Raw genomic sequence first — 57671 nt, forward strand, 5'->3', positions numbered from 1 at the left:
GCCGAGCCGAAGCCCGCATTGTTGATCAGCCAGTCGATCTCGATGCCGCGACGTTCCGTCTCGGCGAAGAGCTTTACGTCGGCGTCCGGCTTCGTCAGGTCGAGAACGACATAATCGGCCGAGACCTTTTCACGAACGATAAGCTCATCACAAAGGTCGTTCAATGCCTTTTCGGACCGGGCCACGAGCACGAGGTCGTGTCCCTGCGACGCGAGTTGCTTCGCAAAGGCCTCGCCGATGCCGCTTGATGCTCCGGTTATGAGTGTTGTCGGCATTTAAGAGGTCCGCAGGGCAAAATCCTCACGTGAGATCGCGTAAACGACACACTCCATTCCGTAATGGAGCTCGGTCTTTTCATACTGCATCCCGCACTTTTCCATGATCCGCCAAGAACCGGTGTTCTCGGGAGCCGCAACCGCGACGATCCGTTCCAATCCGCATTCGTCAAAACCAAACTTCAGCCAGCCAATGGCGGTTTCAAAGCCATAGCCCTGGCCCCAAAACTTTTCCGACATATTATAACCGACCTCGATCTCGCCTGTGTCCTCGAGCGGCTGCAGGCCGGCCGAACCCATCAGTTCCCCGGTCACTTTGTGGATCATCACACAGAAGCCAAAGCCGAACTTCTCGTGACATTCCATATAATATTTGATCCGTTTAGCGAGAGCGTCAGGATTCTGCATCGCCGTCCCGCCCAAATAACGATTGACGGCCTCAGGTGAACGCATCTCGATCAACCACGGCAGATCGTCGTCGGTAAACTCTCTAAAGACCAATCTTTCCGTCTCGATCATGGTGAAAGCCGTGCGATGCTCCACTCGTTACCATCCAGCGTATATACAATTCGATCATGGAGGCGGTTTGGCCTTCCCTGCCAGAATTCGACGCGGTCAGGTAATACGCGAAAACCGCCCCAGTGCGGCGGCCGCGGAACACCGGTCGCGTATTTGACGGCGAGCTTTGCGGCTCGAGCCATGATGACCGCGCGCGAGCTGATCGGCTCGCTCTGCTCCGAAGCCCACGCCCCGATACGGCTGAGATAGGGACGCGACTCAAAGTACGCATCGGATTCCTCGGTTGAGACTTTTGCGACATTTCCGCTTATGTTCACCTGACGTTCCAACTCCGGCCAGAAGAAATTTAGCGAGGCGAACGGATTTGCCGCAAGAGCACGTCCCTTTCGGCTGTTGTAGTTGGTAAAGAAGACAAAACCGTCGGCGTCAAAACCCTTGAGCAACACAACGCGCGATGATGGCCGGGCATCTTCGCCGACAGTCGAGAGCGTCATTGCCGTTGGTTCATCTGTCTCCGCCGCAATTGCTTCGTTCATCCACTTTCCAAACTGAACGAATGGGTCGGCCGAAACATTCGCCTGAGAGAGTTCCTCTCCCGAATAGTCGCGGCGAATGTTGGCGAGGCGTTCGTCCATTGTCAGATGAGATGAATGAGCAGGCCGTCCTTGAGCTTCGGCTCGAACCACGTTGATTTTGGCGGCATTATTTCGCCCATGTCCGAGACAGCAAGCAGGTCATCCATGGTCGTAGGATACATCGAGAACGCCGCGGCTGCTATACCTTCGTTCACAAGGCGTTCGAGCTCGGCGGTACCTCGGCGGCCACCGACAAAGCCAATACGATCGTCGGTGCGTGCATCCTTGATGTCGAGCAGCGGCCCAAACACATTGTCCTGCAGTATGCTTACGTCGAGTCGTTCGATCGGATCCGGTTCGCGAATGTACTGCAGATTGTGTCGGAATGAGTACCACTTGCCCGCGAGGTAGAGGCAAAACTCACCGTGGTTCTGCGGTTCTTTCTCGCCTGTCCCGATGAGGACAAATGATTCCTGCAGCCGCGTGAGAAACTCGTCGTCAGCCATGTCGTTCAGATCCTTTACAACTCGATTGTATGGCAGGATACGAAGGTCCTCGGCCGGGAACATGCCCGTAACAACGAAGTTGTATTGTTCCTCACCGGTATGATGGGGATTGTTGTGCCGCATCTCGTCACGAGCGAGCTTTGCACTCTCGGCGCGATGATGCCCATCAGCGATATAGAGAGACGGCACCCTACTAAAGGCTGAGATCCAAGCTGCAGTTTCCGTGACACGCCAGACTCGCTGCTGAGTGCCCGCAGGACATTCGAAATCGTATATCGGCTCTGTCGTCACGGTCGTATCGATCAGGTCGTGGATCTCAGGCGTGCCGCGAAAAGCGAGAAAGATCAGCCCCGTCTGAGCTCCGACCGCCAGCAGGTGTGCCGTGCGTTCCTCGACCTTGTCAGGCCGAACATTCTCGTGCTTTCTGATCATGCCCTGCTCATATTCCTCGATCGAGCAGCATGCGACGACGCCGGTCTGCGAATGCCCGTCAGATGCAAGCTGATAGACGTAGATATCGTCGTCAGGGTCCGGCGTCAGGATCTGATCGGTAATAAAGCGTTCGAGATTCTCACGGCCGCGGGCAAATACCTCCTGTGGCGTCGGTCCTGATCCCTCGGGAAAATCGGCCTCAGGCCGCGTGACGCGAAGAAAACTGAGCGGATTCTTTGCGAGATACTCTCGCACCTCTGATTCGTAGATCACGTCATACGGCACGCACGCGACGCGCTTTGCATTCTCAGCTGACGGACGCAGGGCCCTGAACGGTTTGATAAATACCACAAATGCTCCTTAGAGGCTGGGATCTGCCGCCCCGTTCAGCGGTTCCCCCTCGAGATCGTCGACGGGTGACAGCATCGGTGAGGGTGATGCGGACGGGCCGACGGTTGACGACGGCATCTGAGAATCACCCGTCGGTTTGTTGATGAGATCGTCGAGCTTGCGGTCGTTCTCCTGCTCGATGTCCGTGGTCATACGGTCAGCAAAGCCCTTCTTGTCGATCTTCCAGACGCCGTCCTCTTTGATGAACGGCACCGTCTCCCAGGATCCATACGAGTTCTTGACCATCAGCGTCGCCTTGTCACCTTCGATCTTCTCGTCGCGAAACTCCACCGACCGCTGATTCTCGGTAAAGAGCGTCTCGCGCTTTATGATCTCGTCAACTGTCGTTCCCTGGGCAACGGCCTGCCGCTCGTGCATCTTCAAGGTCGCCTCGGACAACAGCACGCGCATCGCCTTGACGTCCTTCGCCTTGATCGCTTTGACGTAGGTCTTGAATGTCTCGATCGGTGTCGAAGGCGGACGCGAGCACGCCGAAAGACAGGCCACTAACAGGCCCACGACAACGACGGCTTTGCTTCTCACACTCATTAGGTTGGATAATCTCGTAAGCATCAAAAATATGTAGTATAGCGTAAAGACCGGAGGCAATTAAGTGGAACGACGGATTTTGGATGACAAAGAGTTGGCCGCGGCCCTGGAAACTCTTGACGGCTGGGCGGCCCGCGACAATATGCTGACGCGAAGGTATGAGTTCCATAACTTTGCCGAGAGCCTCGCGTTTGTCAATCGTGTGAGTGAGCTGGCTGAGGCCGCCGACCATCATCCCGATATCACCTTTGGCTGGGGCTATTGCGAGATTGCACTTACTACTCACGACCGTGGAGGGATAACCGACGTCGATATTGCGTTGGCACGGCAGATATCGGCCGATTGAAATCGCCGCACCAAGCTGTCATCATTAGCGATTAGGCTGAAACCAAGGATGGTACAGAGCATTTTTGACACTCAGGACGAGAAGAACAGCGACGATCCGTGGCTTTCGGAATTCTCGGCGATCGATCCGTCGATCGCGCCAAACCGCCCCGACCCCGAGCCGGAGTTCATTCCGCCACCCGCAGCGGCGCAGCCGCAAACACATTTTGATCCTTACGCGGAGGAGCCTTTCGGCGGGTTTGAGACCGTTTTGCGCGAATCCCGTGATCCGTGGCTGCCGGAGCTGCCCGACGCCGAACCGCAGTTCGCCCCGTCGCCCTACGAACCGGAATCCACAGCCGAAACCGCCCGCCGCAGCGGCCTGGCATGGTCCCTTGGGATAATGTTCTTCTGCTCGGTGGCCTTCATGATGCTGCTCGGCTGGGGAGCCGACCTCGTACTGGGGACCGCACCATGGGGCTTGGTAGGCGGTATCGTCTTCGGATCAGTTATCGGGTTTATTCAGTTTTTTCGGTTGAGTTCGCGGCTGTTTAGTCCCTCGAAGAAAGCTACGGAGGTCAAACCATTGCTCTGGCAGCCGGATGAGGACAACGAGCATCATCGACTTTGAATTCTTGTGATTTCCTAGTAAAATTTAGGGTTTGCGATGCACGAGGATACTGATCCTTCAGCAACCGGCGACCATGCGGTTTCACATCGCGGAATACTAGCGGCCATGGCCATGATAGTTGTGGTCGGCGCGGCGGCGGGGCTTGCATTCGCCGGGGCGAGGTTCGGGCTTGGCGTGTTGTTTGGCGGCCTGCTTGCATTTGGCAATTATTTCTGGCTCGAGAGGGTCACGCGGCAGATTTTCCAGCCTGATGCAGTAAGGTCGACTGGGATATTGGCTGCGAAGTACATCTTGAGGTACTTGGCGATCGGCGGCGTTCTTCTGCTGGTTTACCTGACTGGTGCGTTTCCGATGCCGGCTGTGATATTAGGGCTGTCGGCTTTCGCGATCGCGATCGTCGCACAGGGATTAAAGAATATAGTTTCGAGTAAATTTTAGAATGCTGTTATTTGCCGAAAGCGGCGGCCACCACGTCCCGCTGATCGTAGAATTCATCAACCACTACTTGGGCGAGCCGGTCCATCGCATACAGATGGCGACGACATATCCGATGTGGAAGTCGTTCTTTGCGAAATTCGGCACGACGCCTGAAAAGGTATTCGGCGGTGAATATACTGCCGAGAATGCCATTCCGTGGTACACGATAATGTTTGTCATTGCGTGTATCATCACGGTCATTCTTGTCCAATTGCTGAAGGGAAAGCTGTCACAGGATGACCCAAAGCCGGGCCAGTTGACGCTCGAAGCTGGGTATCTAGCGATAAAGGACATGGTGGCAAGTGTCATTGGCGACAATGGCTTTCGCCATTTTCCGGTCGTGGCGACTTTTGCGGTGCTGATCCTCGTTTCGAACCTGATGGGCCAGTTCCCGATGTTCATGTCCCCGACGGCCTCCGTGAATGTGACGTTCGCCCTCGGCCTAACGTCGTTCATTTATTACAACTACGTAGGTATTGCCGAGAACGGCCTGCTTGGCCATATCAAGCATTTCGCAGGGCCTAAGCTGCCTGGATTGATGGCACTTATTATCACGCCGCTCATCTTTGTCATCGAAATTATTTCAAGCTCGATCAGGCCGTTTACGTTGGGCGTGCGATTGTTTGCAAACATGTTCTCGGACGAGCAGGTATTCGTTCAGATCACGAACCTTGCCCCTCCATTTACGCATTTCGTCGTTCCGTTGGTCCTGACGCTCCTAGGAGTTTTCGTGGCTTTTGTGCAGGCATTCGTTTTCACGCTGCTGTCGATGATCTACATTGGCGAGGTGTCGCATGCTCCGCACGATCACGATGAGCATCATGACAAAGCTCACGGCGATGCGGCCGTGGCTCATGCATAGGATTCACGCTTTGTGCGTGATGTTTTGACAATTGAAGACTGAGACGCGAACCTGCGTTTTATAGCAAATATGCCCGCACGCGTCAGGCGGCGTGGACTCTACGGAGTATAAAATCCACGCAATACCGGAAGCGAGGCGAACTCATACCGCGAGCAGGTACGTTTACCGTCTTCTTATTTACAAATATAGGAGATAACACAATGAATAAGTTCAAATACACTGTTTTTGCAACGCTCGCTATCGCTCTGATGGCCGTCGCGGCAATGGCGCAGCCTGCTGCTCAATACAATGCCGAGTACGTCGGTGCCGCTAAGGCAATCGGCGGCGGCATCGGATTCGGCTTAGCTGCCGGTCTGGCCGGTATCGCTCAGGGCCTCGTCGGTTCGCGTGCTGCCGAAGGCGCAGCCCGCAATCCGAGTGCTGCCGGCACCGTCCAGACGATGATGATCATCGCCCTTGCGCTGATCGAGTCACTCGTGCTGTTCGCACTGCTGATCGTTTTTGTGAAGCTTTAATCGGGGACACTGTCAGAACCGCCTGCGTAAGCGGGCGGCCAGTTCCGAGGCAATAAGTCGCTTTCGAAAGGTACTGGCCGCCCGCTTACGCAGGCGGTTCTGACATATAGTTGCAACCTGGCGGCGTGTCAGGCGTTCTAATTACAGATGATCGACGACGTGCTCGGCAAATTAGTAGCGGACAAATACCGCATCGAGGGCCTGATCCGCGAAAGCGAATCAGGCGACCTCTTCACTGCGCGTCACGAGGTGCTGGAGCGGCCCGTGACCATCAAGATATTGTCTCGTGCCCTCGCCATGGATCAGCGTTGGGTCACGCGCTTTGTCAACGAAGCCCGCGCTGCCTCGGCCCTCGAACATCCGAACATCCTCAACATCACCGACTTTGGCACGGATGCGAAAGGTGTCTCGTATGCCGTCTTTGAACACGCACCGCCGACTACGCTACGCGATATGATCGCGAGCGAGTCGATGCTCACAGAGAAGCGCGCTATCGGGATCGCCCGTCAGATCGCGGCTGCTGTCGGCGCTGCCCATGAGAAACAGGTCTTGCACGGAGCTCTGGAGCCGAGAGCGGTCTTTGTCGATCAGGCGGATGGCGGAGATACGGCAAAGGCCTACGGTTTTGGCGGCGACGCGACACATGTCGCTCGTGACGCCGATCCGAGATACCTTGCACCGGAACAATGCAGCAAGTTTCCGGCTGCCGATCAGCGTTCGGATGTCTATTCGTTGGGCGTGATGCTCTACGAGATGTTGAGCGGCTCCGTGCCGTTCGATGGCGCGACAACGGCCGAGGTTCTCGCAAAACAGAATTCCGAACCGCCTCCTCCGCTGTCGGCATTTCGCCGTGATGTGCATCCTGAGATTGAGCCGATCGTCCTGAGCGCCATCGCTGCCGACCCCGAGCGGCGCTATCAGACGATGGCCGCGCTCGTCGAAGACCTCGGCACGCTATCCGGGCGTCTCGGCATCGCAACCGCGGACGAACCAAAGGCCGAGGCCACTGCTGTTGCCGCCAAGCCCAACGTCTGGCGAACCGCATTCATCGCGATGGCCGGTATCGGTCTGCTCGCCGCCGCTCTGATCTATGCGACATCGACCCGACGGACCGATCCTACCACGCAGGCCCAGACGGATGCCGGCAGCCTTCCGGTCCAGCCGATCGGTCCTGCTTCTGGCATTCAGGACCAAATGATCGCCGATGCGTTCCTCAGGAACTATGCCGGCTACGACGCCAACACCGCGATGCCGCTCGATCCGCTCGCCAATGCGGGTGACGGCCTCGACTACTGGAGCAGCGGCGGCTATCCGCAGATAACGACCGGCCCGCTGCCGATGAATGTCGCTCCGGCCGGACCGATGATGACGGTCCCGGGTAGCGGCGGCAGCCAGTTCATGTCGGACATTTGGTACGACAAGACGAACAATCGCTGCTTTGACCTGAACGGCACCGTGCCGTGCCCGCCGGGCGTCCAGCGCCAGGAAACGGCACCGACTGCGAACACGCGGACCAATCCTGCGAATGCGAATATTGCCGGAAACACCGTGACCAGCAACCCTGTCAGGCCCGGCGGCCCCACGCCGTCAACGACGCCGAAACCGCTTGCGACACCGCCGCCGCGAACGACACGCCCCGGCCCGCAACCGGACAAGCCGATACCGACTAAGCCGAGCAGCAAGCCTAACGAAGAAGAATTCTAGTTTATCGGGGGATCTCGACCGTCTTGACGATGTCTGAAATGACGGCATCAGGGGAGGCTCCATCGAGTTCGGCCTCGGCACGGAGACTGAGTCGATGACGCAGCACCGGTGCGGCGATGTCGCGGATGTCGTCGGGGGTGGCAAAGTCGCGGCCGCGGATGGCGGCGAGTGCTTTCGAGCACAGCAGTAAAGCGACTGACGCACGCGGGCTGGCACCATAGAACACCGTCGGATGCGTGCGTGTTCTCCGGACGATCTCGACGATGTATTGCCGGACGCCCGGCTCCATTCGCATGTTGCGGACCTCGGCACGGCAGTGTTGGATCGCGGTGGCATCGGGCAACGGAGCGATCTGGACCTGTTCGAGATGCCGCGAATTAAAGCCTGCATCCCAACGGGCCACGATCTCAGCCTCGGCTTCCGCCTCGGGGTAGTCGATGAGGATCTTCATCAGGAACCGGTCGAGTTGTGCCTCGGGCAGCGGATAGGTGCCCTCGTATTCGATCGGATTCTCGGTCGCGAGCACGGTAAACAGTGGCGAGAGTTGGTAACGTTCGCCGTCGATGGTCACCTGCCGCTCTTCCATCGCTTCGAGCAGGGCGGCTTGCGTCTTTGGCGGCGTGCGGTTGATCTCATCGGCAAGCAGAATGTCCGTAAACACAGGCCCGTGCCGCAGCGTGAACTGCGACGTTTGCATATTAAATACGTTCGTTCCCGTGATGTCCGATGGCATCAGGTCAGGCGTGAACTGGATACGAGAGAACTGAGCGCCGATGATCTGGGCAAGTGTTTTTACGGTCAGCGTCTTTGCCGTGCCGGGAACGCCCTCGATCAGCGCATGCCCTTCGGCTAGCAGCGCGACAAGTATCTGCTCGATCGCATCGTCTTCGCCGACGATGGTCTTGCGAAGTTCGTTAAGGATGTGTGCAACCGTTGCCGGTGTGTGAGTCAGCATTAGAACAGTCCGTAGATCGTCCAGGCGGCTAGCAGAAATACGGCCGTCAGGAATATTCGCCTCAGCCATACCTCATCGAGTTTTGCGGCGTAATGTGCACCCACATAGGCACCCGCGAACATCGTGATCCCGAGGATCAGGCCGAGCTTATAGTCCACTAAACCTTGCCACATAAAAGCGATCGTGGCAACGCCCGACGATGCGACGTTGATCAGCTTCGTCGCCCCGACCGCCTCTCCGTACTGCATTCCATACATGCCGACCATGACGGCTGTCAGCACGGTCACATAACCTCCGCTGAACAATCCGCCGTAGATACCGAGGAGGAAAACGACCAGATAGGTCAATGGGGCAGCCGTTGCCTTAACCTTTTCGGTTCGCGGCCTGAGAAGGATGAAGAGGGCAACGGCGACCATTGCAATGCTGACGATCACCTTGATCCCGTCGGCACTAATAACGCCGACGAGCATCGCTCCGATCGCAGAACTGACGACTGTGAGTACGAGCATCGGCACTAGCGGCCGAACCTCGAACCGACGCTGCCTGACAAACGGAATTGTTCCGCCTATCGCCATAAAGAGCAGCCCGAACATGTTTGTAGCGACTGCGATCCTCGCATCAATGCCTGCCTGGAACATCACGGGAACGGCGATAAGCGAATTGCTACCGGTCACGACGCCGATGATACTCGTTACGAAGAAAACGGCGATCAGAATGAGGAGCGTATCAACCGGCATCTTTTGATCCTTGTATACGACGAACGCCGAGTTTCTGCTCAACATCGCGAAGTGCGGCGATCAAGGACAGCACCTCACGTTTGCCTGTCGGCTCGCCGCGAATGATCTCTTCACACTTGAACAGCGTCGCTTCGTACTCATCCTCTTTGCCGCCTATCCGCTCAACCAGGGCGACCGCGATCTCGCGTGGTTTCGCAGCCATTGTGTCGAGGCCGAGAGTTCGGCAGATGCGGACACGGGCATCCGTGTAGATGTTCTCTACCGCCAGATCGTAGGCGTTCGTCCGGCGCTGCAGTTCGGCCATCGCCGTCACGTACTCTAGTTTTGACAGGCGATCGGGCTCAGGTTCGGGAACAGGCCGGGCGAAGCGACGACTGCGCGAATAAAATATCAGGCCCGCAAGAAAGGCTGCCTGCAGAAAGATGCCGATGATTGGCGTCCCCGCAAAGAATTGAAGGAAGCGGTTCCTGTCGCTGCCAAAGCCGTGGTGATACTCATCGAACGCGATGATGCCGTCCTTGACGCTGACGAGGTTTATCCCAAGCCGGGCGTTATCGGCCAATGCGATGCCGCCGTTGGATACGATATAGGGATCGGCAACGAATACGATCTTTCCACTACCGAACGGCGCGTCAATGACCAACCCGTCATCAGCGAGAGGGAAATGAATGAGCGGTGCGATATGGCTTGGCTCGGCCGCCGGCGAAGCCGGGCTTTTCGTCCGTTCCTCGTCCCCGCCGGGAAACTGTACTGCACTGATCGACGAAGAAAAACGTGAAGGCTGAACCGCGACAATACTCTCGGTAAGGGTTGTCGGCTGCACAGGCTTGACCGCGGCTGTCTCAGCGATCATCTGCTGCTGGTCTGCCGGGTCGACCGTCAGGAGCGCAGGAACCTGCTGGTTCGAGACGATGATCCTCCAGTTAGCGGTCGTCGTCGCAAGTTTTGCAGGCGGCTCGCGGTCAATGATAACGAGGCGTCCGCCCTCTGACACCCAGCGGAGCAGAGACTCAGCCTCCTCGTCGGTTAACTCTCGTTTCAGTCTGCCGATCAGGACGAACACATTCGGCTTAGCCGATCCGCTCGTCAATAACGATGAGGGCGGCTCTTGCCAGCGGACAGCCTTTCGCCCTGTTTCGGTAAGAAGCGAGTAGTATGCCTGTGTGCCTGTGGAGCCCGAATTGTAACTCGAGCGGTCGGCGGCAAGTTCGCTGTCGGGCGTTTTTTCCTTTTGCTGATACGAAGCAGCATTAAGGCCCACCAGGACGGTGATGAGGAAGACGAATACTGCTAGCAGCAATAGTCGCTGTTTCATCTTCCTGTCTCCGTTACCGTCTGACGGCAGGCATTTCTGAAGCTCTCCCACTCTTCACCGCGGGCCGGCGTGAGGCCGTACCATCTGCGTTCAAAGGTACCGGTAAGTCCATGCATGCGGTCGAACAATCTCTCGTTACGACGAACGTCGCGGAGATAATCTCTATTCGTCTTGTGCCTGGCAAGGGCAATCACATTTCGATCGCTCAGGTCGCAAAGAACGGCGATATAGCCCTTGCGGATCGCACCGCGGAGATCACCCTCGCGGGCGAGGCGTTCGGCCTCGGCCAATAGGTCATGGCCCGACTCGTGAGCTTCGATCCTTTCGCCGAGGATCACGCGCGGATCGCGTTTCTCTTTGTTCCTGAGGCCGATCCGGCGCGCGAGTGCCGGAGCGAACTTGTAGATCAGGAAACCGACGATCGCGACCACAACCAGTAGAACGATGATCTGAAGCGCATAGGTCAGCGAACCCATGCCGGCGCTTGGTTCCGATGGGATATCGGGTTGCGGAAATTGCCGGGCGAGCCATTCTGTGAATTCGCGCCACCATTTTTGGAATAGGCTTTCCTCCTTTTGCTGTGCCTTTTGATACTCCTCACGACGGAGGATCTCGGCGAGCTTCTGTTTATCTTCGTCTTTAGAACGCGTTCCTACCTCCGCAGTTTCTATATCTTCGACCGCCCGAACAATTGCGGCCAGCCGTTCGTCGATACCGGTCAGGATCGCGAGGCGTTTTGTTCCACTTGGTTCCGCTTCGATGCGATCCAATTCAAGCGCTAGCCAGGCATTGTCCGTTTCGACGCTGCCTGACGGCCACTCGATCACCTCCGACGGCCGCAAGAGGCCGGCGAGCTTCTCAATGTCGCGGGCCGGCGGCCGCTCACCGGCGTTCTCGATGAGCCTTGCCACAACCTCGCGTGCCGACCCGGCACGCTGCTTATAATCCCGGAGCGTGACCGCCCCGACTACAGCCGTAAACACGGTGATCACGGCCGCAAATGCGGCAACGGAGCCTGTGATTGTCCTCAGCCGCATTCTCATTTAAGTCCGAGGGAAGTGAAGTGACCGTGGCCCTCTGTCGGATCGGCCAAGGCCGGCTGCAGTGGATTTAGATAGCTGGTGGGCACGGACGGAATGTCTCCAAGCCGGGCCGCGGCCATTAGTTCGATGTCATAGCCCTCACGTCTGACTCGTTCATCGACGTACAACAGACAGAGCCCGATCATCCACACCGGCGAGAGCAGAATAAAGCTCACCTGCCAGATCAGGTTGTAAGCGATCTCGTACCATGCCGGTATCACGTCCGCATCAAAGCTCATCAACGGCACACCTTGCGATGACGCATACCACGCCAGCGGGACGTAAAGCAATGCAAGCGCCGAATAGGTCGCCACGGTTGTAAAGATGAACAGCGCGGCCAGACGCCTGACGTTACGGCTGGCCAGCGTCGCGCTTCGGCCGATCGCGGCAAAGACGCCTTGGCCTTCGACGAGCATGACCTGCGGGACATATGCCAATCGCGAAGCGGCAAGGAAAAAGAGCCATGTCGTGCCGAATAGTATTGCCGAACCAAGAATGATCGAGAGCAGGACGGCGACTATCGGTATCGTTTCGAATGCAGCAGCGACCAGCGCGATCACTAATATCGCGGCAACCAGGCCGAGGTAATAGACGGCCAGTCCGACGGCCCCAAGAATGAACGTTATCAGCGTTGCTGCGACCAACAGCCCGCCGATGCGCTGTAATGCATCTCGATAAGTGCTCCTGAATGTGATCGCTTCGCCATGCAGCAAATGGCGGACGAAACCGCGCGACGCTCCGCCCATCACAATTAGCGTGGCGATCGTCTCGATCAGCCAGATGAAAACGCTTCCGAGCCAGACGAAGACGTAGTAAAAGGCGTTCTCGGCCGAGTACCTGTCAGCTCCGAGCGAGAATATCCGGCGCCCAAGCATTAGCCAGCCTAGTGAGAATATCGTGCCGACGATCACCGGTGAGGTGGCGATCAGTATGAATGTTCCAAAGGACTTTCGATAGAAGCGAAAAGCTCGGTCGATAAGGTCGCCGGCTCCAAGAGGCCTGATCCCGTTAGCAAAAGTTGGGCCCATACTGTCCGTCATTTGCTAAGGCCGGAGGTGATAACTCTTTATTTTCGAATTGAGTGTAGTTGCATTGAGCCCCAAGAGCCGTGCCGCCCGCGACTGGTGCCCGCCGGTCTGCTCCAACGCGCGTAGGATAAGATCGATCTCAAACTTCTTCACCTCATCATAAAAGCTAACGCCGCGCGCCAGATCAACGCTGCCCGATGCGCCTTCTGTATCTGCGACCGCCTTCATTGCCGCCTCGGGATCGATGACCTCAGGCCTGAGACATTCGACCGATATATGATCGTCGGGCGTTATGACGATGGCACGTTCGATAATATTCTCGAGTTCGCGGACATTTCCCGGATAGTCATACTTTTCCAACAGACCGAGGACGTCGGGAGAAATATTTTCGGAGACAGTCCGGTCGTTTTCCGCCGAGTATTTTCGAATAAAGTGTTGCGCGAGCGGCAGTATGTCCTCGCGGCGTTCGCGGAGCGGCGGAAGCTCGATCGGCACGACGGCGAGGCGAAAATACAGGTCCTCGCGAAACTGTCCGTTGCGGACAGCTTCCTTGAGATCGACATTGGTCGCTGCGATGATGCGGACGTCCACCTTGACCGGCAGCGTGTCACCAACCGGCGTAAACTCGCGCTCCTGAATGACCCGCAAAAGCCGTACCTGTGTTTCGGGCCGAATGTCGCCGATCTCATCAAGAAATATCGATCCGCTATCCGCTGACTCGAATAGGCCTTTCTTTGCGGAGACAGCACCGGTGAATGCCCCTTTTGTATGTCCGAACAACTCGGATTCGAGCAGTTCTGATGGAATATTGGAGCAATTGACGACCACGAATGGATTTTGAGCCCGAGGGCTGGCCTCGTGGATCGCTTTTGCCACTAACTCTTTCCCGGTTCCGCTCTCGCCTGTGATGAGAACAGTCGAGCGTGCGGGGGCGACCTGTTCGACGAGCCGAAACACATTCTCCATCTTGTCAGAGCGGCCGATGAACCCGTCGCGGTTCACCGATCGTGCCATTGCCTGGCGGAGCGTTCGCCGCTCTTCTTCCTTGCGTCGGCTGCGGATACCCTTGGCAACAAGCGCGAGGATCTGCTCATTCTGGAAAGGCTTACGGATCACGCCGGCTGCACCTTTCTCCCACGCGGAGATCGCCGTATCGAACGTCGCGTATGCAGTGACCATCAAGACCACGGCTTCGGGATCGGCCCTGATCAACTCCTCGAGGGCAGTGAGCCCGCCGATGCCCGGCATCGAGACATCCATTAGCACGACGTCAAAACTACGATCCTCGTATGCGGCGATTGCTTCTTCGCCGGTCTTTGTTAATTCGACCTTATAGCCCGCTCCCGAGAGTATTGTCTCGAGCACATCGCGCATGATCTCTTCGTCGTCACAGATGAGGATCGAGCCTTTTTTCGCCATAAAGCTAGAATATAGCCCAAATCACCTGTGCCGCGCACGTCTCTCGCGTCGTCGCGGCATTGAACCTTTGCCGCATGGGTGGCGTAATATGCTAATTGCGCGACCATTAGGTCCGAAAGACAATGGCTATCTCAAAAACAACAAAGATCTTTCTCCTGCTGGGAGGTATCCTGGCGGCGCTTTTGATCGTCGGCGTGATCGCCATCATCGTCGCTGCGGGATCATTTGGGCGTCCCTCGATCGCCGAAAACAGCGTTCTGATACTGAACATATCGGGCGACCTGCCGGACTATGTGGCAGAAGAGCCGCTTGCCAAGGCATTCGGCATTCCGCAGTCTCAATCGTTTACGGGACTTCTAACACAGCTGCGAAAGGCCAAGGTAGATAATCGGATCGGCGCCGTCCTACTCGACATCAACTTTCCTAATATCGGCTGGGGTAAGGCGGATGAGTTCCGAGATGCCGTAGCCGAGTTTAAGAGGTCCGGCAAGCCCGTTTATGCCTATATGCAGATCGGGACGAACCGTGAATATTACCTCGCGACGGCCGCCGACAAGATATTCATGCCGCCTTCCGGTGACCTGTATGTAAACGGATTTGCCGCAGAAGCGATGTTTTACAAGGGCTCGCTCGACAAGCTCGGTATCGAAGCAGACGTCATCCAGATAGGCCCAAAATACAAGAACGCTCCTGACCGCTATACGCGTAAGGAGATGTCCGACGGCCAGCGTGAGGTTATCAATGCTGTTCTCGACGAATACTTTTCACGGTTTACCGGTGCGATCGCAGAGTCGAGAAAAAAGGATCCAACTGACGTCAAGACCCTCATTGACGATGCCCCTTACAATGCCAATCAGGCAAAAGAACTGAACCTGATCGACGGAGCCATTTATCGTGAGAAGGTGGATGACGAAATCAAGACGACGCTTGGCTACAAGGCCGATGACAAGCTCCGCACGGTCCGCGGCGGAGATTATCGCGAGATACCGTCTGACAGCCTCGGGCTCAATAGCGGTGAGCGCATTGCGGTGATCTTTGCTTCCGGAGCGATAAATGTCGGCCGGTCGTCGAGCGGCCCGCTCAGCGGCGAGATGATCGGGTCCGACACAATGGTGTCAGCGATCAATTCTGCGGCGGCTGATAAGACGATAAAGGCTATCGTCCTTCGCGTAGATTCACCCGGCGGGTCGGCTCTGGCCTCAGACCTGATCTGGAATGCTATTGAGAATGCCAAGGCGAAGAAGAAGGTCGTTGTCTCAATGTCCGATGTGGCTGCCTCAGGCGGTTACTATATCGCCTGCAACGCCGACAAGATCGTTGCCGAACCATCGACCGTCACGGGGTCGATAGGCGTCTTTATGGGAAAGCCGGTTGTTAAGGGGATGTACGATTGGCTTGGGATAACGAACGAATATGTGATGCGCGGCAAGAACGCGGGCATCTTTCGCGAAACCGAGAAATGGACGCCCGAGGAACGCGAGAAAATGGTTGCCCAGACAAACTCGATCTACTACGACAACTTTTTGCCGAAGGTCGCAAAAGGACGTGGCAAGTCTCATGAGGAGGCCAATACGCTGGGACAGGGCCGCGTCTGGACGGGCACTCAGGCTAAGCAGAACGGACTGATCGACGAATTTGGCGGCCTTGAAAAAGCGATCGATGTCGCGAAGGCATTGGCCGAGCTTCCCGCTGACAAAGATGTCAAGCGAGTAGTCTTTCCGGAGCCACGGCCTCTCATGGAAGAGATCTTCGGTGACGACGAAACATCGCAGGTCCAGGAACAGGCCCGGGCCGCATTGATCGAATCTCTTCCCGCGGATGTCCGCAGGGCATTCCGTTTTTCAGCGCTCTTCGATCAAATGCAGCGGGGCGAGGCAATGCTGCTGCTGCCATTCGAGCTAAGCATCAGGTGATCCCGTTCAGCGGCGGCGTAACGCCAGCGGTATCGGCAGCCATTGCCGGTCTCGGCCATAGGTTCTTGCGTTGAGTGTGTCTATCGAATGCTCGGCCTGCTGCTGCAGGTCGTCGGGCGGCAGATGGCTGCTGTCCTCGTAGCAAGCGTGAACAATGCATGCCGATGGCTTTCCGTCATTATGCACGAGACAGCCGATCCCGGCCTCAAAGAGCGGACAGGCGTATTTCTGATCATAGCTGCCGTTGCCGTTCGTCAGGCCGTGGTCACTGATCGCGTTATCAATGCGCGTTTCGACAAGGGCTCGATGCTTAGGCGAAAGCCGGCCGAGGGCGCGATCAATGGCTACCGCCTCTAGCCGTGTTACCTGAACATTGACAAAATGGGCATCCAAACAACAGGCGCCGGGCGTCTCACAAGTTTGGCAGCTTTTCGCCCTCTGTTCGTAACTCGCGACGGCCTGTCGCAATGCTCGCTTTATTCGGTCCAGAGACCTCAGGGCCTTTGTTTCGCTTAGATATTTCACGCTTTTCGATGCTAAACTGATTTTACATTTTGCGGAGGCTTATGCTGAAAGAGGGAGACAAGGCGCCGGAATTCTCGGCCAAAGATCAGAACGGCGATCCGGTCAGGTTAAAGGATCTCAGGGGCAAGCGCGTCGTACTTTGGTTCTACCCGAAGGACGACACACCCGGATGAACGAAGGAAGCGTGTTCGCTCCGGGATTCGAGCGGCAAATTTGATAAGAAGGATATTGTCGTCGTCGGTGTTTCAACCGACAGCGCGAAGTCGCATCAGAAGTTCATTTCGAAGTACGACCTTCCGTTCACGCTGATCGCCGACACCGAACACGACGTCGTAGAAAAATACGGCGTTTGGGTCGAAAAGAGCATGTACGGAAAGAAGTATATGGGCATCCAGCGAACGACCTTTTTGATCGATGCCGACGGAAAGATCGCCAAGATCTTTGCCAAGGTTGATGTAGAGAACCACGCTGACGAGGTTCTTGCGGCGTGGGGAGAGTAATGATGAAAAACACGGTACTATTGCTGTTTTCCGTTGTCTTTTTGCTTCTTGGCTGCACGCCGCCGGCGGCACCGCTACTCGTCTACACAAAGTACGAGAATGACGACGCCGTGCCGCGTATCAAGGTAGAAGAGGCAAAGAAGGAATTTGATGCCGGCAATGTGGTATTTGTCGATAGCCGTCCGGAGGCGGCTTTTAAGGCAGAGCATCTGCCGGGAGCGATCAATATCCCGCTTGGTGCCGATGCGGAGGCAAAGTTTAGCCAGTTGCCGAAGGGCAAGAAGATAATCGTTTACTGCACCTGACCGCGCGAGCACACGAGTGCCAGTTTGGCATTCCAGATGAACCAGAAAGAGATACCCGCAACCTACGCCCTCGAGGGCGGCCCGCCTGCATGGAAGGCCGCCGGATATCAGCTTGAGAAAAGTGAGTAAGTCCTATAAGAGGTGGCTGCCCTGCGCCGCCGCGGCTGCCCTACTGGCAGTGATTCCGCTTGGCCTGTCCGCACAGACCAAGCGGCCCAAGAAGCCGAAGAAGGCACCTGCTCCAACGGCAAAAGCGACGCCATCACCGATCCCTGAGCCAACGCCGGCCGCGATCCCGCCAAAGCGTAATGAACGGCCATCGGACGGCCATTCCGCTGTTCGACCGGCAGAGCAGTTTGTTCCGGTATATTTGTATAAATTTGAGCGGCCGGGCTTCGTTTACGAGGTGATCGAGATCGAGCTTGATGACGCCGGAAAGGGCAAGATCGCCTTCTCAAAGAGCGGCTTTGACGAGCCTGTCAGCGATCCTGTTCAACTCTCTGCTGTCACGCTCGATAATCTCAAGAAGGCGTTTACAGCACTCAATTTTCTCGATTCAACCGAGGAGTATCAGATCAAGGGGCGTGATTACTCGAACATGGGCAACCTCACGATCACCATGAAAAAACAGGGCCGCGAGCGAACCGTAAAATACAACTGGACTGAGAACAAGGACGCCAAGATGCTGATGGACGAATATCGCCGCATCAGCAATGAGTACACATGGGCATTTGAGATAACACTTGCCCGCGAGAATCAACCGCTGCAGACGCCCGGCCTAATGGACACGTTTGCGTCCTATTACAAGCGCAATGAGCTCTCTGACCCGCCGCACCTGCTGCCGCTGCTGACCGAGCTCTCGACCGACGAACGAATGCCCCTAATGGCCCGCAACCGCGCAGCAAAACTGATCGAACAGATCCAAAAGGCCAAAAAATAGTCGTAGCATTTGCCGCCAAAGGCGTGTGGTTATTTCACTGTGATTGTCCCATCATCTGCTATTTTCGGGGCATTTGAGCCAAAATCAGATTCGGACAGCGTCCTGACGGTTTTTAGGCCTTCACCTGATGGGTCGAGGACGGGGATGCCTTTGCCTTCTTGGCGGCCGGAATGGATCTTGCCGCTGAGGAATTTGCCGCTTGAGTCGAGTTTGACTTCGAGGGCCATGGTGAGGGCGGTTTCAGCAGCCAGGCCGAACCAGCCGTAGGTGCAGAAGTTGCCGAGGCTGTACATTACGAGGCGGTCCTTGTAGATCTCCATGCCGCGCATCACATGTGGGCCGTGGCCGAGGACAAGGTCGGCACCGGCGTCGACGACGGTGTGCGTAAAGAGCGGCAGGTTGCCGCGATTCTCACCGAGAAAGATATCATTGCGGTTTACTACGTGCTGAGCTCCGGTGCCCTCGGCACCGCCGTGGAACGAAACGACGACGAGGTCGGCTTGTTTTCCCGCCTCAGTGACTAGGCGTCGGGCATTGTCAATGTCGTTAATGCTTGGCATGCCGTTATTGTGGCCAAATGCGACAAAGGCGACCTTTTTGCCTTTTGAGGCGAGATAGGTGACCGTGGCCGGCGGATCGAGGCTGCCGGCGTATTTGATGCCCTGCTCGTCGAGCACCTTTTGCGTGCTGGTGCGGCCTTCGAGGCCGAAATCGCCCGCGTGGTTATTCGCCACGCTCATCACGTCAAAACCAGCTTCTTTCAGATACTTGCCGTAACGCGTCGGCGTGCGAAAGGCAAAGCACTTTGTCGAGCCTGGCCGACACTTGCCCGACGAACCGCCGTCAACGATCGGTCCCTCGAGATTGCCAAATGCGATATCGGCCCTCGATAAGATCGGCGTGAACGCCTTGAACAGGTCCGCACCATCATTTGGCGGCATCCGCGTGTCATTAGGATACGGCGATCCCATCATAATGTCGCCAACGCCGACGATGGTTATCGGCTCGGTATTCTTCGGTGTCGCATCAGGTTGTGCGCCACCTGCCGGCTCACCGCTGTTGACTGTCTTTGTCTGGCACGCAAGCATGATCGCGAGGCCAAGCGGCAAGGCAAGCGACGCAGAGATGAGCTTTGAATATGTCATAATGATCGTTTTTTAGCTTAGGACACGGGACCTATTAGCTCGTCGCCATGGTCCCGGCCGTTGAGATCCGCACAGACGAGTTGACGAGACGCTCCTGTTCAAGATTATGGATCGCGTAGCTGCCCGTCGCGGGCGAGGCTGAGGCGTCGCGGCCGATGTACTGAAGGGTTGCGTTCGACGGCAGGATCGCGCTCAGCCGAGGCTCGATAAAGGTCCAGCCGCCCATGTTTTGCGGCTCTTCCTGACACCAGACTACCTCGGCCGCGTTCGGGTAATCGGCAAACACGGCCTTCAAGGCTGCGGCCGGAAATGGGTAGAACTGTTCGAGTCGCACGACGGCGACATCGGTCACATTGCCCTCGTCGCGGGCGGTTTCGAGGTCGTAATAGACCTTGCCGCTGCAGAGGACGATGCGGCGGACCTTCGATCTGTCGAGTTCGCGGGCGTCGGCGATGACCGGTTGAAAGCCGCCATCCGTCAGTTCATCCATCGTCGAGCTAGCTGCTGGCAGACGCAGCAGGCTCTTTGGCGTCATTACGACGAGTGGGCGGCGCATTTCCTGAATGACCTGACGGCGGAGCAGGTGGAAGTACTGCGCCGGCGTTGTCGGATAGCAGACCTGAAGATTATTCTCAGCACAAAGTTGCAAATAACGCTCTAATCTAGCCGATGAGTGCTCCGGCCCTTGCCCTTCGTAACCGTGCGGCAAGAGCATGACGAGATCTGAGGGCTGCTGCCATTTATCTTCACCGGAGGATATGTACTGGTCGATGATGATCTGGGCACCATTAGAGAAATCGCCAAACTGTGCCTCCCATGCGACGAGTTCGCGGCGATGCCTGACCGAATAGCCGTACTCAAAGCCGAGCACGGCGTACTCGCTCAGACTGCTGTCAAAGACATAGAAGCGAGCGGCCGGGTTCCTATCGCTCCGCAGTTCGGAAAGCGGCGTCCAACGTTCGCCTGTCATCGTGTCATACATCGACGCGTGACGGTGAGAGAATGTGCCGCGGCCCGAGTCCTGGCCACTGACGCGGACTGGCATCCCTTCGAGCACCATAGATCCGAACGAAAGCGCCTCGGCAAAACCCCAATCCATCGGCACTTCGCCGTCACCCATCTTTGCGCGTCGGGCAAGCTGGCCGACCATCTTTGGATTGATGTGAAAGCCATCGGGCACGAGCGAGACCTTGTCGGCGACGGCCTTGAGCGTCGCAGCCGGAACGCCCGTCGGCACCACGCTCGATCCATCTTCATCTGCGGAATGCGGCGGGAGGGACGTCTTGGCCGGTTTTTCTACTGCGATCTGTTTAGCTCGGGCGAGGATTCCCTCGTAACGCGCGACGACGCTATTGGTCATTGCGGCCAGGTCATCGTCGGTGATGACACCCTCGCGGATGAGCTGTTGTGCGTATAGGTGACGTGTGCCGGGATGGGCTTTCACGCGGGCGTACATTACGGGCTGCGTGTAGCTCGGCTCGTCGCCCTCGTTGTGCCCCAAGCGACGAAAACCGACCAAGTCGAGGACTACGTCGCGCTTGAATTCGTGCCGATACGCAAGTGCGATCTGGATCACGCGATACGCGGCCTCAGGGTCATCGCCGTTTATATGAAATATCGGAGCCTGCGTGATCTGCGCGGCATCGGTCGAATAGATCGATGAACGTCCCAGCTCCGGTGACGTCGTAAATCCGATTTGATTGTTGATAACGAGGTGAATGGTCCCGCCCGTGCGATAGCCGGGCAGGCTGGCAAGCTGGAGCGTTTCCATCACGACGCCTTGGCCGGCAAAGGCCGCATCTCCGTGCAGCAGCACGGGCATTATGCGGTCGTATGCCTCTTCGCGGGTATGTTCTTCGCCGTTACGAAGCTCGTCCTGCCGGGCACGGGCCATGCCCTCGACCACGGGATTTACGGCCTCAAGATGGCTCGGATTGCACGATAGCGAGATGGATATCTCGCGTCCCGCTTTTGTCGTTTTGCGACCCTCGGCTCCTTGGTGGTACTTAACGTCGCCCTCGTCGGCCGGAAAATCCGGGTGCGATGTGCCCTCGAACACGGTAAAGATGCGCTCGGCCATGTCACCCTTCTCAGCGTCGCCGACTATGTTTGACAGCACATTGAGGCGGCCGCGGTGGGCCATGCCCATGAATATTTCTTCGACACCGCGAGCGGACGCACCCTCGACGAGCTGATCGAGCATCGGTATCACCGTCTCACAGCCCTCGAGCGAGAAGCGCTTTTGCCCAAGATATTTTTTGTGCAGGAACTGCTCGAACTGCTCGGCCTCGATGAGTTTTTGCAGCAGTTCCTTCTTCAGTTGAGGGGCAAGTGGTTTTGTATCGACAAACTGTTCGCGGACGCGTGCACGGATCCACTCCTTCTCGTCCTTGTCCTGGATGTGGCGATATTCGGTACCGACCTTGCCGCAATATGCATGTCGCAGGATCTCGAGTATCCGCCGTAGTGTAGCAGTCTTTTCGCCATGAAGTCCGCCGGTGATGAACTCGCGGTCGAGGTCCCAGATCGTGAGGCCAAAATTCTCGAGATCCAATTCGCTCGCGTGGTGCGAGGTCATGTTGAGCGGATCGATATCGGCGAGCAGGTGGCCGCGGATGCGGTAGGCGTTGATCAATTGCAGAACATTCGCCTGCTTTTCGGCCTGCTCGGTAAAGCGGTCACCGCCGAGCAGGTGCGGATTGTAATCCTGCGCCCAATGAAGAGGCGGATGATTGATCTCGAGATCGGCAAAGATGCCCTCGTAGAAACCGTGTTGGCCGGTCAGGAATTCGTGGACTTTGGCGAGAAACATCCCGCTCTCGGCACCCTGAATGACGCGATGGTCGTAGGTGTTTGTAAGCGTCATCGTCTTGCTGATGCCCAGCAAAGACAGGGCGGCGGACGTCATCGCCTGGTACTCGGCGGGATATTCGAGGGCACCGGTCGCGATGATCGCGCTCTGGCCGGCCATTAGGCGAGGATTCGACGCGGCGGTGCCGATCGTTCCGGGATTTGTCAGCGAGATCGTCGTCCCTTGAAAGTCCGCGATCTCAAGCTTGCCATCACGAGCACGCTTGACGGTGTCGTTGTAGGCGGCGAAGAACTCGGCGAAATTCATTTCGCCGGCGTTCTTGATGTTGGGAACCAACAGGCTGCGAGTGCCGTCCTTTTTCTCGATGTCGATCGCGATGCCGAGATTGATGCCAGAATTCTCGATCCGCGAAGGCGTTCCGTCAATCTCGCCGTAACCGACATTGAGGCTCGGCATGGCTTTCGCGGCTTGAACGATCGCCCACGCGATCATGTGCGTGAATGATGCTTTGCCACGACCGCGTGCCGCGAGATGTTCGTTGACAATGCGGCGATTTTCCTCAAGGACCTTGACCGGAATCGTGCGAAAGCTCGTAGCCGTCGGAACGGTCAGGCTCTGCTCCATGTTCTCGACGATCTTTTTTGCCGGACCGGTGATGGGCTTGGTGTTTGCTCCGGATGGAGTTGGTATCGTGGTCTTCTTTCCAGGTTTCTCGGGCTCAACAGGCACACTCCCTACCGGTCGTGTTTCCGCCTGTTCGGCGGCCGGCTGGCCGTTCAGCAGGTCGCCGAAATACTGCTGCCACGATTCATCGACCAGCTTTGGGTCGCTTTGATAACGGGCCAACAGGCCCTCGACGTAGGTAGCGTTGGAGCCAAAGGCTTCCTTGATAAATTCGGATAGATTCGTTGTTGTTTTACTCACGATTGTCTCGGTCAAACCAATAGTTTAACGCATCGGCTTTGAAATTCGTAGCTATTCACTGCGGCGCGTGAGGCCGCCGATCAGGTGAAGAACTGCGGCGATCAGGCCATGGCTAGGAAACGCCTTTGTTCGGATTCCAGCTTCCTTGAAGTTTTCTGACGAGCAATATCTGGCCGGCGTGATAGGCGTTGTGGGCGTTGATGTCTGAGATCAGCTCGGCCCACGAGCGGGTATTTTCGGCCGAGACCTGCTCAGCCAGCCTGCTATCATCAGCCGCCGCGATCAGCTCGCGAAAATTTGTCATCACGGCATCGAACCGCTCGACGGCCTGGTTCCACTCTTCTTCAGTGCCGCCCGCGGTGAACGTCTCGTCGTTGTCCGCCGTCGGATACTCGTACTCCTCGCCCCTAAACCGTACGAAATACGCGTAGTTGTAAAACGTCAGATGCTCGAGCGTCTGCCAGATCGAATGCTGCCCGGCCATCGGCCACCACGCCGCCTGCGCCGCGGTCAGCCCATCAACCGCATTCCGCACCGCTACAAACCAACTGTCGGCGTCGTAGCAGGTGATGAACTGCCTGAGGAGTAGCTTGTTGATACTTTTCATCTCAATTTGGGACGTTACAACGTCTTGACGTTATAATGCTTTAGTGCCATACTCTTACATATGGCAGTTCAATCAAAACGAGCAACAATCTATTTTGAACCAGACCTGCATCGGGCGGTCCGGCTCAAATCAGCTCATACTAATCGAACGATCTCAGATATTGTAAACGATTCTCTTCGCGAGGCCTTGCGTGAAGATCAAGAAGACCTGCGTGCATTTGACGAGCGAGCTTCGGAACCAACGATGTCGTACGAAACCCTCCTCAAAAAGTTAAAGGCCGATGGCAAGATATAAGGTCATTGTAAAGCACTCGGTCCACAAGGATCTGCGTGCAATTCCAAAGACCTATCTAAAGAAAATTCTCGCAACAATCGAATCTCTGGCCGAGAACCCGCGTCCAATCGGATGCGAAAAACTGTCTGGACATGAGCGTTATCGAATTCGGCAGGGAATATACCGGGTCATTTACGAGATCGTCGATGACCGTTTGATCGTGAACGTTGTAAAAGTGGGACATCGGCGTGATGTTTACGATCGGTGAATACGTCTTATTCCATTAAGCCCGAGTACAAAAACGTACAACGTTTTCAGGTCCAAGGAAAATACTGATCACACCAGCCGCATTGCTGTTTTGATCACATTCTCAACCGTAAACCCGTAATCCCTGAACACATCCTCCGCCGGGGCCGAGGCGCCGAATTTGTCGACGCAGAGCGTGTTGCCGCGGTCGCCGACGTATTTGTGCCAGCCCTGTGAGACGCCGGCTTCGATGGCGAGGCGGGCGGTGATCTTTGGAGGAAGGACTTCGTCGCGGTATTTTTGCGGCTGAGCGTCAAAGAATTCCCAGCACGGCATTGAAACGACGCGCGTCGGTGTGCCGGCTGCGTTTAGCTGTTCCCGAGCTTCCAGCGCAAGGCCGACCTCTGAACCGGTGGCGATCAGGATAAGCTTCGGCGTAGCCGGCTTGCCGGCTTTTGTTTCGGCGTCGGCCAGGATGTATGCGCCTTTGTGCAGGCCGCCGGCTGACGCGTATTTTTTTCGGTCGATCACCGCGACCTTTTGGCGCGACAGGGCGAGCGAGGTCGGGGCGTCGGTTCGTTTCAGTGCCGCACGCCAAGCCTCGCGGACCTCGTGGGCGTCGCAGGGGCGAATGAGAGCGAGATTCGGGATCGCTCGCAGGGCCGCGAGATGTTCTACGGACTGATGTGTCGGGCCGTCTTCGCCGAGGCCGATCGAGTCGTGCGTAAAGACGTAGATCACACGTATGTGCGAGAGCGCCGCCAGCCTGATCGCAGGCCGCATATAATCCGAAAAGGTCTGAAACGTGCCGCCAAACGGGATCACGCTGCCGAATAGAGCCATGCCGTTCATCGTCGAGCCCATCGCGTGTTCGCGGATGCCGAAATGGACATTGCGGTTCTCGTAGCGGCCCTGCTGAATGTCGGCGGACGATTTGATGTAAGTGTTGTTTGACGGCGTCAGGTCGGCCGAGCCGCCGATCATCGAAGGAATAGTGTCCGCGATCGCATTGATCACATCGCCCGAATACGCACGCGTCGCCTTTGCCTCGACACCGTCGAATGACGGCAGCGCCTTTTCCCAATCCTTGGGCAATTCGCCGAGGAGAATGTCGTGAAACGCACGGCCGAGTTCGGTGTGCTTCTTTTCATAACGCTTGACCATCGCTTTCCAGTTCCGCTCGGCCTTTGCGCCGCGCTTGATGCTCTCGCGGAGCTTTGTGTAGACCTCTTTTGGCACATAAAAGCTCTTCTTCTCAGGCCAGCCGAGATTGCGTTTTGTCTCTTCTACGGCGTCAACGCCCGGAGCGTCCGAATGAGCTTTCGATGTGCCCTGCTTGGGCATTCCGTAGCCGATAATCGTGTGGACGCGAATCAGCGATGGTCGATCTTTCACCTTCTGCGCGTCACGAATAGCGGCCTCGATCGCCCTAAGGTCATTGCCGTCCTTTACCTCGCTGACATGCCAGCCTGCGGCTTGAAATCTCTTCGTGCGGTCTTCGGTAAACGCCATCTCGGTCGAGCCGTCGATCGTGATCAGGTTGTCGTCATAAAGGTAGATCAGATTGCCGAGGCCGAGATGCCCGGCAAGCGAAGCCGCTTCATACGACACGCCCTCCATCAAGTCGCCGTCCGAGCAGATGCAGTAGATGTAGTTATCCACGACCGGAAAACCGCGCTTGTTGAATTTTGCCGCTAGATGAGCGGCCGCAATGCCCATGCCGACACCGTTCGCAAACCCTTGGCCGAGCGGCCCGGTCGTGATCTCAACGCCGTCTGTCAGGATGTTCTCGGGGTGGCCCGGCGTCTTTGAATGAAGCTGCCGAAACCGCTTGATCTCGTCCATAGACAGCCCGTAGCCGCTCAGATGCAGCAAGCTGTATAGGAGCATCGACCCATGACCGGCCGACAGCAAAAAGCGGTCGCGGCCGAACCATTTTGGGTTCTTTGGGTTGTGCCTGAGGAATTTTGTCCACAGCACATAAGCCGCCGGGGCCATGCCGAGCGGCAGGCCCGGATGCCCGGAATTCGCCTTCTGAATGGCATCGAGCGAAAGCGTACGGATGGTGTTAATGCAAAGCTGGTCGAGTTTTGCCGAGGTTGTCATGTCGATGTGGTAATCCGTTTGTAGTATTCCTCGTGCTGCTTGCGGGCCTTGTGATAGGCCGTGTGGCAATCAGGATGACAAGCCAGCGATGTCGCTGCCGGCGCCGAAAAACTGTCGATATTGTCTATTCTGCCAAGACTTTCGAGTGCAAGCAAAACCGCACCGCGCATTGACGCCTCGGGCGCGTAATTCATCAGCAGGTCGCGGCCCAGAACATCGGCGATCATTTGCGGCCAGACGGACGACCGCCGGAGGGCGCCGCCTGATGCGACAATGTGTTTGATCTTGCCGATACTTCTTAGCCGGTCATGGATCGCGGCAAATCGGTAGGCGACCGATTCCATCGCGGCTTGCAGGATGTCAACAGCGTCGTGCGATGAGTTCAGGCCGATAACAGCGCCGCGCGCATCCCCGCGATAGCCCGTCGAGCGTTCACCGAAGAAGAACGGCATCATCGTCAGGCCGTGTGCGGCGGCACCGCGTTGCTGCATCAGTTCCTCGGCGTTCCTTGGAAGGTTTAATGTTGCCTTTAGCAACTCGTATAGATTCCCGCCGTCCGATAATGCACCGCCGACGATCACGCGCCGGCAGTCGATGCGGTAGCACCAGAGGCCGTCGGGAATGTGTGTTGGCGGTTTGCCCTGATAGGCAACGCGCATCGCTCCCGACGTGCCGACCATCAGACTCGTCCGGTCTTTTCCAATGCCGCACGAGGCGATGTGATCGGCAGCCCCGTCGGCGACGGCCGGGAACCAAACAGCTTTCTTGAGCGCGGGCCAATGGCGAGCAAGCGTGGGACTCAGTTTCGTGATCGTTTCACGTTCTGCAGCAACCCGTGGCAATTGCGAGCGGTTTACTTTTAGATATCGCAGCAGGTCGCCGTCCCAAGCACAGCGTGCTTGATCAAAAATACCGGTTCCCGACGCCATTGACACGCTCGTGAGGCCATAGCCGCTCATTCGTTCTGTCAGATAGTCAGCGAACGATAGCCATCGGTCAGTAGCGGCAAAAACATGCGGCTGCGTCCGACGCAGCCACAACAATTTGGCGGGCCAGTAACTTGAGTGAAAATGTGCTCCCGTTCGGTCGTGAACAACACGCCCGTCAAACCGCGCTTTCAACAAGGCTGACGCGTCGCGACTGCGAGTGTCGGCCCAGCCATAGACGGGCATGATAGGTTTGCCTCTGTGATCGACGCCGAGGAGACTATGCCAAAAACAACTGACTGCGACCGCGATGATCTCGCCTTTCCGGGGCTTGGACAGGACCGAATCGATCACCGATATGACTCGCGAAACCAACTCGTCCGCGTCAAATTCGCTGCCGCCGTCGGGCGTTGTGGTGAATGAATGCTCGAGCTTGACGAGCGAACGCGGCCGGAGCTTTCCCCGGTCGTCATAAAGCGCGGCCCTGACACTCGATGTGCCGATGTCGAGGCCGAGGATCAGGGATTGGTCCATACTGATACGGCAAGTTTACCTAACATGGGCAACCATTGTCGCTAGGCGGGCCGATGGGCTATTATTATCGCGATGAGGCGATGTTCCAACTGCGGCAATGAGAATCCGGACCAGATGGCTTTCTGCCTGAACTGTGGCCGTGAATTGCCGGTTGAATGGAACCAGCTCGACAAGACGACGGATTCGCTTCAGGGCGGCCCTGCTACGATCGGGACACCGAGCGTTGAGACGCGGTTCTATCGGCAGCCCGCTGAGACGGCGTTTGACCCACCGACCCAAGCAACGCGCAGCAAGCGCCCCATAGTCGTGGCCATGGCCGCACTGCTTGTCGGCGGGATCGGTATCGTTGCGGCCCTTGGGCTGGCGGGTTGGTATTTTTACAAGCGAACGCCGCCGGCGGTCAGCCTTGTCTCGCCCGCGGAGAACACAAACACGGCAAACAGTAACGCAAGCCCAAAGCCCTCGTTCACTCCGCCGACCGAACCGACAAAGACGGGCACGTTCACCGTCGCGGCTAACATGGGCTGGCAGTTGTCTGAGATCGATACTGTTCCGCGCGAGGAATTTACGACCAAGGTCACCGGCCTGATAGACCTTGCGGGCGTCAAGTCGCGACTCACGCCAAAGGGAACTAATGACGCGGCGGCCAAATCGCGACGGCTCTTTCCCGACCTGCCGGCCGGAGCATTGCTTATGCGGACGCGCTATGCTGACGGAAAATTCTCGAATGTCCAGCCCGTGACGGCCGGATCATCCGGCAACTGGCAGAATTTTGAGGACGAACGCGGCCGGCTGGAGTTTTGCGTCAACGACAACGCGCCGGAGCAGAACGGCGGCAATTTTATCGTGACCGTAAAGATGACGAAATTGCCAAAACCGAAAAAGCAGTGATCAGCCAAAGGTCTTTTTCATCCACCATCGCAGGCCAACGAACAGAAACCGATAGTCTTTCATGAACTCGGGCGGTTTTCCCTCAAAGTAGTGCCCGATGAATTGAAGGACCCAACCGACTACAAAGAGTCCCAAGGCGATCCGCCACAGGCCGTCGATAAAGAACGATGGAATAACTAAAAGGACCGACAGCGCGATCATCGGGATGCCGAATGTATGCAGCAGCCGATTGATCGGATGCTGATGGCTTTCGGAGTATTCGTCGATCCAGGACTCCCACGTGCGCCCGCCCATCATAGCCTCATGTCTCCTTCTGCGAGAATCTTACATTACTTTCGCCGCCGTTGAAATATCTTTACGGTCAGGTCGTCACCAAGCTCGTGCAGCGACGTCATCTCAAAATTGTCGAGAAAGCTCTTCGGCATAAAAGTATCGGCATCCGGCACCTCGATCGGTATTTCCGTAACGATCCATTTCTCTATCACGTCAGCAAACTCCGCATAGGTCGTTGCCCCGCCGATGATAAAAACGTCGCGATTGAGATATTTTGCCAGTTCGACGACCTCGTCCACGCTGTTCAATCGCATAACCTCGCCCGGCGTGTCGATCTTGCCCGAGCGGCTGAGGACTATATTCAATCGCCCCGGCAGCGGCTTGCCGATCGAGCTCCAAGTGTTTGAGCCCATGACGACGGCGTTGCCGGTCGTGGTCTTCTTAAAGAACTGAAGATCTGCCGAATAATGCCATGGCAGGCGACCGTCGCTGCCGATCGCGAGATCCTTTGATACTGCAATGATGCCGATTATCGCCATTAGTAGATCGATCTGCCCTTATACACCGCAACCTCAGAACCCTTTGCCAGCAGGATCGAGTGCGGTGTCTCGTCACGGAGAAAACCAAACTGCTCGCCGTACGTTGCGGCAAAATCGACATCGATCACCTCGTTCTTTGTCGAGAACAGCTCCCATTTCGGATGTTCGACGCGGTATTCATCGACCCGTGCGCCGCCTCGCTGTGTGTAGCCCCAATAGTGCTCGATGATAAATTCGCCGTGCGACCCTTCTGGCGGGACGCCGAGGTTCTCATCCATGTCGACACTCAGACGATTAGTGACGCCTTCACGTGTCCAGCCGTAGGACACCATCGTGCCGCTCCTGACGTGTGACATCTGCCAGCACTCGTACGGCTCGCCATACATCACACGGGCAACCGTTGCGATAGCGTATCGCGGAACGATCTCCTTGATAAAGCACACGCCGCGACGGATCTCGCCATCAACCTCGCGCTTGACATAATATCGCAGGTTGACCTCCTCGAAATTGATGTGAAACGGTATCGGCACACCGAGGACCCGCGTATCGAGAAACATAAATCCGACAAGGCTGACGAAACACTTGCCGTCGTTCAGGTCGAGTTCTATTCCACGAGGCACGTGTGAGGCGAGCAGCGACGGCTCGACCACGTAGTTGGCCATTATCAGGTCTTTCCAATACGCGGTCAGAAACTTTCTCATCACAGGATCACGCGACTATCGCCACGGCGGACGGTCACCTTTTCACGGTCGAAATATTCGAGTAGAGGTATAGCATATTTTCTCGAAACTTTCGCAAGCTCTTTGAAACGGGCAACGTCGATTCCTCGGTCTTTGGTTGCCTCCGCAGATCGTCTGAGCTGCTCCGTGAGAGAGTCCAGCACGGCGCGGCTGAAACAGAACTCGTCACTTACTTTAACGACCACTCCGTCCTCGATCAGTAACTGCAGGAGATGCGACGCCCCGGCTCGAGATGTTCCCGTGCTGTTTGCCGCATCGGCAAGCACTTCATTGATCTTTGGCACCTCGAGACGTGCTGCAGCGATCGCCGAGAGCATATTGTCGCTCGCCTCCTGTTCTCTCGCCGACAGCTCGGTGCGGAACGAGGCCGAACGCATCAGATCACCCTGCGCGATGATCGTTCCTGCGACCGTAAGTTGGTCAATGACGGTTTGAAAGACATTGTCTGTGACGCCGCGAAAGACGGTTTCGCGCAATTCCTCGCGCGCGATGCCGCGTTTGAGCGGTTGGTCTCGATGAAACGCATCGATGGCTGCGGCTGCGGCAGACCGCAACTCGGCAAGGTCACTCGCTGAGACGAGCACGCCGGAAGCGTCCACGGCTGAGCCGGACGCGACACTTCGTTCCACGGCCTCTATCACGGACTGACGCTCACAGCCGGTCCGGGCCTGAAGATCGCCGATCGTCAGGCCATGTTTGCCCGATGCGGCAATAATAAGCGGCAATCGCTCAGCGATCCCATTGGCAGCATTCAGCCGTCTGAGTTCTGCGACGACCGCCTCAATGTCCCGCATTCGATGCCGCGCCGGCGAATTATCGACGACCACTCCTCCGGCGATCGTTGATGGTGGCGAGTATCTGCGGATGATAAATCGTTCGTCGGGCACCGCGGCGATTGGTGTTTCCAGGGTCAACTGAACAAAGGCGTCGTCGCCCGGTGCGATCTCGCCCGAGCCGTCGAGCACCTTGACCCGGGCCAGCGCCTCGGCCGTGCCGCAATGCAGACGGACACGCTGTCGCGAGCGGACCGGCCGCTTTGCGTCTGCTAGCACCTCGAGATGAGCGTCGATGATCTGCGCGGGTCGCAAAATGCCGGCGGCCGCGAGCATCATCCCACGCGTTACTTCTGACCGCTCAACACCCGAGAGATTGACCGCGACACGCTGTCCGGCCGACGCAGTTGATACGCTCGAGCCATAGGATTGCAGACCGCGCACGCGAACGCGCCGGCCGACGGGCAGCAGGTCTATCTCGTCTCCCTCAGATATCGTGCCGGAAGCAAGGGTTCCCGTGACCACCGTGCCAAACCCTTTCATCGAAAAGCTCCGGTCGATGGGCAGGCGAGTAACAATGGATGACGCTGTACGTTTCGCGGTTACCGCCGTCAGGGCGTTTTTGAGTTCGTCGACGCCTTCACCGGTTCGCGAACTGACGACAACGATAGGAGCCCCGTCGAGAAACGTGCCGGCGACGAGCTCGGCTGCGTCGAGCCTTGCGAGTTCGATGGTGTCAGCGTCCGCGAGGTCCGACTTTGTGATGGCAATGACGCCGGAGCTGACGCCCAGAAGCCGACATATGTCAAAGTGCTCCCTCGTTTGCGGCATCACGCCGTCATCTGCGGCGATGACGAGCAGGACAACGTCGATACCGCTTGCGCCTGCAAGCATGTTCCTGACAAAGCGTTCGTGTCCGGGTACATCGACAAATCCAAAACGGATGTTACCGACGGTGAGTTCGGCAAAACCGAGATCGACCGTAATTCCCCGACGTTTCTCCTCAGGCAGCCGATCTGCGTCGGTGCCCGTCAGGGCCTTTACGAGTGCTGTCTTGCCGTGGTCGATGTGACCGGCGGTGCCGACTATCACATCCATTAGTTTCTAAAGATCGCCCGCATCACATAGTAAAAGATGACCGGTGGAACGAACGAAACGGCCATCGAGAGCAATGTGACCACGAGCGAATAGAGCCAGGCTTCGCGTCCCGCTCGTATGTTAAATACCTTTAGGAATAAACGCTTGATCAGAAACAGGAAGAGCGGCGGGAAGAGGGCCGCGACGGCAATGGCCGCCCCCAGCGTAACATCACCGCCTGCAACCTTTTCGATATCGCCGCTCCACGCAAGGGCCAGGATCATCCCGATGATAACGAACGGGACGAAAAAGCCGACGCACAAAGCGATCGTGTCACTGAATGTCACGAAAGCCACCGCTTTTGGTGCTTGGGCCCAGTTGCGACGAACGAGCCAAATGACCTCCAGAATGATCGCTGCGACAAAGCACAATACAAAGAATCCCGTTGTCAGCCATTGAATGCTTACTTCAGACATAATTTCTATTTTGCACCGTCGGTCTCGTATTGTTCGAGCTTACGATAGAGCGTTTTACGCCCGATATTCAACAGCCGAGCGGCTGACGATTTGTCGCCGTCGGTATACATGAGGGTCGCCTCGATCACCTGCTTCTCGATCTCGTCCATTGCTGACGGCAGACCAAGGCGGATCTCAAATTCGCGGCCCGTTCCCGCCGCTATCGCGCGTTCATGCCGTGCGTTGGCTGCGGCGCCGAGTTCGGTCCGGGAGATGGCATCAGGAAGGTCATCGGCCTCTATCTGACGGCCCGAAGCAATGATCACAGCCCGCTCAATGGCATTTTCTAGCTCACGGACGTTGCCGGGCCAATCGTAATTGACGAGGGCCTTCATAGCTTCTTTCGAAATGCCCGAGACGAAGCGGCCGGTTTTTTCCTTATAGCTATCGAGAAAGTGGATAACCAACAGGTGAATGTCCTCTATACGTTCGCGCAGGGGCGGAAGCGAAATGGGGAACACCGAGAGCCGGTAGAACAGGTCCTTGCGGAACGTCCCGGCTGCGATCGCCCGTTCGAGATCGCTGTTTGTTGCTGCGATCACGCGAACGCCTGCCTTGATGACCTTCTTGCCGCCGACGCGCGTAAACTCGCCGTCTTGCAGAACGCGGAGGAGCCGCACCTGCGCCTGCAACGACATCTCACCGATCTCGTCGAGAAAGAGTGTTCCGCCGTCGGCTTCCTCAAATCGGCCTTGCCGCTGCTCGCGTGCATCAGTGAACGCACCTTTTTCGTGCCCGAAGAGTTCTGATTCGAGCAGCGTTTCGGGGATCGCACCGCAATTGATCTTGACGAATGGCTTGTTCTCGCGGCCCGAGTTGTAATGGATAAGGTTCGCGATCAATTCCTTGCCCGTACCCGATTCGCCCGTTACGAGCACCGTCGTAGATGTATCGGCGACATTCAGTCCGAGCTCGATCGCCCGTCGTATCGCCGGGGCTTGGCCGACAAGCTCACTGTGACGATGAAGCACGCTGCGGAGCCGCATCACCTCGGTCGAAAGCTGGTCGCGTTCGAGCGCCGTCCCGATCTGGTCAGATATTCCCTCGATCAGGGCAATATCGTGATCGGCGAACGTGCCTTCCTTGCTCCAAACAAACCCCAACAATCCGAACGCACGGCCGGCGACGTGCACGGGCGTGACGAGAGCAGCCTTACCCTTGAGCTGGGTGTTGAAAAAGATTCGTATCGGCAGCGGCAATTGCGAATCTGCCAGCCTCAGCGTTTTGCCGTCGCGCAGCAGGTCGCCGAGGGCCGAGAACGTCTCGATATCGAGAGATTTATTGTGCTGTTCGATGAGCCTGAGCATTCGGCCCAGCTTGATGCCTTCTGCAGCCTTGAAGGTCGCAAGCGAGATGCGCTTGCCCGTCTCATCCAGCACGCCCAGCGCACCATAATCGGCCCCGACCAGATTGATCGCTCGCTCTATGACATCCTCTGCGACCTCCTTAAAGTCGGAGTGCGAGTTGAGCGTATTGGCGATCTCGAGCAGCGCATTCGTCCGCCGCGTCTCCTGCTCTTGCGTGACGTAGAGCTTGGTGTACTGATAGCCGATCGCGAGTTGGCGGGCGATCGATTCCAGAAAGGCCACTTCTTCGTCGAGCCAGACACGCGGCTTTCTCGTGTCGTGGAGGCCCATCAGGCCCAGCACCCGGCCGTTCTGGATGATCGGGATGATCAATAGTGATCGTGTGCCGAGGGCCTTGGCAAAGAACTTCAGCGTGGCGTCCTTTGCCTTTGAGATGTCATTGACCCTGATCGGTCTTGTCAGATCCAGCCGCTCAGCGAGCCTGGTTGCGTCAAAGGGTATCGTGGTGCCCTGGCTCTTGGGGACGCCGCGGTCGCGGCGCCATTCATGACTGATGACCAGTTCTTCACCGTCGGAGAGTTGGAGTAGGTCACAGCGGTCAGCTCTGAGCATTCGCCCGATCTCAGAAACGACGACGTTAAGAAAGCGTTCGAGGTCGATGTCGGTCGGCAGGTCGCGCGCCAAGCGTTCAATGATCGCTTCGCGGGCTTGCTGCATGCTGAGCTTACGCTCAGACGACAGTGCCGTTGTTTGCTGGGCTTGCTCCATCGCTGACTGGACAAAAACACTGTGTCCTTTCTGTCACCGGATGTCAAGCTGACACACTTCGGTGCGAATGTGTGTTCTTTCGACGCATCAATGCGTCTTATTTGCGGGCTTTACCGGTAGTTTTGTATTTGCCTCGCGGGTGGCGCGACTGTTGGTATTCGTCGGCCGTCCGGCGCTGTTCGTGTTGGAGTTTGCGTCCGCATTGGCGTTAGCGTTCGCCGCTTTGTTCGCGTTGGCGTTAGAGTTCTGTGGCCCGACATAACTTACACGCTGCCGACCGGCCTCGGCGTCCTCGATCAATTCCTCAGCCCGGCTGTTCGACGGATCGAGTTCGAGGGCCTTCTTGAGAGCAGTTAGGGCCTCGTGGTATTTGGCAAGGCGGATCAGGCTTGTACCGAGTTCCATCTGATACTCGCTGTCGTCCGGCTTGAGCTTGACTGCCTGGCGGAAGGCATCCTCTGCCTCCTCATCCTTCAGCAATTTTGCGTATGTCCGGCCCAGATTGAAGAAGGCTACATCATCCTTAGGATTCGCTTCGACCCATTTCTTGTAGGCCGTAACGGCAGCCTCAAACGCCTTTTGCGAGTTTGGCTTAGCATTAGCAGGCCCGGTCGCCGTGCCGCTTCGTTCGAGCTGCATCTCGTGTAGCGAATACGCGATGCCAAGCTGAAAATAACCTTCGGCGAGATCCGGATCGAGCGTTACAGCCTGCTTGAGGGCCTGAATGGCCAGTTCGGTCTGGTTCTCGTCGAGCAGGCGTTTTCCCTCAGCGAGGGCAACATTTGCGTCAGTTATATGGGCAAACTGCGACTCGGTATTCGCATTCGTCGGCTCCGTGTTGGCGGGTTTTGAGCCGCAGCTTATTAAGGTCAACAGGCAAAAAAAGAACACTATGCGGCAAAACTCTCTCATAAGGTAGATCATCCGGGCGGAAATACGAACGGCCGCCCGGCCAGCAGATGCACGTGCAGGTGAAAAACGGTCTGGCCGCCGTTTGCATTAGTATTGATCACTATTCGATAGCCTTCTTCCGCAAAGCCGAGGCCGCGAGCGATGTCGGCGGCCGTCGTGAGCAGGTGGCCGAGCATTGGCCCGTGTTCTTCTTCAGTCTTGTCGAGCGAGTCAAGGTGAGTTCGCGGGATGATCAGAATGTGCGTCGGCGCCTGCGGGCTGAGGTCATTAAATGCGATACAGCGGTCGTCCTCGAATACAAGCGTTGACGGCAACCGTCCGTCGGCGATCTTGCAAAAGATACAGTCTATTTCGGTCATCGGTCTGTGACTTTGATTAAATCACACGGCGGCGGGTTGGCAAACTCGCGCATCAGGCCGCTATTTCCTCCTGCGTGGCATCAATGTCCGCCTTGATGCGTTCGATATCGGCTCCCAGTGAGCGGAACTTGCGGACGATCGTCTCGTAGCCGCGGTCGATATGATATACGCGGTCGATGGTGGTCTCGCCCTCGGCACACAAAGCCGCCAGCACCAACGACGCGGACGCGCGCAGGTCGGACGCTATGATCGGCGCACCCATCAGTTTGCTCGGCCCGTGAACGGTGGCCGTATTGCCCGATATCGCTATGTCGGCACCCATGCGGATCAACTCCGACGCGTGCATAAAGCGATTCTCGAATATCGTCTCAACGACCTTTGATTCGCCCTCAGCCTGCGTCATCAGTGCCATATACTGGGCCTGCATATCGGTCGGAAAATGCGGATGCGGCTCGGTCGTCACATCCCTGGCCTTTAGCCCGCCCGACGAGCGTCGAACTAGGAGTGTGCTCTGATTTACCTCATCGATCTCGACGCCGGCCGAGCGAAGGTGGTCGATGACAGCGACCAGATGATCGGGCCGGCAATTCTTGACCTCGAGTTCGCCGTTCGTGATCGCGGCGGCCACGAGGAACGTTCCGGTTTCGATGCGGTCTGGGATTATCGTATGTTCGGCACTTCCCATTCCCTCTACACCGTCGATCTCTATCGTTGAGGTCCCGGCTCCGCGGATCCGGGCTCCCATCTTGTTCATCAATTCTGCGAGGTCCTCGATCTCGGGCTCCTCGGCGGCGTTTCTGATGGTCGTGCGACCCTCGGCGAGCGCGGCGGCCATCATTACATTCTCCGTGCCGGTTACCGTAACCTTTTCAAAATCGACGGCATTGCCCGTGAGACGGCCTCTCGGAGCCCGTGCCACAACATCGCCCGATTCAAGCGAGACCTCTGCCCCCAACTGCTCGAACGCCTTCAAATGAAGATCGATGGGCCTCGTCCCAATGGCACAGCCGCCCGGCAGGCTGACCTTTGCTTTGCCAAACCTGCCGAGCAGCGGCCCTAGCGCCAGCACGCTCGCGCGCATTGTCTTAACAAGGTGATACGGCGCCTCAAAGATCTCAACGTTCTTTGCCGTGATCTTGTGCGTGCGAAGCTCCGGCGTCAGCACCGTAGCACCAAGGTCCTCGAGCAGTCTGCGCTGCGTTATAAGGTCCTTGACATACGGCACGTTGTGAAGCGTCACCGTCTCGCTCGATAGCAGCGTCGCCGCCAGGCACGGCAGGGCCGAATTCTTCGCTCCGCCGATCTCGATCTTTCCATGCAGCGGTCGCCCGCCGCGAACTACAAACTTATCCATCGCAGTCTCTTCTACCAACGGAGCTGTGGCTGCCGCCTTCATCATTCCTTATAGGTTTGAGAAGAGAATGTTATCACAAAGCGCAGAATTTCAACCGCGCTTTTGTTGATTTTTGTCACCGCCTAGTCAGAATCGTATCTTAACGCCGCCATTGAAAACACGCCCTTCGAGGTGCGTATATACTTCGGCAAACGTCGGATCTGTGTGCGGCGGAATGACGACGGGGCCATATTTCCCTTGACGCACGTCGGTCAGGTTCTCACCGTTGATAAAGAGGCTGACCTTGCCAAACGTCTTCTCGGCAAATATGCCGACCTCGGCGGTCGAGCGCGTCAGCGAGCGAGACTCCAATGTCTGCCGTCCGGCAAAGTAAAACTCAGCTCCGAATTTGTAGCTTTCATGCTTTTCAAAGACGAGTGATGAATTCACTTTGTGTTTAGGCAAGAGCGTTAAACGCCGCGTACCTGCGAGATAGCCCGCCTTTGCGTCCGTTAAGGTGTAGCCAAAAAAGAGTTTTGCGATGCCGTAGCCCAGGCGAACATTTGTTTCGAGCCCTTTGCTGATCACCGGCGATTGTTCGTTGCGAAATCGGTAGCCAAGAAAAGCAGTCGGCCGCAGCGTGATCGGGTCGCTGATGGTCGTGTAAAAGAACATCTGGTTGATCGAGTATGTAAACCGTTCGCCTGCCGCACCTCGATAGTTTACGTCAACCGTGCCGCCCTGGCTGCGTTCTGCTTTCAGGTTTGTGCCGACAGGGCTGACGTTGCGAAACAGTAATATCTCGGCTTCCTCGGTGAACATAGTCGGCGTCTTGTACCCACGGCCGTAACCTACCCGCGTTGTCAGTTTGTCCGAAAATCGGTAGAGCAGCGAGACGCGCGGGAGCACAAACATTCCATAGTGCTTGGCTTTGTCCAGGCGAAAGCCCGCCTCCAGAGAGAGTTTGCTTGTTACATCGACCGTGTCCTGAATAAACACGCCGCCGTGTGTCCGCGCCTCGTCACGAGGAGAAGTCACGCCCGGCGTATTCTCGCGGAATCGGTCGTGGACAAGGCTGCCGCCAAAAACAAATGCGTGTTTTCCGAATGAACGCAGATAAGAGATATCGGTGAACGAATTGAGTTGACGACCTTCAAAGCCGTAGTTAGGCGTCGCAAGCTGTCTGTCAAACATCGCGAGGCTCTGCTTTGCAAACAAACGGCCGCCACCCGCGAACTCGTGATCGAGATTGAACGTCGCGACGTTGCGCACCGACCGGTTCGATTCAAAATAAACGTGCGATGCATCGGGCCGGCCGCGAATCGCAAATACGTCTCCACCCTTGCGGTCTTGGTACGAGAACGAGTTGCTCGCGGTCACCGTCGTCCTGTCGCCGCGATAGAAGACGAGTTTTGGTGCCACGCCGACCGCTTTTGTCCTCGGCAACTCTGTAAACTCATCGTCGTCGACGTCATATTCCCTTTGATAGTTAGCCGTGCCGAGAAGCGTGTAGCCAAAATGGTCGAACTTTCGGGAATTAAAGATCGAGAGGTCAGTGCCCAATGCAGACGTTTGGTTGAGGATGAGGGTCGTTACCGGTGTCTCGCTCGGGTCTTTTGTTACAAAATTGACGACGCCCGCGATGGCATCGCCACCGAAGAGCGTGGCCGACGGCCCCTTGATTATCTCGACCTGTTTTAGATCGAGCGGCGGAATTTCGAGCAAACTCAGGCTGCCCGAAAAACCGCCATAGGCCGGAAAACCGTCCTTGAGTATCTGTGTGTATCGGCCGTCGAGGCCCTGAATGCGGACGCTTTGCGAGTTTGACGTCGCCGACGTCTGCTGCACCTGAATTCCCGTGCTCTCGTGCAACACCATCGAGACGTTCGCGGGCCGCATATTGATCTTTTCGTCGATCTCTTCCTCGTCGATGGCCTCGACGCGGGTCGGTTCAGCCTCGATCTCGCGGCCGGTTCGCGTCGATGTAACGGTAACCTCGCCAACCTCGTGGGTTAACGCAAGAAAGACAGTGTGTTCGCTTGGGTCAGCGAGCGGAAATGTTAGCTTTAGCTCGACAGACTCATAGCCGAGCGATGAGACCTCGACGGTGTGCTCGCCATTCGGAATGTTAGCAAGCCGGATATGGCCCTCAGCGTCCGCCGTGGCCATGATATAGGTGCCTTTGACGATCGCCGAGGCCTCGGCGACGGCGGCCTTTGTGTCGTGATTCTTAACAAGCAGAGTCAACGTATTGCCGGTCTGCGCAAAGACTGATTGTGCGGCGATGAGGGCCGCGATAAATATTATTACTTTCAAAATATTCTCCTGGTCTGACTGATTCTTAGCCCCGCGCGTCGATCAGACGAGCGGCAAAAATGGGCGCAGTTGTGCTGTCGGATCAGGCCTTGGGTGGCTGCCAGATGGAATTAGGAAATGGGTTTGTGTATGGATTGGTGTATTCGACGGCCAGATCGGCAGCAAAGATGACCGAGGCCTCTATTGGCGCCGACGCACTCGCAAATCGCGCGCTCGAAACCGGATGACTGCAGCACGAGCAGATGCAGAACGGCGAACATAGTTCGGCATCTGTTTCAGATCCGTCCGTCGTAACATGTGTCGCGACCGTCACCTCGTCGTCTGAACAGGCTGTCATGTCCTGACACGGCTGGGCGAGCAGGAAGATGATGAAGAGAATGAAGATGAAACTAAATATTCTCACTTTGCGTTTGCGTCGAGTATATGCCGGAGATCATCAGGGATCGGCATTGGCTTAAAGAACCATACATTTGACGCTCCGGTGTTGCCGGCGGGATAGATGCCGAGCGGCGTTTTCGTCGAAGCTCCGATAATGCGGATCACCTGGCCCCAGATCTCACGCGGCGAGTGCATCTTCAAGGCGAGCTTGAGCATTCGCCAATGAACACGCGTGTGCTCGTAGGTGATCGCCTGGCCGAGCACATGCGCACGCTCAAGATGACCAAGCGCAGCCGCAAGATCGCCCGCGGCCTCGCAATCGGCGGCCAGCGTGATCTCGCGGTCTATATGTTCTCTCAACGAGGTCATGGTAAAAATACGATTATACGACAGAATCAGTTAGAATCGGGTTTCAACGCGTGACGACACCGACAGAACAACGTCCCGAGGTCGAGTTTGAAGCCGGCGGCATCGGCAGCGACGACGCTCGGCTGGTAAAACGCTGCCGCGCCGGCGATCAGGCGGCGTGGGACGAACTTGTCGATAGATATCAAAGGTTGATATATGCGATACCGCGCCGCGCGGGGCTATCGGAAGAGCAGGCGGCGGATGTTTTTCAGGAAGTTTTCGTTACGCTTCTCGAAAAGATCGACGCCATCGAGCAGCCGAACCGCATACGTTCGTGGATCGTCACAACGGCGAAATTCAAGACGTGGGGCATCATCCGCGGGTCAAAGGGCCACTATTCGCCCGAGACCGAGGAAGAAATGGAAGCCGAGATGGCCGCGATCCGTGACCAAGGCCCGCTCGCCGACGACATGCTGATTGAGCTTGAGGAACAGCACTTGATCCGAGCGGCGTTAGAAAGAATAGAGGAACGCTGCCGGACGATCTTGTCGATGATCTACCTGACCGACCCGGCGGCGAGCTACGCTGAGGTTGCCATTGCGATCGGCGTCGGCGAGACGAGCATCAGCCCGCTAAGGTCACGGTGCCTGAAGAAACTTGAAAAGGAATTGACGAAATAGTGTCTTTTTCATGGTCACATCGGCACTGTCTGAACGGAGCAAGGGCAATGGGCCCAATGGAAGAATGAAAAGAACACAGGAACAACGCCTCGAACACATCATCCGACGGATGCAGGCTGACACGGCGGCCGATGCACCGGCCGAGTTGATGCAGTTTGCAAAAGGCCTCTACCGCACACGCATTGTCGAGCCCGCTCCATCCATCGTTCGGCGGTTCGCCGCAGTCTTAAGCGTCGATCTTGCTCCCGGACGTGCGGCCTTCGGCGAACGCAGTGCGACAGGCAGCCAGGCCCGGCAGATGTTGTTTGAGGCAGGCGACAATGCGATCGACCTTAGGGTTGTTGCGGCCGGCAGAGGTTTCGATGTCCGTGGCCAGATACTCGGTGACGGATTTGAGGGCGGCAGCGTTGAGATAGGCGAGATAAAAGTTCAGATCGACGAGAACGGCGGATTTGCGTTCAGCGGCCTGTCGGCCGGCGAGTACAGCCTCACAGCACGCGGCGGCGAGCAAGAGATATTTATCGAAAAGATCATCCTCAGATAGTGCACCCCCAAACTCCATCCACCAAAGGCGAAGGGACGCGCGAAACCTCCGCCTTTTCCTCATTGTATAATCGGCATAATGCGTCGATCGTCACTCGCCAAACTATTGGTCGCGGCGGCAGATAACGCCGAGCGAGATCGGTTGCTTAGATCTAATCGCTCATCTGCCGACGAGCGTTTGGCCGCGGAGCTCCGTGACATCTGCTACGCGTCGTGGACGAATGATCCGGTCACGGCGCAGCGTGCCTCGGCGGCTGCAAATGTGTTGGGGAAGGTCGCCCCGTCACCGGTCACGGCCGCAACTGCGCAGTGGATAAACGGCATCGCCGAAATAACGCGAGGCCGATTTGAACGCGCGGTAAGATCGCTTAGGCAGGCAGGCGAGATGTTCGCTCTCCTCGGCCGCGACAATGACGCGGCACAGACGCGCGTGGCCGAGCTTCTCGCTCTGGCGATGCCGGGACGTTATGACGAGGCTGTCGCAGCGGGCGAGGCGGCCCTTGATTATTTTGTTCGCACAAGCGATCACCTCGCGGCCGGCAAGGTGGCGATGAATCTTGGCAATGTCGTCTCGCGTCAGGGACGGCATCGTGACGCTGAGGCCTATGGCCTCGCCGCATGCCGCCATTTCAAGCGTGCAGGCGAATCGGCATGGCTGGCAATGGCGGAGAACGGCCTTGCAAATACCTACGCCGAACTGAACCAGTTCGCGAAGGCTCGACGTATCTACGAGAAGGCCCTCGCGGCCTCCAAGTCCTTGTCCATGACCGTTACTGAGGCCGAGATCGAGGCAAACCTGGGCAATCTTGCGGTGCTTCGCGGCCAATATTCCGAAGCGATACGCTATCTCGAAGGCTCGCGTCAACGCTATATCGAACTAGACATGCCACACCAGTCAGCGGTGGCCGACCTTGAGATCGCAGACATCTACAGCGAGCTAAATCTCCTCAGCGAGGCGGCGGAGACATACAGGCGCATCGTGCCTGAGTTCGCGCGGCTGAGACTCCGTGCGGAGGAGGCCCGCGCACGGCTGCGTTACGGCCGGACGGTGGCCGCGCTCGGTGATGAGCGAACGGGCAAACGGGAGTTGCAGAGTGCTCTTCGCCTATTCAAGGCCGAAGGGAACTGCTCCGGACAGGTAGCTGCCCTGTTGGACTCGGCCGACGTGTTGATAAGGCAGCGGCGGCCTCGCGATGCGCAAGCCGTAATCGCGACCGCACGCGCGGCCTTGCGAAATGACGATGATCCTCGACACGAGATCACGCTAAAGCTACTCGATGGCAGAGCCCTTGCCGGGACCGGATCTGTCGGGCGGGCAAGACGCATCCTGGCCGAGGCTGAGCACATGGCGGCAGATCGCCGGCACACGAGCGTCCTGTACACGATCCGAACCGAGCTCGGTAAACTTGCGGTGATCGGCGGAGATTTGAATGGTGCGGCGGGGTATTTTCAGAAGGCCATTCGCGATATCGAATCGTTGCGTTCTACCGTCGGTGCAGATGAATTCAGCGTTGCATTTCTGGGTGACAAGGCAGAACCGTTTGACAGCCTGGCACAGTTGCAGATCGGGCAGGGCAGGCTTGCCGCTGCATTCCGCACCGTTGAGCGTGCCCGCTCGCGCGCATTGCTCGACGCGATAGGCGGCGGCAAGCATCGGCCCGTTCCACCTGCGCTTCAGCAGCAGCTAGACGATGCCCGATCACGATTGAACCGTCTGTATCGAGCCGTTGAGTACGGTGACGAGAGCGACGTGGCCGAAGGCCGAAAAGCTGTCCTCAATGCCGAGAGATCACTGGCCGATCTCATCCGGCGTGTCAACAGCTTGACCGGTGCAAATCGCGATGCGGGCAAGGTGCTTGACATCAAAGACCTTCAGCGACGGCTGGGCCGCGACCGTTCGTTGATCGAATACATCGAGATTGACGGCGTCGTATCGGCTTTTGTCGTCGATGGTACGAGAGTGAGGTATGTCCGCGAGCTTGGTTCTGTAGCGGAAATTCACGGCCTGCTCGACGACCTCAAGTTTCAGTTTGAGACGCTGCGATACGGCGGCGAGCGGCTATCACGATATGCAGCGCAGATGAAGGGCCGCGCCGACCACTGTCTGAAGCGGCTTTACGACCTGCTCCTCAGTCCGCTCGTGCGACATCTCGCGGCCGAGAAGCTGGTCATTGTTCCGGCCGGCGTGCTCCATTACGTACCGTTTCACGCGTTGAATGACGGCCAGAGATACCTGATCGAGAGCTACGAGACGGTCTATGCTCCGAGCGCGGCTGTGTGGGCACGCACGAACGCAAAAAGGCCGCGCGGGCCGCGGAAATCGCTGATCATTGGCTATGCCGACGAGCGGATACCGCAGGCCGAACGCGAAGCGCACGGCCTCGCAAAGGTCCTGCCCGACGCTGATGTTTTTACGGGAAAACAGGCGACTTTTGAGGCATTTACCGCCAATGCCGGCCGGCACGGCCTGATCCATCTCGCATGCCACGGCCAGTTTCGGCCTGATAGTCCGATGTTCTCAAGCCTGCATCTCGCAGATGGCTGGGTCACAGTGCAGGATATTTGTTCGCGGCGGATCAATGCATCACTCGTAACGCTGAGTGCGTGCGAGACCGGTGTGAGCAAGATCGCGGCCGGCGACGAATTGCTCGGGCTGGTCCGCGGCTTCCTGGCCGCCGGGGCCTCGTCGATGATCGTCAGCCTGTGGACGGTGAACGACCGTGCCGCATCCGAGATGATGAAGCACTTCTACTCAGGCATTTCCGGCGGCCTCTCACCGGCTGCCGCCCTGCGCGAGGCCCAACTGCAACCGGCACTCGGCGGGGAGCATCCATACTTTTGGTCGCCATTCATCGCGATCGGCCGTTAAGAAATTCTTCGCCGGCGTGTCTTTTTGATAATATTGGCAACACTGTGGTCATGGCGGCGATGGATTTCGCCTGAGATCGTAGTGAGGTAGTAATGACCGGCAGTAAGAAGTACTTGAAGTTCATTTCCGTCCTTTGGGCGGCTTTATTGCTCATCGGAACGGCCGATGTTTTTGGTCAGACGGGCCGTGGTGACGATTGCAGTTGCGTCGCCGATCAGGTCATTGTTCAACTTGGCAATGCCGCCGATCTGCCTGCAGTTGCTACGCAATATGGGCTCAACGCCACGCCGATCTCTCAGGTTGCATCGCCGCCGATCTATCTTCTCCAGATTACTAACGGACAAACGCCGACGCAGGTCGTCGCGGCGATGACCACGCCACCTGACGCCCGCATCATCTTTGCCGAGGTCAACCGCAAATTTTCGCAACTCGAGCGGCCGGGACTCGCCTGGACTCAGGGTCGCTCGTGGGCGATCGGCCGCTCGTGGGCCATTGGCGGCAGTGTCAAAGGCTACGGCAAGCAGTGGTTTCCGCACAGGATACGTCTGAATCAGGCCTTTGAGGCGGCCGGCACTCGAGGGCTTCGCGTAGATAATGGCCAACCGATCGTCGTCGCCGTGCTCGATACGGGCATTGATCTGACGCATCCTGCGTTCGATGGACGGCTGGTACCGGTGGCCGACCGTTGGGACTTTGTCGATGGCGACAACGACCCAAGCGAGGTCGGCGTGATCCATCAGGACCCGTCCTACGGCCACGGCACGCATGTTTCCGGCATTGTCGCTCTGATCGTCCCCGACGCCAAGATAATGCCCATTCGCATACTTGGCCCCGATGGCTCAGGTGAACTCTGGCGCATTACGGCCGGCTTGATCTGGGCCGCTAATCACGGGGCCGATGTTGCAAATCTCAGCATCGGCTTTCCTGAAGATGCACGAGTATTGCACGACCTGCTTGACTGCCTCGACGGCGTGCCAAATCCGACGACATTCCCGATCGGCACGCGCCGATTGGCCGTTTCCGTGGCGTCAGGCAACGGCGGCAATACGACCGAGATATTCCCGGCCGCCGAACAGCGTGACGGCATGCTCTCGGTCGCAGCCAGCACTCGGTATGACCGCATGGCGACGTTCTCGTCTTACGACCGGTCGTGGGTCGATGTCTCGGCCCCGGGCGAAGAGATCGTTAGCGCCTTGCCCGGCGGACGTTACGGCATGTGGTCAGGCACATCGATGGCTGCACCAATGGTCGCGGGCATTACAGCCCTGGTCAAGGCGAGATATCCGACGACGTTTCCGACGCCGCATGACCTGCTCGATCACGTTAAGGAAACGGCCGTGGATAAGCGCTGGGAAGAGCTTCCGCCATGGGGCGAGGTCCGCCTCAAGCGTGTCGATGCACTCTGCGCTGTCACGAATAATTTCAAATGTCCTATTCCTTCACAATAGTCCGGCTACGGACAGCCGCCGGATAGTCGTCAATCCTGACGGCCAACCGCAGCCCGATAAGGGCCACGCCTGAAAGGGCGTGGCCTCTTCTTTTTTCTTGCTCAGAGTGTCTTTTTCCACTACCTCAGCTCACTGTGTTCCTGACGACACCCCAGGCAAAGGGGTAATTTTACAAAAACTCAGGTAGGTAGAAAATGAAAAGAACAGTTAAAAAGAACAGTTATTACGTGAGGGCCGCGATGATCGTGGCATTGCTCGCAGCGTGGGTGTCGGTCCCGTTCGTGATGAACAGTGTCAAGGCCGATGGCACTCCCGTCATCTTGGTCCACAACGCGATCCTGACATCGCCAAGCGGCAGTCCTAACCCGCACGGCGAAGCCGAGTGGCAGCTCTATCAGAGCGGAAACCGGGAGATCGAAGTCGAGGTCGAGGATCTCAGTCTCGTACAGGGAACAGTGCTCGACGCATTTGTTGACGGCAACGCGCTGGGCACGCTTACAGTTGATGACCGCCAAAAGGCTAAGCTCAAACTCCGAACCGAGAACGGCCAAACGGTGCCGGTGGTCAACAACGGTTCGACCGTTGAGGTTCGTAACGGCGGCACGATCCTTGTAAATGGTATTTTTGGCGGCGGAGGTCCGTCGCCAACGGGAACGCCGACCGGAACACCAACGGGAACGCCGACAAGCAGCCCGAGCCCGTCACCGTCGGGAACGCCGAATGGGACGCCGAGCCCGTCGCCTTCGGGCACGCCTAACGGCACACCGAGCCCGAGCCCGTCACCGTCGGGCACGCCTAACGGCACACCGAGCCCGAGCCCGTCACCCAACGGCGGCAATCTGTTTGCCGGGCTGAGCGGCCCAACGCTGAATGGCGTTGTTCCGACGGGTTTTGGCGAATTTGAGATCCACAGCAGCCGCGTGGAACTCGAGGTTCGAGTCGATCGGATCAATCTGCCTCAGGGAACCGCTCTGGGCATAGTTGTTGACGGTGTCCTCGCGGGCAACCTGATACTTGAAGACGATGGCGATGGCCGGCTGCGGCTTCGCAGTGACAACGGCCAGACCGTGCCCAATGTCGTGAACGGCTCAACACTCGCTGTGCGCAACGGCGGTGCGACCATAATGACCGGGATCTTTACGGGCTTTAGCGCGACGCCGTCGCCATCACCGTCACCATCCGCATCGCCCTCGCCATCGGGAACACCGGGCGGCACGCCGAGCCCAAGTCCGAGCCCGAGCGCAAGCCCGAGCCCGTCCATGGGCCGCTTCTTTGAGTCACACCTGAACGGCAACGGCATGACGCCGCCTGTCGCTACGGCCGCAAACGGCGAACTCAAGGTGCAGATCAGTGTCGATGAGACGCAGGCAACCGTATTCGGTGAGTTTCACAATCTGTCGAGCAATCAGACCGGAGCACGCATCGAGACGGCGATCGGCTCGACCATTACGATCCGTGACCTCGGCGTGGCAGGCGGACTGAACGGCAACTTTGCCTCCGCGACCTTCGCTGTCACACCGGTTCAGGTCCAGATGCTGAGAGCAGGCCTGTGGACTGCCGTGATCACGAGCGTCAACAATCCGAACGGTGAGATCCGAGGGCTCTTCCGGCAGCAGTCGAGCGAAAGCGACTTCAACGGCGACGGCAACCACGATCTGGCCGTTTTCCGTCCGTCCACAGGTTCATGGTATGTCCAGAATCCGGCTGGCTTTATGGCCCTCGAATTCGGCAGTGCCAATGACCGTATCGTCTCGGGCGACTACGACGGCGACGGCAAGACCGACGCCGCGATGTATCGCGATGTCGCCGGCCAAGGCGTTTGGGAGATCAAACGCAGCTCGGACGGCGGCCTTACGACGACGCAGTTCGGCCTTGCGAGCGATACGCCGGTCAGAGGTGATTTTGATGGCGACGGACGCCTCGATCTCGCGGTATTCCGTGCCTCGACGGGCATGTGGTATATCCGCAAGAGCAATGGTACTGGCCACATCGTCACACAGTTCGGCAACTCGTCAGACAAACCGATGGTATCGGATATGGACGGTGACGGCCGTGATGATATCGCGGTGTTCCGTGGCAGCGAAGGCAACTGGTACTGGCTCCGCAGTTCTGATGGCCAGTTCGCGGCCCGCCAGTGGGGACAGTCCGGCGATATGCCAGTGGCAGGTGATTTTGACGGCGACGGCAAGACCGACATTACCGTGTTTCGCCCGTCGAACGGCATCTGGTACACGTGGCTTAGCTCAACGGACAACTACCGTGCAACGTACTTCGGGTTGTCGAGCGACATTCCGGTTGCCGGGAATTACGACGGTGACGGCGTGACCGATATCGCGGTATTCCGGCCGTCAGATGGCAACTGGTACATTCTCAGGAGTGCTGACAGCAGCTTCCAGATGTTCCAATTTGGCCTCAGCGGCGATATTCCGCTGATCGCTAAATAAAAAGAAGATTGGCGGCCCCGATCTGTCGGGGCCGCCGTCATTGACAACCAGAGGTGGCTTGACGCCATCGAATATCATGCATCGGGTATGCCACTAGCCACTCCGCTATGATGAATCAGTCCGATGCTTTTATCCCCGGTTGAACCACCCTCCGTTCGGCCGGGGATCTTTCATTGCCTTATCAGGCCGATGACGCGCTCGATCTGCTCGGTGTGCCGCCGCTCGTGAAGCCCTGCCATGACCAGCCATTCACCGGCGTTGATCTCGCCAAAGAAAGGATGTGGAAACGTGTGACCGGAGAGGTCATAGCTTTCGAGGTCGCCCTGCATGGCATCGAGCGTCACGCCTGTTTCCTTCATCTTCTCCAGCGAATCTGCTATCGGGACATCTCCGGTAGGCTGGACGCGTTCTGGAGCCTCAATGCGGGTGACTGCGACCTCGGCCGCGCGCTGGCCAAACTGCGAACCGACGCCAAAGCTGCCGTCCGACGGCTTGCCATCGGCCTTTGCCGCATTCAGCAGGCGTTCGCAGATGCGGGCTGTGCCGTATTCGACCATCCACAAGTGCTCGACGATGTGCCGGACCGACCATTTTTCGCCATCCGGAATGGCGGAGGCCTCTTCATCCGTGATCTCGCCAAGCACGTCGAGCAGGCGGCTGCGGATCCTTCTGTTGGCCGAATAGATATCGGCGATAGATGTATATCTCATGCTATTTAGCAGCCTGCGCCGGCTGCTGACTGAGGATCAGGCGATGCCAACGTGCAAAGCCGAGCGATGTATCGGGTTCGCCGATCTTCTGGAGCGTGAGCGTCGTCTTAAAGTAGAGAATGCTCTCTGCATTCCACGCCATTTCAGAGATCGGGCCGAGCGAGCGAAGCTCGCGGATGTCAGGCAGCGTTGTCAACGGCTCTTCCTGGCCATTCGACGGCTGGCCTGTCGAGCCGCGGTCATAGGCATGTGACGACAAGAGCAACGGCAGACGCAGCGGGATCGCAGCCTGCGTCGGGCTGGTGCCGACTGCGTCATAGATCCTGATCTGAGCGTCGAACGTGGCCGGAAGCTTTACGTCGGTCGGATTGACCGAGCGTGAGAATGCAGCGGCGACCTTTGTCGAATCCGGCGACCAGACCGGCTTGACGGCGGTGCCGGCATCATCGAGTCGTCGCTCGCGGCCATTTTTTTCGACAACTCTCAGCCTGCCCACCGAAGGCCTGACCGTCACAGGCGGCGGAGCCGTTTCCGTTTTTGGTTTGGGCGTCGGCGTGGCCTGCGCGGGGCGTGTTTCGAATGCCTGATATTCGCGTGCCGTCGTCGCAAGTGCGGCGAGCATCGTACTGTCAGGCGACCACACGAAGTAAAAGTACTTGAGGCCGTCATTCGTCGTCAACGCCTTTAGTCCATTACCGTCAGTCCCGCAAATATATATCTGCTCCGTCGCGAACGTGAGCACGCCTGATGCCGGCGGCGGCGTCGGCAACGGCGAAGGCGACGGTTCAGCCGCGGGCTCAGGTGCCGTATTGCCCAGCACTTCAGATTCAGGGATCGCGGCCGCCGCCGGGACGGTGCCGCTTTCGCTTCTTTCGGATGCCTCCGGCAAAAGCGTTCGCGTCTTTGCGGCGAATGCAACGGCAGACGAGTCCGGAGACCAGACGATCGCCTCGGGCCATGCCACTGACATAGCCTCCGGCGTTATTTGCTTCAGAACTTTGCCGTCCGGCAGGTACATATCGAGGCGATACTCGTCTGCCGGATCTGACAGGCGATGGTAGATCGCCAAGACCGACTTCTCATCGGGTGCCGAGAGCGTGCGATCGAGGATCTCGGCCGGGCGTCGTCCGTCGAAGTCAGCCTGTACGGCCGCGTTCCGGACGGATGCAGCCGTCTGGGCCGCGTCAACACCGGGCGGAGGCACGTCAGCCTCATACTTATAATTCAACCGGACGGACGGCACGTCAGCGAGCGTTGAGACCGTGTTGTTCTCGGTCGGGCGTTGGCCGCCCGGGCAGCCCGTCAAGAACAGCAAAAATAGGATGATGGCCGCGATCGGCGGGCGAAAGACGTGCATACGGTGGCGGATCGGCACCACGGGCCGTTTTCTTTGAGCCGACCCGAGATGATATCGTAACTAGTCAGCTATCTTACTATATCTGGGCATCCTAAGCCGACAATGCCCCACCAAACACTACGAGATGCAGTCTGCAGAGAATCAGGAACCGGTCAAGGACAAATTCTTCACCGGCCCGCTCATCCTGATCTTTACGACGATCTTTATTGACCTCATCGGCTTTGGGATGGTCATCCCGATCCTGCCGTTCTATTCGCAGGCGGAACCGTTCGGGGCCTCGCCTTTCGTAATTGGCCTGTTGGTCGCGATCTATTCGTGGATGCAGTTCTTCTTTACGCCGGTGCTTGGCGTGCTGTCCGATAAGTATGGCCGCCGGCCGGTACTTTTTGTCAGCTTGCTCGGCTCGGCGCTTGGTTATTTTGTCATCGGCTTTGCACATTCGCTGTTACTTGTCTTTGTGGGCCGCATCATCAGCGGCATTACGGGCGGCAGCATCTCGACCGCACAGGCGTATATCGCCGACGTTACGACAAAAGAGAACCGCGCACGCGGCATGGGGCTTTTTGGGGCGGCATTCGGCCTCGGATTCATCCTCGGCCCCGCTCTTGCCGGCATCCTGAGCAAATACGGCATACAGGTGCCGTTTTACTTTGCGGCTGCGCTCTCCCTGCTGAATGCCGTGGCCGTCTATTTCATCCTTCCCGAATCGCTCAAGCCTGAGCACCGTTCGGCGGGGACGCCGCAGCAGGGTCGCATCGCCGGAGCCCTCGAAACGCTGCGTGAACCGCACTTTCGCATGATCGCCGTCACCTATTTTATTCTCATCACGGCGTTCTCGATCATGACCTACGCCTTTGTGCTGTTTACCGAATTTATCTTTGGCTACAACGCGGAGCAGAACGGCTATCTGTTTGCCTATGTCGGCGGTATCGCGATCATCATGCAGGGCGTCGTATTTGGCGTCGCGGCACGCCGATTTGGCGAGGCGCGCCTCGCGGCCTTCGGCTGTCTCGTGCTGAGTGCCAGCCTCTTTGCGATGCCTTACACGTCGCCCGGTACCGGCGGCCTTCTGGGCCTGCTTGCGGTTTCGACGTTCCTGTCGTTCGGGAATGCGTTTGCGACGCCGGCCCTCAACAGCCTCGCATCAAAGAATGCGGCCGCTCACCAACAGGGCCGGGCGATGGGCGTGATGCAATCGGGTGCCAGCCTTGCCAGGGCTCTCGGCCCGACGATTGGCGGGATACTCCTCAATAATTCGGTGAATAAGGTTGACCGTTTTACGGTCTTCAGAACGTATTGGACGGCCGCCGCGATCATGTTCACGGCATTTCTTGCGGCGATCTGGTTCCTCCGGACGGCGAAGAGAGAACGACGCGACAGCGCATTTTAGCTCACGGCGAGTTGGCGGCCGTTCTGCGGCATTCTCGAAAATACCAGCCTGAAGGTCGTGCCCTGGCCATCGCGGCTGATGGCCTCGATCGATCCGTTGTGCTCCTGGACGATACCGTAGGTCACGGCGAGGCCGAGGCCGGTGCCGTTTCCGACTTCTTTGGTCGTAAAGAATGGATCAAAGACCTTGGCGAGGTTCTCAGCCGGGATGCCCTCGCCGGTGTCGGTGACCTCAACCACAAGATCGCCTCTCTCGTCGATCCTCGTGAGCAGTGTGATCGTCCCGCCGCCGATCATGGCGTCACGCGCGTTGATGATGAGATTTGTAAATACTTGCTGCAGTTTTCCGGCACTGCCGTTGATGCTGTGCGGGTCGGACGTGTAGTCCTTGATGATCTCAATGTTGGATTTGCGAAGCTGAGGCTCGAGCAGTTGGAGCGTATCATTAAGCAGCTTCTCGATCTCGATCTCGGCGAACTCCTCCGAGTTGCCGGTGCGTGAGAAATTGAGCAGATTGCCGACGATGTTTGATGCGCGGTCGGTCTGCCGCTGCATCTTTTGAAGCAGAGCGTGCTTGGGGTCGGTCTCCGGGATCATGCCGAGCAGCATCTGCGTGTAGCTCGAGACGCCTGTAAGCGGCGTGTTCACCTCATGGGCGACACCGGCGGCAAGCAGGCCAATGCTCGAGAGCTTCTCGCTCTGCTGCAGCGTCTCTTCGAGCTTGACGCGCGAGCTGACATTCTCGAGCACAATGATCGCCCCGGTCTGCTGATTTGATACCGAACGCAGCGGCGCGACGGCAACGTTCAGGATGAGTGGCCGCCCCGCCTTGTCTGCGGTATGCATTTTGTAGGCATTGCGGATCTCGGTGAGGTGCCATCGGGATTTGCCCAGTATGCTCTCGATATTCAGTGCGAAGTCCGCGTCGAACACCTCATTGACCGGCCGCCCCACCGCCTCATCACGCACGAGGCCCATCATCTCTTCAAATGTCGAATTACACCGCGTGATCTGCCCGTTCTCATCCACAGCAAGCAGCCCGACATTCACCGATTCGACAATAGATTCATTGAACTCCTTTAGCAGGGCCAATTCTTCCGTGTGCTCTCGCTGCTGGCCGTAGAGCCTGCTGTTCTCTATGGCGACGGCGATATAGCCCGAGATCGTCCTCAGTATCTCTAGATCCTCGCTCGACAGCAGCGAGCCGTCGCGGGCACGCCCGAGGCCGATAACGGCGACCATCTTGCCGCCGACCACGCACGGAACGAAGTAATGCAGTTCCTGTCGAACGACCGCTTTGCCGTTGCCGTTCTTTCCGTTCGTGTCGCCATTCGCCGCCTCGGCGTCGGGGCGGTCAAATTCATCGGCGCGAACAACGCCCGTGGCTGCCGATTTCTGCCTGACCATCGTGCGGAAATCCGCCGGCATGCGAAACTCCTCGCCAAGGCCCGCCGAGCGCGAGAGACGGTAGTGTTCCGTGGCAGATTCGTCCTCGATAAAGACAGCCGCCTTCTCGACGTCAAGAACTTGTCTGAGCCGCTCGATCAGTCCGTCAAGCAGCGGATCGAGTGCGGTCGTCGCCGAGAGCGTCTTGCCAAAGTCAAGCAGGCCCTGCCTAAGGTCGTATCGCTCGCCGTAAAAGAAGCGGTCGGCGCGTTCCTGCAGAAACTTCTTGAGCGGTTCGCTCAGCATCACGATCACTCCCATTGCCACGATGGCAATGACCGCCCGCAGCGTGATCTCGGTCGTCGACAGGTTGTTGCCGACAGCGAAGAACACCAGCCCCAATGCGACGGCGCCGATCATCATCGCTATCGCAAGCGTCGTCAGCGCATAAACAAGGGCCCGGCGGACGACCACGTCAACGTCCATCAGCCGGTACCGGACGACCGAGTGGCCAAAGCTCAGGGGTATCAAGGCCAGCGGCAGCGTGGTGATCGCCGTGCTGAAGTTATCGTTCGGTATCGAGATCGCAAGGCGTTCGACGAGCTGCATAGTCGCGATCGGGGCGATCGCCGCAATCGTGCCCCACATCGCCCATTTGAGGCGTTGGCGAACTACCGGCTGCCGGCTCTTGAACACGCGCCATACCAGAATGCCTGCACCTATCGAGACCCCAACGACGAAATGATAGAAATTGAACCGGAAAAGCCAGCCGAACAGGTCGTATTGGTCGCTCAGCCGGGCCATGAACTCACTTAGGCCGGTTGCCGGAAAGATCTGCGGAAAGATCGACACAAAGACCAGCACGGCGGAAAAGGCCGCGGCGGGCACGTAGAGAACAAAAGTTTTCCACCGTTCGCTCGAGAAAACAGCACTCCTGACCGGATATCTAATACAGAAATGCAGAAACAGCGGGACGAACAGGGCCAACGCCATGTTATCGAGCAGGTCGATCGCCAGGTCAAAATCTCGTCCGAGGCCGATCGCGCGGTATGCGTGAAATACGAATGCCGTCAGGCACACCGTGGCAAAATGCAGTATGAAAGGCGACCGGCTGCCCTGTTTGAAAAGCACAAAGACGCCGACGGAAAGCCAGACCACGCCAACGATGGCGAGAAAGATGATCGATGGCGTCCACCGCGGCACCGAGTCGATGTGGCGCAGGTCCGCAAAGTAGTAATTATTGGCAAACGAATAGCTCGGCCGCTGATAGTAGTAGGTGAGATTGCCGTCAACGCCCGCGGCGTCCAGATAGATCTGAACATCAGCGGGTGAGGTGACCTCCTCGGTGCGTTCTCCGTCGAGGCCGATGCCGATCAGCCGGTCACCAACCGCAATGCCCGCCCTCGAACCGGCGAATCCGGCGATTACCTTGTCCGCATAGACGCCGTCGGCATGGAGCGTCCATCTGACGCCATCGGTCGGCGGCAGATTCTGAAATGCCCTCTGCGAGAAGTTCAGGGCCCCGGCGGTGACCAGCAAGACAGCCGCAAGCAGCCACACCAGGCTCCAACTTGTCAGCATCTTCTCTTTCATGACATCGAGGCAAACTTCACCGGTTGAATTTATGACGCAAAATGCGTTCCAATGCACCCGGCGCTACTGCCGGCAAAAAATGCCCATTTTGGGGCACAATTCCGCAGCCGGGCCTCAGCGCGCCGTTCTCAATATACGATCTATACGACAAATTGCTTAGAATCCGAGAATTTGGATGTCCGGTCGAGCTAGAACCTGACCTGAATCCCGCCGCGCACCATCCGACGCTGGCCGTTCAGCCGCAGCGAGTTTTCTTCACCGGTGACGCCGGACTGTATGTCAAACAGGTTCCTCGCATCGACCATCGCTTCGGCACGGAAGGGCAGGCCAAAGGTCGGCAGTGTCTGCGTGACATACACGCTAAGGCCCGGATCAAAAACGGCGAGCCTCCCCTTAAAGGGATCGATCGCAAACACCGTCGCCTGTGGCGAGAGCCGGTAAACGGTCCTCACGTTTGTGCCGCTGCCGAGGTCTGCGGTTATCTGGCCGTAAAGCGACTGGAAAAAATCGTTCTCAAAGGTGCTCGCCGGGTCGGTGATCGCCGCATCCGAAAGCCTCTGCCCCTGACCGGCGGAGTAGCCCGCCGATGCTGAAAGGAAGGTCCCGATGCGGCGCGAATAGACAACGCGAAGGCCGCGCGCATTGCCCTGCTGATGGGCGACGAGATCATTGTGCAGCAAATCGCCAAAGTCATCACGGCCCAAGCTTACGAGGCCGACGCCGCGCGAGAATACGGTATCGAAGAAAACATTTGCCTCGACGCTCGACCGGCCGTCGATAACGCGCTCTATGCCAAACTCGAGCCGACGCGACTTATTGATCTGAGGCTTGTTGCTGACCAGAAACAGGTCCTCTACCGCGACTGGTTCGGCAAAGGCGATAGACTGGCCTTCGAGATCGATCGCGTCTGACCACGAACGCTGCTCTGTCTGGGGCACAAACGCCGAGCGGAGTCGAGTTCGTGAATTCAGATCCACCTGCAAACCGAGCCTCGGGGCGATCATCGCATCGCTGCCGGCGCCGAGAAAGCGAGCGTAGTCAAAACCCAGCACCAGAACGACGCCGTCGCGAACCTGCCACTCGTCCACCGCCTGGAATGAGAACTGCCCCAGGGCCTTGTCCTCACCGGCTGATGCAAGCACGCCGAGGCGGCTGACGGCTGAATTAAGCCTGATAGTGTGTCCGTCAAACTGGTCGAGCTTGACAAAGGTCTCGAGCCTCGCCGGTGCCGACGTTCCCTTGCCAAACTGGCCGGCAACGACGACGTCCGTACCGTGATCGAGCGGAAGAGCAGTCGCAAAGTTTACGCCGGCGTAGTTGCCTCTTGCACCGGACGCGGCATAGGTGCCTATGACCGTTTGCCCCTTTCTTCTGCCTTCAGGGACATCTGTATCGCTTGAAGCCGTTTCGTCCGCCGGTAGCGGTTGGCCCTCGCGATTCTGATAGATCGACCGCTGGGTCTGCGCGGCACGGATGCGCCATTTCGAACTGTTCTTATCCGGCCGCCTTTCAGGAAGCGTATTGCCGCTTCCGGCACGCTCCAGTTTGAATCCGTATGTAAGTTCTGCCGCCCGGGCAACCTCGACCCCGAAGAGCGTCATTGGATTAAAGCCCTGAGCGACGGCGAGCACGGTGTAGGTGCCCGGCATGATACGGGCGAGAAAGCTGCCGTCTCGTGCCGATGAGACCTGCTTAAGCAGCTTTGACGTGCCTGAGCGAAAGATGGCGACCGATGCGTCGGCTATCGGCCCTCCGGCCTCATCGAGCACGCGCCCCTTGATGATGCCGAGATTGCCCGTATTTTCGATCACGACCTCGACATCAGCCGTCGGCGCAGCAAAGCACGGCACCGCGCTCAGCGCGATCACCATGAACGCAGCGTGCCAAAGCCGTCTTGTCGTTAACGAAAACCCCATCGAAGTCGACAATTCGAACAACTCCCGTATTTTGTTCCCAAAAATCAAGCCTGTCAAGCGAGGGACGTCCGCGTTTGTGCGCTCTAGGATGCTGCGAAACTTGACAAAGTTTGCCTTGCCGCTAGAATTGAACTCTGCCTCAAAGGCGCTAGCGGAGACGTGGCTGAGCGGCTGAAAGCGGCGGTTTGCTAAATCGTTAAGGGTCAAAAGCCCTTCACAGGTTCGAATCCTGTCGTCTCCGCCATCATTTACCAGATCGGCCGTCAAACATCAGGTTTGACGGCTTTTCTTTTACCGCGACCTGCCTTCCTTGTCCCGAGCGACGCTTTCGGTTTTCAATGGCCGGGAATACACTCAATTCTGCACCTGAGATCTGCTCAGAAAGGAGGTTATTCCCGAATGCTTACCTACGCATTGCTCGCCTTATCCGAAACGTCGGCATGGCTCCAGAACCTATTCATTCTCGATAGCACCGTCACCTGGCCCGAGAAGATCGCCCGCCCTATCATTGTTTACCTTGCGTTGATCGTCATGCTTCGTGTTTTTGGCCGCCGCGAGCTTGCGCAGTTAAACCCGTTCGATCTCGTGGTCATCCTCTCGCTGTCAAATACGGTCCAGAATGCCATCATTGGCCCCGACAATTCGCTTGTCGGCGGCCTCGCCGGGGCCGTCGCGCTGATGGGTGCTAACTATATCGTTGGACGCTTGAACTTCTCATCAAAGAAGATCGAGGCGTTGACCGAGGGCTCGCCGGCA

General features: G+C 57.6%; 53 protein-coding genes and 1 tRNA gene (2 of these 54 only partly in view). 21 read left to right on the forward strand and 33 right to left on the reverse strand.

Translation table 11 applies throughout. The annotated features are described in order from the left end of the window. The 5 genes in view from IPM59_04535 to IPM59_04555 are tightly spaced (at most 9 nt apart) and all read right to left on the reverse strand, a layout consistent with a single transcriptional unit that may run on beyond the window. Window positions 1-275, reverse strand: partial view of an SDR family oxidoreductase gene (locus IPM59_04535; GenBank protein ID MBK9214854.1) — the start only. 511 nt of this gene lie to the left of the window's left edge; only the first 275 of its 786 coding nucleotides appear in the window; the start codon lies at window positions 273-275; its stop codon lies off the left edge, out of view. Continuing rightward, window positions 276-794, reverse strand: a complete 519-nt coding sequence (locus tag IPM59_04540; GenBank protein MBK9214855.1) for a GNAT family N-acetyltransferase — start codon at window positions 792-794, stop codon at window positions 276-278. It abuts the gene before it with no gap. After that, window positions 791-1429 (reverse strand): pyridoxamine 5'-phosphate oxidase, encoded by a 639-nt coding sequence (pdxH, locus tag IPM59_04545; GenBank protein MBK9214856.1) that lies wholly within the window; start codon window positions 1427-1429, stop codon window positions 791-793. Before pdxH ends, IPM59_04540 begins: the two co-directional genes overlap by 4 nt. Before the next feature lie 2 nt (window positions 1430-1431). Beyond that, window positions 1432-2658 (reverse strand): DUF1015 domain-containing protein, encoded by a 1227-nt coding sequence (locus IPM59_04550; protein ID MBK9214857.1) that lies wholly within the window; start codon window positions 2656-2658, stop codon window positions 1432-1434. Between the two features lie 9 nt (window positions 2659-2667). After that, window positions 2668-3246 carry a DUF4878 domain-containing protein gene (locus IPM59_04555; GenBank protein ID MBK9214858.1) on the reverse strand — a complete coding sequence of 193 codons (579 nt, stop codon included), beginning with the start codon at window positions 3244-3246 and terminating at the stop codon, window positions 2668-2670. Between the two features lie 76 nt (window positions 3247-3322). Here IPM59_04555 and IPM59_04560 point away from each other — a divergent pair, with 76 nt between their 5' ends. From IPM59_04560 to IPM59_04585, 6 genes are all read left to right on the forward strand, one after another. Continuing rightward, window positions 3323-3592, forward strand: coding sequence for a 4a-hydroxytetrahydrobiopterin dehydratase (locus IPM59_04560; GenBank protein ID MBK9214859.1), 270 nt, complete (start codon window positions 3323-3325; stop codon window positions 3590-3592). Window positions 3593-3640: 48 nt separating this feature from the next. Continuing rightward, window positions 3641-4201, forward strand: a complete 561-nt coding sequence (locus IPM59_04565; GenBank protein ID MBK9214860.1) for an AtpZ/AtpI family protein — start codon at window positions 3641-3643, stop codon at window positions 4199-4201. Between the two features lie 105 nt (window positions 4202-4306). Continuing rightward, window positions 4307-4639 (forward strand): ATP synthase subunit I, encoded by a 333-nt coding sequence (locus IPM59_04570; GenBank protein ID MBK9214861.1) that lies wholly within the window; start codon window positions 4307-4309, stop codon window positions 4637-4639. A 1-nt stretch (window position 4640) separates the two neighbouring features. Next, the gene (gene atpB, locus IPM59_04575; GenBank protein ID MBK9214862.1) at window positions 4641-5540 is read left to right on the forward strand and encodes a F0F1 ATP synthase subunit A; all 900 of its coding nucleotides are present in this window, start codon (window positions 4641-4643) and stop codon (window positions 5538-5540) included. Between the two features lie 200 nt (window positions 5541-5740). After that, window positions 5741-6055, forward strand: a complete 315-nt coding sequence (locus IPM59_04580; protein MBK9214863.1) for an ATP synthase F0 subunit C — start codon at window positions 5741-5743, stop codon at window positions 6053-6055. Between the two features lie 147 nt (window positions 6056-6202). Continuing rightward, the gene (locus tag IPM59_04585) at window positions 6203-7759 is read left to right on the forward strand and encodes a serine/threonine protein kinase (protein MBK9214864.1); all 1557 of its coding nucleotides are present in this window, start codon (window positions 6203-6205) and stop codon (window positions 7757-7759) included. A gap of 1 nt (window position 7760) precedes the next feature. On the opposite strand, the gene IPM59_04590 is transcribed toward IPM59_04585, so the two are convergent. Genes IPM59_04590 through IPM59_04615 form a run of 6 tightly spaced genes read right to left on the reverse strand, consistent with a single transcriptional unit; the run spans window position 7761 to window position 14295 of the window. After that, entirely contained in the window at window positions 7761-8783 is a 1023-nt protein-coding gene (locus IPM59_04590) for a MoxR family ATPase (protein ID MBK9214865.1), read from the reverse strand. Then, window positions 8714-9451: a sulfite exporter TauE/SafE family protein gene (locus IPM59_04595; protein ID MBK9214866.1), complete on the reverse strand. Its 738-nt coding sequence runs from the start codon at window positions 9449-9451 to the stop codon at window positions 8714-8716. Before IPM59_04595 ends, IPM59_04590 begins: the two co-directional genes overlap by 70 nt. Further along, a complete protein-coding gene (locus IPM59_04600) occupies window positions 9441-10766 on the reverse strand; it encodes a DUF4350 domain-containing protein (protein MBK9214867.1) in 1326 nt (441 codons plus the stop codon). The genes IPM59_04595 and IPM59_04600 overlap by 11 nt, the downstream gene beginning before the upstream one ends. Further along, on the reverse strand, window positions 10763-11803 hold the full coding sequence (locus IPM59_04605; protein MBK9214868.1) for a DUF4129 domain-containing protein: 1041 nt from the start codon (window positions 11801-11803) through the stop codon (window positions 10763-10765). Before IPM59_04605 ends, IPM59_04600 begins: the two co-directional genes overlap by 4 nt. Before the next feature lie 2 nt (window positions 11804-11805). Beyond that, the gene (locus tag IPM59_04610; protein MBK9214869.1) at window positions 11806-12888 is read right to left on the reverse strand and encodes a hypothetical protein; all 1083 of its coding nucleotides are present in this window, start codon (window positions 12886-12888) and stop codon (window positions 11806-11808) included. A gap of 3 nt (window positions 12889-12891) precedes the next feature. After that, a complete protein-coding gene (locus tag IPM59_04615; protein MBK9214870.1) occupies window positions 12892-14295 on the reverse strand; it encodes a sigma-54-dependent Fis family transcriptional regulator in 1404 nt (467 codons plus the stop codon). Window positions 14296-14417: 122 nt separating this feature from the next. On the opposite strand from IPM59_04615, the gene sppA reads away from it, so the two are divergent. Further along, window positions 14418-16208 carry a signal peptide peptidase SppA gene (sppA, locus tag IPM59_04620; protein MBK9214871.1) on the forward strand — a complete coding sequence of 597 codons (1791 nt, stop codon included), beginning with the start codon at window positions 14418-14420 and terminating at the stop codon, window positions 16206-16208. Window positions 16209-16214: 6 nt separating this feature from the next. Here sppA and IPM59_04625 read toward each other — a convergent pair whose 3' ends face one another. Next, window positions 16215-16733 (reverse strand): hypothetical protein, encoded by a 519-nt coding sequence (locus IPM59_04625; GenBank protein ID MBK9214872.1) that lies wholly within the window; start codon window positions 16731-16733, stop codon window positions 16215-16217. A 41-nt stretch (window positions 16734-16774) separates the two neighbouring features. Here IPM59_04625 and bcp point away from each other — a divergent pair, with 41 nt between their 5' ends. The 3 genes from bcp to IPM59_04640 all read left to right on the forward strand — a co-directional run bounded on the left by bcp (window position 16775) and on the right by IPM59_04640 (window position 18478). Continuing rightward, window positions 16775-17233, forward strand: a complete 459-nt coding sequence (gene bcp / locus IPM59_04630; protein MBK9214873.1) for a thioredoxin-dependent thiol peroxidase — start codon at window positions 16775-16777, stop codon at window positions 17231-17233. Then, complete coding sequence (locus IPM59_04635; protein MBK9214874.1) at window positions 17233-17538, forward strand: rhodanese-like domain-containing protein; 306 nt, start codon at window positions 17233-17235, stop codon at window positions 17536-17538. The genes bcp and IPM59_04635 overlap by 1 nt, the downstream gene beginning before the upstream one ends. 121 nt (window positions 17539-17659) lie before the next feature. Continuing rightward, a complete protein-coding gene (locus IPM59_04640) occupies window positions 17660-18478 on the forward strand; it encodes a hypothetical protein (protein ID MBK9214875.1) in 819 nt (272 codons plus the stop codon). Between the two features lie 29 nt (window positions 18479-18507). Here the strand turns inward: IPM59_04640 and IPM59_04645 are convergent, their stop codons facing one another. The 3 genes from IPM59_04645 to IPM59_04655 form a co-directional block, all read right to left on the reverse strand. Continuing rightward, entirely contained in the window at window positions 18508-19623 is a 1116-nt protein-coding gene (locus tag IPM59_04645) for a CapA family protein (protein MBK9214876.1), read from the reverse strand. A gap of 34 nt (window positions 19624-19657) precedes the next feature. Next, the gene (locus IPM59_04650; GenBank protein MBK9214877.1) at window positions 19658-23359 is read right to left on the reverse strand and encodes a multifunctional oxoglutarate decarboxylase/oxoglutarate dehydrogenase thiamine pyrophosphate-binding subunit/dihydrolipoyllysine-residue succinyltransferase subunit; all 3702 of its coding nucleotides are present in this window, start codon (window positions 23357-23359) and stop codon (window positions 19658-19660) included. A gap of 112 nt (window positions 23360-23471) precedes the next feature. Then, window positions 23472-23966 (reverse strand): DinB family protein, encoded by a 495-nt coding sequence (locus IPM59_04655; protein ID MBK9214878.1) that lies wholly within the window; start codon window positions 23964-23966, stop codon window positions 23472-23474. A 60-nt stretch (window positions 23967-24026) separates the two neighbouring features. Between IPM59_04655 and IPM59_04660 the strand changes: the two genes are divergently transcribed. Further along, window positions 24027-24260 carry a CopG family transcriptional regulator gene (locus IPM59_04660; protein MBK9214879.1) on the forward strand — a complete coding sequence of 78 codons (234 nt, stop codon included), beginning with the start codon at window positions 24027-24029 and terminating at the stop codon, window positions 24258-24260. After that, entirely contained in the window at window positions 24247-24507 is a 261-nt protein-coding gene (locus IPM59_04665) for a type II toxin-antitoxin system RelE/ParE family toxin (GenBank protein ID MBK9214880.1), read from the forward strand. Before IPM59_04660 ends, IPM59_04665 begins: the two co-directional genes overlap by 14 nt. A gap of 68 nt (window positions 24508-24575) precedes the next feature. Here IPM59_04665 and tkt read toward each other — a convergent pair whose 3' ends face one another. Both tkt and IPM59_04675 read right to left on the reverse strand, forming a co-directional pair. Next, a complete protein-coding gene (gene tkt / locus IPM59_04670) occupies window positions 24576-26591 on the reverse strand; it encodes a transketolase (protein ID MBK9214881.1) in 2016 nt (671 codons plus the stop codon). Further along, the gene (locus IPM59_04675; protein ID MBK9214882.1) at window positions 26588-28051 is read right to left on the reverse strand and encodes a gluconokinase; all 1464 of its coding nucleotides are present in this window, start codon (window positions 28049-28051) and stop codon (window positions 26588-26590) included. Before IPM59_04675 ends, tkt begins: the two co-directional genes overlap by 4 nt. Before the next feature lie 72 nt (window positions 28052-28123). On the opposite strand from IPM59_04675, the gene IPM59_04680 reads away from it, so the two are divergent. Further along, complete coding sequence (locus IPM59_04680) at window positions 28124-28942, forward strand: zinc ribbon domain-containing protein (protein ID MBK9214883.1); 819 nt, start codon at window positions 28124-28126, stop codon at window positions 28940-28942. Here the strand turns inward: IPM59_04680 and IPM59_04685 are convergent, their stop codons facing one another. The 12 genes from IPM59_04685 to IPM59_04740 form a co-directional block, all read right to left on the reverse strand. After that, window positions 28943-29239: a DUF962 domain-containing protein gene (locus IPM59_04685; GenBank protein MBK9214884.1), complete on the reverse strand. Its 297-nt coding sequence runs from the start codon at window positions 29237-29239 to the stop codon at window positions 28943-28945. Window positions 29240-29271: 32 nt separating this feature from the next. Continuing rightward, complete coding sequence (locus IPM59_04690) at window positions 29272-29754, reverse strand: dihydrofolate reductase (GenBank protein MBK9214885.1); 483 nt, start codon at window positions 29752-29754, stop codon at window positions 29272-29274. Next, window positions 29754-30455, reverse strand: a complete 702-nt coding sequence (locus tag IPM59_04695) for a DUF2071 domain-containing protein (GenBank protein ID MBK9214886.1) — start codon at window positions 30453-30455, stop codon at window positions 29754-29756. Before IPM59_04695 ends, IPM59_04690 begins: the two co-directional genes overlap by 1 nt. Beyond that, window positions 30455-32365 carry a selenocysteine-specific translation elongation factor gene (gene selB, locus IPM59_04700; GenBank protein ID MBK9214887.1) on the reverse strand — a complete coding sequence of 637 codons (1911 nt, stop codon included), beginning with the start codon at window positions 32363-32365 and terminating at the stop codon, window positions 30455-30457. Before selB ends, IPM59_04695 begins: the two co-directional genes overlap by 1 nt. Further along, window positions 32365-32820, reverse strand: coding sequence for a hypothetical protein (locus tag IPM59_04705; GenBank protein MBK9214888.1), 456 nt, complete (start codon window positions 32818-32820; stop codon window positions 32365-32367). Before IPM59_04705 ends, selB begins: the two co-directional genes overlap by 1 nt. Window positions 32821-32825: 5 nt before the next feature. Then, window positions 32826-34934 (reverse strand): sigma 54-interacting transcriptional regulator, encoded by a 2109-nt coding sequence (locus tag IPM59_04710; GenBank protein MBK9214889.1) that lies wholly within the window; start codon window positions 34932-34934, stop codon window positions 32826-32828. An 87-nt stretch (window positions 34935-35021) separates the two neighbouring features. Next, window positions 35022-35846 carry a tetratricopeptide repeat protein gene (locus tag IPM59_04715; protein MBK9214890.1) on the reverse strand — a complete coding sequence of 275 codons (825 nt, stop codon included), beginning with the start codon at window positions 35844-35846 and terminating at the stop codon, window positions 35022-35024. A gap of 8 nt (window positions 35847-35854) precedes the next feature. Then, the gene (locus IPM59_04720; GenBank protein ID MBK9214891.1) at window positions 35855-36205 is read right to left on the reverse strand and encodes a histidine triad nucleotide-binding protein; all 351 of its coding nucleotides are present in this window, start codon (window positions 36203-36205) and stop codon (window positions 35855-35857) included. Between the two features lie 52 nt (window positions 36206-36257). Next, on the reverse strand, window positions 36258-37559 hold the full coding sequence (gene murA / locus IPM59_04725; protein MBK9214892.1) for a UDP-N-acetylglucosamine 1-carboxyvinyltransferase: 1302 nt from the start codon (window positions 37557-37559) through the stop codon (window positions 36258-36260). 126 nt (window positions 37560-37685) lie between these two features. Further along, window positions 37686-39854, reverse strand: coding sequence for a TonB-dependent receptor (locus IPM59_04730; protein MBK9214893.1), 2169 nt, complete (start codon window positions 39852-39854; stop codon window positions 37686-37688). 82 nt (window positions 39855-39936) lie between these two features. After that, on the reverse strand, window positions 39937-40257 hold the full coding sequence (locus IPM59_04735) for a hypothetical protein (GenBank protein MBK9214894.1): 321 nt from the start codon (window positions 40255-40257) through the stop codon (window positions 39937-39939). Next, complete coding sequence (locus tag IPM59_04740) at window positions 40254-40601, reverse strand: DUF3703 domain-containing protein (GenBank protein MBK9214895.1); 348 nt, start codon at window positions 40599-40601, stop codon at window positions 40254-40256. Before IPM59_04740 ends, IPM59_04735 begins: the two co-directional genes overlap by 4 nt. A 50-nt stretch (window positions 40602-40651) precedes the next feature. Between IPM59_04740 and IPM59_04745 the strand changes: the two genes are divergently transcribed. The 5 genes from IPM59_04745 (at window position 40652) to IPM59_04765 (ending at window position 48564) form a co-directional block, all read left to right on the forward strand. Continuing rightward, the gene (locus tag IPM59_04745) at window positions 40652-41260 is read left to right on the forward strand and encodes a sigma-70 family RNA polymerase sigma factor (GenBank protein MBK9214896.1); all 609 of its coding nucleotides are present in this window, start codon (window positions 40652-40654) and stop codon (window positions 41258-41260) included. 64 nt (window positions 41261-41324) lie between these two features. Then, entirely contained in the window at window positions 41325-41804 is a 480-nt protein-coding gene (locus IPM59_04750) for a hypothetical protein (GenBank protein MBK9214897.1), read from the forward strand. Window positions 41805-41882: 78 nt separating this feature from the next. Further along, complete coding sequence (locus tag IPM59_04755; protein MBK9214898.1) at window positions 41883-44672, forward strand: CHAT domain-containing protein; 2790 nt, start codon at window positions 41883-41885, stop codon at window positions 44670-44672. 92 nt (window positions 44673-44764) lie between these two features. Beyond that, window positions 44765-46120: a S8 family serine peptidase gene (locus tag IPM59_04760; GenBank protein MBK9214899.1), complete on the forward strand. Its 1356-nt coding sequence runs from the start codon at window positions 44765-44767 to the stop codon at window positions 46118-46120. A 194-nt stretch (window positions 46121-46314) separates the two neighbouring features. Further along, a complete protein-coding gene (locus IPM59_04765) occupies window positions 46315-48564 on the forward strand; it encodes a VCBS repeat-containing protein (protein MBK9214900.1) in 2250 nt (749 codons plus the stop codon). A gap of 170 nt (window positions 48565-48734) precedes the next feature. On the opposite strand, the gene IPM59_04770 is transcribed toward IPM59_04765, so the two are convergent. Both IPM59_04770 and IPM59_04775 read right to left on the reverse strand, forming a co-directional pair. Beyond that, window positions 48735-49274 (reverse strand): DinB family protein, encoded by a 540-nt coding sequence (locus IPM59_04770; GenBank protein ID MBK9214901.1) that lies wholly within the window; start codon window positions 49272-49274, stop codon window positions 48735-48737. A 1-nt stretch (window position 49275) separates the two neighbouring features. Then, window positions 49276-50631 carry a hypothetical protein gene (locus IPM59_04775; protein MBK9214902.1) on the reverse strand — a complete coding sequence of 452 codons (1356 nt, stop codon included), beginning with the start codon at window positions 50629-50631 and terminating at the stop codon, window positions 49276-49278. A 124-nt stretch (window positions 50632-50755) separates the two neighbouring features. Between IPM59_04775 and IPM59_04780 the strand changes: the two genes are divergently transcribed. Then, window positions 50756-52021 carry an MFS transporter gene (locus IPM59_04780; GenBank protein ID MBK9214903.1) on the forward strand — a complete coding sequence of 422 codons (1266 nt, stop codon included), beginning with the start codon at window positions 50756-50758 and terminating at the stop codon, window positions 52019-52021. Here the strand turns inward: IPM59_04780 and IPM59_04785 are convergent. Further along, window positions 52018-54999 carry a PAS domain S-box protein gene (locus IPM59_04785; GenBank protein ID MBK9214904.1) on the reverse strand — a complete coding sequence of 994 codons (2982 nt, stop codon included), beginning with the start codon at window positions 54997-54999 and terminating at the stop codon, window positions 52018-52020. The two genes, IPM59_04780 and IPM59_04785, sit on opposite strands and share 4 nt — an antisense overlap. Before the next feature lie 188 nt (window positions 55000-55187). Further along, window positions 55188-56915, reverse strand: coding sequence for a carboxypeptidase regulatory-like domain-containing protein (locus IPM59_04790; protein MBK9214905.1), 1728 nt, complete (start codon window positions 56913-56915; stop codon window positions 55188-55190). Window positions 56916-57068: 153 nt separating this feature from the next. On the opposite strand from IPM59_04790, the gene IPM59_04795 reads away from it, so the two are divergent. Beyond that, window positions 57069-57159: transfer RNA gene (locus IPM59_04795), tRNA-Ser, on the forward strand. Window positions 57160-57314: 155 nt separating this feature from the next. Next, window positions 57315-57671, forward strand: the 5' portion of a protein-coding gene (locus IPM59_04800) for a DUF421 domain-containing protein (protein MBK9214906.1). Its footprint extends 264 nt past the window's final position; the window shows 357 of its 621 coding nt (coding positions 1-357); it begins with the start codon at window positions 57315-57317; its stop codon lies off the right edge, out of view.

The sequence above is a fragment of the Chloracidobacterium sp. genome, assembly GCA_016715795.1.
In the GTDB taxonomy this organism is placed as follows: domain Bacteria; phylum Acidobacteriota; class Blastocatellia; order Pyrinomonadales; family Pyrinomonadaceae; genus OLB17.

Excerpts from the sequence above, each read along its gene's own strand:
- IPM59_04540 (MBK9214855.1), bottom strand. The coding sequence starts at position 794 with ATGATCGAGACGGAAAGATTGGTCTTTAGAGAGTTTACCGACGACGAT.
- pdxH (MBK9214856.1), bottom strand. The coding sequence starts at position 1,429 with ATGGACGAACGCCTCGCCAACATTCGCCGCGACTATTCGGGAGAGGAA.
- IPM59_04555 (MBK9214858.1), bottom strand. The coding sequence starts at position 3,246 with ATGAGTGTGAGAAGCAAAGCCGTCGTTGTCGTGGGCCTGTTAGTGGCC.
- IPM59_04565 (MBK9214860.1), top strand. The coding sequence starts at position 3,641 with ATGGTACAGAGCATTTTTGACACTCAGGACGAGAAGAACAGCGACGAT.
- IPM59_04570 (MBK9214861.1), top strand. The coding sequence starts at position 4,307 with ATGGCCATGATAGTTGTGGTCGGCGCGGCGGCGGGGCTTGCATTCGCC.
- atpB (MBK9214862.1), top strand. The coding sequence starts at position 4,641 with ATGCTGTTATTTGCCGAAAGCGGCGGCCACCACGTCCCGCTGATCGTA.
- IPM59_04580 (MBK9214863.1), top strand. The coding sequence starts at position 5,741 with ATGAATAAGTTCAAATACACTGTTTTTGCAACGCTCGCTATCGCTCTG.
- IPM59_04585 (MBK9214864.1), top strand. The coding sequence starts at position 6,203 with ATGATCGACGACGTGCTCGGCAAATTAGTAGCGGACAAATACCGCATC.
- IPM59_04590 (MBK9214865.1), bottom strand. The coding sequence starts at position 8,783 with ATGGCTGAGGCGAATATTCCTGACGGCCGTATTTCTGCTAGCCGCCTG.
- IPM59_04595 (MBK9214866.1), bottom strand. The coding sequence starts at position 9,451 with ATGCCGGTTGATACGCTCCTCATTCTGATCGCCGTTTTCTTCGTAACG.
- IPM59_04600 (MBK9214867.1), bottom strand. The coding sequence starts at position 10,766 with ATGAAACAGCGACTATTGCTGCTAGCAGTATTCGTCTTCCTCATCACC.
- IPM59_04605 (MBK9214868.1), bottom strand. The coding sequence starts at position 11,803 with ATGCGGCTGAGGACAATCACAGGCTCCGTTGCCGCATTTGCGGCCGTG.
- IPM59_04610 (MBK9214869.1), bottom strand. The coding sequence starts at position 12,888 with ATGACGGACAGTATGGGCCCAACTTTTGCTAACGGGATCAGGCCTCTT.
- IPM59_04615 (MBK9214870.1), bottom strand. The coding sequence starts at position 14,295 with ATGGCGAAAAAAGGCTCGATCCTCATCTGTGACGACGAAGAGATCATG.
- sppA (MBK9214871.1), top strand. The coding sequence starts at position 14,418 with ATGGCTATCTCAAAAACAACAAAGATCTTTCTCCTGCTGGGAGGTATC.
- IPM59_04635 (MBK9214874.1), top strand. The coding sequence starts at position 17,233 with ATGATGAAAAACACGGTACTATTGCTGTTTTCCGTTGTCTTTTTGCTT.
- IPM59_04645 (MBK9214876.1), bottom strand. The coding sequence starts at position 19,623 with ATGACATATTCAAAGCTCATCTCTGCGTCGCTTGCCTTGCCGCTTGGC.
- IPM59_04655 (MBK9214878.1), bottom strand. The coding sequence starts at position 23,966 with ATGAAAAGTATCAACAAGCTACTCCTCAGGCAGTTCATCACCTGCTAC.
- IPM59_04660 (MBK9214879.1), top strand. The coding sequence starts at position 24,027 with ATGGCAGTTCAATCAAAACGAGCAACAATCTATTTTGAACCAGACCTG.
- IPM59_04665 (MBK9214880.1), top strand. The coding sequence starts at position 24,247 with ATGGCAAGATATAAGGTCATTGTAAAGCACTCGGTCCACAAGGATCTG.
- tkt (MBK9214881.1), bottom strand. The coding sequence starts at position 26,591 with ATGACAACCTCGGCAAAACTCGACCAGCTTTGCATTAACACCATCCGT.
- IPM59_04675 (MBK9214882.1), bottom strand. The coding sequence starts at position 28,051 with ATGGACCAATCCCTGATCCTCGGCCTCGACATCGGCACATCGAGTGTC.
- IPM59_04680 (MBK9214883.1), top strand. The coding sequence starts at position 28,124 with ATGAGGCGATGTTCCAACTGCGGCAATGAGAATCCGGACCAGATGGCT.
- IPM59_04685 (MBK9214884.1), bottom strand. The coding sequence starts at position 29,239 with ATGATGGGCGGGCGCACGTGGGAGTCCTGGATCGACGAATACTCCGAA.
- IPM59_04690 (MBK9214885.1), bottom strand. The coding sequence starts at position 29,754 with ATGGCGATAATCGGCATCATTGCAGTATCAAAGGATCTCGCGATCGGC.
- IPM59_04695 (MBK9214886.1), bottom strand. The coding sequence starts at position 30,455 with ATGAGAAAGTTTCTGACCGCGTATTGGAAAGACCTGATAATGGCCAAC.
- selB (MBK9214887.1), bottom strand. The coding sequence starts at position 32,365 with ATGGATGTGATAGTCGGCACCGCCGGTCACATCGACCACGGCAAGACA.
- IPM59_04705 (MBK9214888.1), bottom strand. The coding sequence starts at position 32,820 with ATGTCTGAAGTAAGCATTCAATGGCTGACAACGGGATTCTTTGTATTG.
- IPM59_04710 (MBK9214889.1), bottom strand. The coding sequence starts at position 34,934 with ATGGAGCAAGCCCAGCAAACAACGGCACTGTCGTCTGAGCGTAAGCTC.
- IPM59_04715 (MBK9214890.1), bottom strand. The coding sequence starts at position 35,846 with ATGAGAGAGTTTTGCCGCATAGTGTTCTTTTTTTGCCTGTTGACCTTA.
- IPM59_04720 (MBK9214891.1), bottom strand. The coding sequence starts at position 36,205 with ATGACCGAAATAGACTGTATCTTTTGCAAGATCGCCGACGGACGGTTG.
- murA (MBK9214892.1), bottom strand. The coding sequence starts at position 37,559 with ATGGATAAGTTTGTAGTTCGCGGCGGGCGACCGCTGCATGGAAAGATC.
- IPM59_04740 (MBK9214895.1), bottom strand. The coding sequence starts at position 40,601 with ATGACCTCGTTGAGAGAACATATAGACCGCGAGATCACGCTGGCCGCC.
- IPM59_04750 (MBK9214897.1), top strand. The coding sequence starts at position 41,325 with ATGAAAAGAACACAGGAACAACGCCTCGAACACATCATCCGACGGATG.
- IPM59_04755 (MBK9214898.1), top strand. The coding sequence starts at position 41,883 with ATGCGTCGATCGTCACTCGCCAAACTATTGGTCGCGGCGGCAGATAAC.
- IPM59_04760 (MBK9214899.1), top strand. The coding sequence starts at position 44,765 with ATGACCGGCAGTAAGAAGTACTTGAAGTTCATTTCCGTCCTTTGGGCG.
- IPM59_04765 (MBK9214900.1), top strand. The coding sequence starts at position 46,315 with ATGAAAAGAACAGTTAAAAAGAACAGTTATTACGTGAGGGCCGCGATG.
- IPM59_04770 (MBK9214901.1), bottom strand. The coding sequence starts at position 49,274 with ATGAGATATACATCTATCGCCGATATCTATTCGGCCAACAGAAGGATC.
- IPM59_04775 (MBK9214902.1), bottom strand. The coding sequence starts at position 50,631 with ATGCACGTCTTTCGCCCGCCGATCGCGGCCATCATCCTATTTTTGCTG.
- IPM59_04780 (MBK9214903.1), top strand. The coding sequence starts at position 50,756 with ATGCAGTCTGCAGAGAATCAGGAACCGGTCAAGGACAAATTCTTCACC.
- IPM59_04785 (MBK9214904.1), bottom strand. The coding sequence starts at position 54,999 with ATGAAAGAGAAGATGCTGACAAGTTGGAGCCTGGTGTGGCTGCTTGCG.
- IPM59_04790 (MBK9214905.1), bottom strand. The coding sequence starts at position 56,915 with ATGGGGTTTTCGTTAACGACAAGACGGCTTTGGCACGCTGCGTTCATG.